Raw genomic sequence first — 57,671 nt, 5'->3', positions numbered from 1 at the left:
ACGCCAACCATTTTGTGATTGCCGGAAATGGCACCGCCGAAAGCGGCAACTACGGGGCGATCCGTGTCTTCAACGCCGCTACCACGATCGGGACCTCCGCGAGCACGATTACCTTGGCGGGTGACGCTCGGATCGGCGGCAGCGGTGGCAGCGGCATTGCTACAATCGCGGCCAGGCTCACCGGTGATTTCAATCTGGAGTTCGCGGCGGCCAACGGCAGCCCGAATGTGGTTCTTCTAACAAACACCGGCAACGACCTTGGCGGCAACATCGGCATCAATGCGGGGGCTCTGGGTGCCGGACAGGTGTCCGGTCACATCAGCAGCAACTCTGTCCAACTCCGTGTCGGAGCTTCTGGCGTGATCCCTAACGGAGGTGGCAAGGGCAACCTCGTGATCGGAGGCGGAGGAAATGCAGCGAATTTGGCGACATTCGACCTGAACGGTTTCGATGAAATCATTAACGGCCTCCAGTCAGTCACGAACGGCGGCAGCCAGGACAACACCCGCATTATCAACAATTCCACCGGCAGCGGTATCGCAACACTCACGTTGGGCGATAATGACGCCACCGCCAACTTCGGCGGTCGTATCGTGAATGGTGCCACCGCCTTGACCGCAATCACCAAAATCGGCACGGGCACGCAGGTTCTCTCCGGTGCTAATTCCTATACTGGGGCGACCAGCGTCAACGGTGGCGCGCTTTGTCTAACAGGAAGCCTGGCCACGACTGCCGTTGGAGTGAACAACACCGGAACCCTGACTGGCACCGGCAGTATTGGTGGCAGCGTCACCGTGAACAGCGGTGGGCATCTTGGCTTCAGCGTTGCCGCCACGGCGGCCGCGCAGGTTCCCCTTGCAATTGCCGGATCGCTGACGGTAAGCAGCGGAAACATCATTGATCTGACGGCTTCCGCGACTCCCGCCGCCGGACAATATATTCTGGCAAGTGCCGCGGGCGGGATCAGCTACACTCCCGGCACCCTGAATTTCACCGGCACGAGTGGCGGAATTTCTGTTAGCGGTAACAACCTCATCCTGACCGTTGGTTACGCGTCATGGGCTTCCACGAACGGTATTGCGGGTCAACCGGCGTCCGGTGATTTCGACAAGGATGGTCTCACCAACCTCGTCGAATACGGATTGGGAACGAATCCGGCGATCCCCAACAAGTCGACAGGAACCTTCTCCGGTGGAACGATCGCTTTCACCAAAGGCAGCGCCGCCATCGCCAACGGAGATGTGAGCTTTGTGATCGAGAAATCCGCCGACCTCGGGAAATCCGATCCATGGTCGCCCGTCGTTACGCAGACCGCGCCGAATGGCTCTGTTACCATTTCCTACACCCTTCCTGCGGGACAACCGAAAGGATTCGCCCGGCTCAAGATCATCTGGGTTCCCTGAAGGCGGTCACGCAGATGTTCAGTGGAGATTCTTCGGGCCGAAATTTCCCGGCATTTTCGGGGCTTGGACGGATTGGAAAAAGACCAGGCGTTCGAGGAGTTCCGCAACGAGTAGAATCGGCAACGCGATCCAAGGTTGGATCATTGCGACCACGACCGCAAGGACGCCGAGTGCGAAACGCGCGCGGAGGAATGGCCCGAGCGGCCCGAGTTGAAGCCGGGCGCTGTGGGCATCCGGTGACCATGGATCGTCGAGATCCGCACCGAGTTTGAGGAACCGCAGTTCGGGGATCATTTTGAGGATGACAGCGGCAGCGAAGATCATGCCGGACACCGCTGTCGGATGAACCGCCAGATTTCCCAACGCTGCGAACGACGCGACCGTTCCGAAAAAACGGGCCGCACCTAACCGAAATCTCCAGAGCGACCGGTGAGTATCGTGATAGATCATGACGCTGGTGAAGACGGCGACCAATCCCAGAAACCACGCGGAAACCGTGGTGATTTGCGACGCCAACGGTATCAGGCCGCTGACAAGCGGTGGAATAGGCAGTCCGGGAAAGCGAGGAAGCAGGGAAAAGACAGCGAGCACGATCGGGATCGGGGCGAACAGCGAGAAAGCAAGGATTTCGCGAGATAACCAAGAGGTTCGGAGTCCGAGGAAAAAGCGCCAGGCCTTGAGCGGTTGTCCAAGGTGGAAAACCGAAGCTCCCATGCCGGAGAAGAAGATCACGGCTCCGGCGATGGTTGCCTCGGAGTTGCCCCGAGAGGTGAGAAGCATTCCAACGCCCGCTTGGGTAAGCATCAGCATCAGCACGAGCGGCCAATGCGCGTGTTGGGGAATGAGCGCTTCCTGATCTGCGGCGGTTGCTGAAGCCGGCACTTCGCGGCCGACATAACGGGTGGTCGGCAGTGTGATCGACGAGTCGGCGATGGTTGAGGGATGAGTGTTGAGAGTCGAGTGAAAGAGATTCGAATTCGCGGCTTTCCTGCGGGCTTGCGGGCTCTTGTCGGTGGAGACTTTCACGATCCGGATCGCCTCGGTCGGGCAGGCTTGAACACAGGCGGGTGCTTCACCTTCGGCGAGGCGTTGGTGGCACATGTCGCACTTTCTAACGATGCCGCGCTTTTTCGAATACTTCGGAACGTCGTAAGGGCACTTGAGGATGCAATAGGAACAGCCGATGCATTGGTCGTCGAGATGGCGGACGATGCCGGTGTCCTTGTCTTTTTCATAGGCACCTACCGGGCAGCCGTTCATGCAGCCGGGGTCCTCGCAGTGATGGCACGCGGTAGTGACGGTTTGCTGCCAGGCTGGATTTTCGCTTCCACCTAACAAGGCACCGACATCGCGCCACGCCTCGTGGTCATCAAGGCCGTTGAGCGAATGGCAGGCGGAAACGCAGGCCTTGCAACCGGTGCAGCGGTCGAGCGAAACCTCAAACGCATATTGCTCGCCATCGCCTGGTTTCGTCAGCGGAATCAGGCTGCGATAATGATCTGCGAGGTCGGGTTTGCGTTTGTGATGAACTTCCGAGAAGCGCGCGACCGGAGTCTGGAGCTGTTTTTGCTCCGCCAGAAGCTGATCGATGAGATTGCCGGATTCGGCGTCCGGCTTGTGAGAGCGGGGAATCGAAGGAAGGCGTTGAAGGGTGGCGGGCACGGGAGAGGGAAGATGATTCGTGCGGAATAAATTCCGCGCTCCGGTTAAGCGGCGACGAGGGAACCGAGGGCTTGTTCGACTTGAGAAATCCAACTGGCGAAAGGTTGGTCGTAGTCGACATCGCACTCGACGATCGGGGCAAGTCGTTGAGCGCCGAGGCTCGCAAGGCAGGTGTCGAAATCATGGCCGCACTTGCAGAAGTCGGGGTAACTGGAATCACCGAGCGCGAGCACGGAGTAGTTGACTGAGGCTAGTACCGGAGCATCCGCCGCATGAAGCGCTGCGTGGAGCGCGGCGGCATTGTCCGGCGGTTCGCCATCGCCATAGGTGGAGGTGATGATCAGGACGTGCTCTGCGTTTGTTAGATCGGCCGGAGAAACAGCCGCCATGTCGCGCAAGGTGGGGGAGTGACCTTTCGCGGCGAGGGCTTTGCTGAGTTTCTTTCCGAGGCTTTCGGAGTTTCCTGTTTGAGAACCCCAGAGAATGGTGACCGGCACTCCGGCTGGCACGGAAACGACGGGCGCGGAGGCGGCTCCGCCGGAAGCTGGATTCAGCGCGCAGTTGATGGCGTCGAGGTAACCCTTGAGCCACATCTTCTGAGGACCGGAAAATGGCGCGGTGTTAGGAACGGTGAGTGACATGATGTGCGGAAGTTGGATGGATCAGGCGGCGGCGATTTTTGCAGGATCGCAGAGTTCCGTGAGTTGCTCGGGTGTGTGGCGGTTGGCGAATTGGGCGAAGCTCTCGTCCTCGATTCGTTCGCGGAGATAGACGACGAGGATCTGCTCAATCAGCGCGGGCATTTCATCGGCGCGGACGCCTTTCCAGATTTCCCGGGCGATGGCTTGGGTGTCATCGACACCGCCACCGAGGACGATGTTGTAGCCATCGACAGTCGAACCGTCTTCAACTTTCACGCGGGTTCCCATCATGCCGATGTCACCGATATAGTGCTGGGCACAGGAGTTCTGGCAGCCGGTTAGATGGATGTTCACGGGCTGATCGAGGATCATCTTGCTGGAAAGATGGTTGCCGAGGTCGATCGCGTTGCCCTTGGTGTCGGCGGCGGCGAATTTGCAGCCCCGGCTGCCGGTGCAGGCGATGAGACCGCCGGTGAGGGTGTTGTTGCGGTGGTCGAGGCCGGTCGCTTGGATCGCGGTGATGGCGGCCTGGAGCTTTTCCTCGGGGATGCCGGGGATGATCAGGTTCTGCCAAACGGTCAGGCGGATTTCACTGCGGCCGAATTGATCGGCGATGTCGGCGAGGGCGAGCATTTGCGTGACCGACATGCGGCCGACCGGCGTGAGGATGCCGATGTAGTGCTTGCCGTCGGTTTGCTGATGGATGCCGAGGTGGCCGTGCTTCGACTTTGGAGCGGAAGGCTCGCAAGCTTCCAAAGGGAAATAGCGCAGCGGGAAGGTCATCTTCTTCGCGGTTTCCTCCAAGGTCTTCGGGATGCCCCAGTCATCGACGAGATACTTGAGGCGCGCCTTCTTGCGGTTGGTGCGGTCGCCATTTTCGATGAACACGCGGATGAGGGCGGCTGCTACCGGAATCGTTTCGGCCGGGGTGAGCAGCACACCGCAGTCCGTGGCGAATTGCTTGTGACCGGTGATGCCGCAGAGTTGCATGCGGAAATAAATGCCCGGCTCGATGCCCTTGTCGTTAGGTCCGACTTTCACGGCATAGAAACCGATGTCGTTGGTGTCGGCGCAGACAGAAACGCAACCGCCGGAGTCGTAGGAAATATTGAACTTGCGCGGCAGGCCGTAGAGGTCGCGGTTCTTGAGAATATAATGATGCATTGCCCGGGCGTAGGGCATCACGTCGATCAGTTCCGTAGGATCGAATCCAGTGGTCGGTGTGGCGGTGATGTTGCGGATGTTATCGGCACCGGAGCCTTGGGAAGTGAGGCCGATATCGGTGAGTTTCATCAGGATATTCGCGCAGTTTTCCGGCATGATCTCGCGGACTTGGACATTGGCGCGGGTCGTCAGATCGACGTGTCCCGGACCCCAATCGGCTGCAATTTCGGCCAAGCCTCTGAACTGATAGGTGCTGAGCGCGCCACCCGCGATGCGACAGCGGAGCATGAAACTTTCCTGTGCCGGAGTGACGAAAAACAACCCGTGAAACTTATAGCGGAACACATCGCCATCGGTCGGGAAACTGTTCGTTTCCGCGTTGGCGAGAATCGTGTCGTAGCAATCAAGACCGTTTTGCTCGTATTTCACCTGCTCCTCGCGGCAAAGATCATCGAGGGGCGTCCCGAAAACGGTTTCCACCGCTTCCGACGGCTGGTGCGTGAAGCGATTTGCTGCATCCTGCCCGAGAAACGGAAGGTCACGTGCTTGGATAATTCCGGAGACGAATCCCGAGAGGTAAGAGGTTTGTTCCTCGCTGAAGCCTGAGTTGTTGAAATCGACCATGACGTGCGTTGGTTGCTTGCAACGTCAATAGCACCGGACATGCCACCCGGATTTTTCCGGGGAAATTATGAAGGAATCGTATCCACGATTTTCATGAGTTGGATTCATCGTTTTTGATGAAACCCATGAGGCGAACTCAGTAAATCGCGGGAAACCTTGATTTTTAAGCCAGTAGCACCCAAGTGACGATCCAGCCGAGAAACGCAAAAAGCGCCACGAGTTTCCAAAACAACAGCGGATTCCTTTCGGCAAATGGCAGCGGCTCGTTGGTCAGAAACGCGGGATCCGGGTGCCGCAGGTTGTGGATGAACTCGGACATCACTTCCTGTCGCGATTCGATCCGGATCGACAGCGCCTTACGCAGCACTGCGTCCATCCACAGCGGGACCATCCGGTTGTGGGCTGCGGCGGGGTGATAGGTCAGGCTGAAAAAATCCCGTTGGTTTTGTGCTCCGTCCCACTTTTTTCCGTAAGGGTGGTGTCCCCCGGTGAGAAGGTGGTAAGTGATGACGGCGATGGAAAAGAGGTCCGAGCGTGTTGTCGGTGTGAGCCCCAGTCGATATTCCGGAGCGGAGAAATCCATCGTCCCAAGCGCGGATCCCCGTTCGAAAGGGGTGGAAATTTCCGCGATGCCGCCGACGCGGCAGGAGCCGTAATCGATGATCTTCACGTTTCCGGCGGCATCCAGCATGATGTTGTCCGGCTTGAGATCCTGATGAAGCGTATCCCGGCGGTGGAGCGCTCGGACGCCTTCGACGATTTGTCCGACGATGCCGATGACCTGCTCGACCGGCGGGCTTGGATTTTCCTCGCTCCATCGCCCCAGCGTTTTTCCATCGATGGATTCCAGCAGGTAATAGAGAAAGCGGCGGGGTCGCGGACGGCGGATGACCTTCGCGAGATGCGGGCTGTCGGTGCGCAGGCCGATCCACTCCTCTAGGGCGAACCGCTCCAAATACGACGGGTCGTCCTCGAAGTTAACGGAAGGAGTTTTGAGAACGAGGCTTCGGTTGTTGTCGTCCATGTCCGACACCAGATAGAGCTGGGAATTCTTCGAAGCGGATAGGATGCGTTCGACATGAAGCCCGTCGATCGACTGGCCGGGAAGCAGATCTGGAGGAATCGGCAGGGCGGAAAGTTGGCGGAAAACGTCGTTTTTATCGCTGTCCGGCAGCGATTGGATTTCCAGCAGAATGCACGAACGGTTGTCTTTGCCGTGTTCCGCCGCTGCGCCTAACGTATCGGCGCATGTTTGAGACTCCGGATTTTCCTTGAGAATCGTCTCGATGTCGTGCCGCGAAATTTCACCGTGGATGCCATCGGTACTCAGAATGAATCGATCGCCTGTCTCTAGCGGAAACGTGTGGTAGTCGATCCGTGGCGAAGCAGTTAGGCCGAGTGCCCTGGTGAGGTAGCAGGTGTCTTCGGATACTTGAGAGGCATGGTCGCGGGTGATTTGTTCGAGCTCGCCCGCGCGGTGGCGGTAGAGCCGGCTGTCTCCGATATGGAAAACATGCGCGGTTTGAGATTTGAGGATGATCGCAGTGAACGTGGTGACACAGCCTTTTTCCGCCGCTCGAAAACCCTGGCCTTGGGAAAACAGCCAGCGGTTGAGCGCGGTCAGCACCCGCTGCCCGGCGGTCTTCACTTCCCACGATTCCGGCGTCTCGTAATAGTCGGAAATGAAACTGATCACCGCCGCCTCGGCGGCTTCCTTGCCCGCGCTGGCGGCGGAAACTCCGTCGGCGATGCAGGCGACGATCCCTTTGGTCGGCAACAGACTGGCTTCCGGAATGTGGACGCCGAGGCAATCTTCGTTCCGGGGTTTCGGACCGGCTGAGGTGAAGAGTCCGGTCGTTAGCTCAATCCGACCGGATAGATGCATGCCTGCGATGATGGGAAATTTTTCCGAAATTGGCCAGCGGCATCAGCCCACTTCGATCAACTGCACCGAGCCATCGTCCGCGACTTCCGAGATGTGGCCTTTCGGCTCGGCGAGGAAGCAGGATGCGAACAGCCCAAGCACCGAGGAGGCGGCGATGATCATGAAGAATGTCGGTGTGCTGACGAAGGAATAGACCGTGAGGAAAATCACTCCGCCAACGTTGCCGTAGGCTCCAGTCATACCTGCGATCTGGCCGGTCATGCGGCGTTGGATCAGAGGAACCATCGCGAACACCGCGCCCGTTCCCATGTGAACGAAAAGCCCGCAACCGATGGTCGTGATCACCGCGAGAGGGAGCGGCCAGGAAGAGTTGATCCGGGAAATCAGGATGTAACCCACCGCCAGTCCGGCTAGCACGACCAGCATGGTTTTCCGGCGTCCGAATTTATCGGAAATCCAGCCGCCGCCCGGACGGGCCGCTACCGTGATGGTTGCGAAACCTGCGGAAATCAAACCCGCCATGATGGGAGAGAGTTTGAATGTATCGGCGAAGAAGCCGGGGAGCATGGAAACGACCGCCAGTTCGGAGCCGAAGGTGATCAGGTAGTTGACGTTGAGAATGGCGACCTGTTTGAAAGGATAGCGTTGGAACTCGGGAACACCCCCAGCCTTGAGCATCTCGGCATTCACCCGATAGATTTGCCAGGCTTGGACGAGGAAGAGGATGAAGAGGATGACATAGATAATGTTCACCGCGGGAGTTGGCAGAAGTTTCACACCGGCAGGAGAGAGCTTCCAAGCGAGGGCCGCCAGTGCTCCAAACATCGGGATGTTCATCACGAGGAGAAACACAAAATCGCGGGGCGTGGAGACTTCGAGACCTCCGGATTTTTTCGGTTTGAAATAAGTCGATCCTTTCGGCGTGTTGCGGATGACTCGATAGAAAAAGATTCCATAAAGAAATGCCACCGCTCCAGCAGACATGAAGGCATAGCGCCAGCCGTCCTCTCCACCGAAGGCCAGCGCCACGGTGGGCAGCACAATCGCCGCCGCGGCAGAACCGAAGTTGCCCCAGCCACCGTAGATTCCTTCCGCCAGTCCGACTTGGCGGGCGGGAAACCATTCACCGACCAGTCGGATGCCGATAACGAATCCGGCCCCCGCGAAGCCCATCAGGAAGCGGGTCAAGGCGAGCATTTCGAATGAGTTACTCAACGCGAAACAGCAGCAAAGCACGCCTGAAACCATCAACAGTAATGAGAAAGTCACCCGCGGCCCGAACTTGTCGACCAGGATGCCGATGATGATCCGGGCGGGAATCGTCAGCGCGACATTGAGGATCAGCAGCGCCTTCCACTGCGGGTCAGTCAGATGAAATGCCTTGGTCAGCGCGCCCTTGAATGGAGCGTGCGCGAACCACAGGACGAAGGTCAGGAAAAACGCGAACCAGGTTGTGTGAAGCGTCCGGATGGACGGGGCTTTGAAATCGAGCAGATTGAGTTTGCCGCCGGTGGATGGGATGGACATGGAATGATGGATGAAGTGAGAAGTTAGACTGAAATTTTCGAACCGGCGGAACTCATGGATTGCTCGGCGGCATGATAGAGATCCTCGCGGAAAATACGGGAAAGGGAGCCACAGGTGCCTTCGGGGATTGTCCCGACGTTGCGTAGCTCGGAAAGAACCCACGAAGCCTTGTCCATGCTGGGGCGGTTCATCGAATCACCATGGAAAACGTGGAATCCCGAGGCGCTCACACGATCAACTCCGTTATTGAAGATGGGACCCAGGCTGTTCCGCAGAACTTCGGGCGAGGCTCCGGTGTAAGCCTTGAGGGCGAGGATGGAGATCAGGTCTTCGCGGAACTCCGGGCTCTGGCACAGTTGGCAGGCCTCGATGAGCGCGGCAACGAGCATGATGGATTTCTCCTTCTCCTCACGCAGGAAGTTTCCTGATAGAAGCAGGATTTTCTCAGGATGCCCGCGTGCGATTTCCGCCGAGGTCACCGGGCACCACCCGGTCCCGGAGATGATGGATTCCGAATTCCACGGCTCACCCACACAAAAGCCGTCGATGTGACCGGCCTTCAATTGGCGCGGCATCAGGGATGGCGGAAGGAAAATGATTTCCACATGCTCCGGAGAAATCACCCCGTGGCGGGCCAGCCAGGTTTTGAGGAGCGTGAAATGCGATGAATAGCGGTGCGTGACCGCGAGTGTGAACGGGCGTTCTTTTTTCCAGCAATGGGTCAGAAATCCCCGGAGTCCTTCTCCGCGACCGATCTTGTCCATGCCGATTTGCGTCGACAGCGTGATCGCATTCCCGTGCAAGTTGAGAATCATCGGAACCGCGACCTCACAACGCATCTCGTTGATCCCCAATCCCAAAGCTAACGCGATTCCGGCGATGGATTGCGCCGCATCGAGGTGGCCGTAGATGATCTTGTCGCGCACGCTCGCCCATCCCAACTCACGGGAAAGAGCGACATTCAGCCCGTGGCGATCAAAAATTCCTGTCTCCAGCGCCACAGCGATTGGCGCGCAATCGACAAGTGGGACGTATCCAAACCTCAGGGCTTTGGTGTTTGGGAAGGACTTCGGGAGAACCATGATTCCCCGGTAAAGCGTGGCGAATGCCAATCTCTCCGGAACTTATCGACTGGAATCATATTCGACTCATGGACGCATGAGTTCTTTTCATTTTTAAGCGGGAGGAACTTCACGGGGTGTGAAATTCCGTCCCGCTGGGGACACGGCGCTATTTCAAGACGTAGCCAACCAGATTGACTGAGAGTTTGTAGTTGGTGATGCGGTATTGATAGAACGTCATCGTCGTGGCAACCGGCTTGCCGGAAGAATCCTTGAATACGGATCCAATGATCGGTGAAACAGTTTTCTGCGTAGGCTGCTTGGCGTAGGAGTTGGCGTTGGTGGTGGAATTCAACAGTGCGATGGAGAAATTCGGACCTGTCAGCTCGCCTTTCTTGCCGATGGTGAAGGCGATTTTCTGCCCGACCTTGAATTTCGGAATTCCCTCCGGAACCGGAACCTTATTGTCCACATTGGTGCCGACGGATTTGGTGGAAGTCGCCTCTTGAACCGTAAGGGTGAATTTTTTGCCGGCGGCGAAACCACCGAAGGTCTTGCTGACAGGTCCACCCGCTTGAGCCTGGGTCACGGTGAGAAGGGAGCCGCAGAGGAGGAGTAGCTGGAGTGAGATGGTTTTCATGATGTGTCCTTTTTGACACTTGATAGATAGGGAACCGTGGTGTCCGGCACAAGATGAAAATGCGACGGCTTTCTGATAGCGGGCGACGGCTCTCACCACGACGCGATCGTCAGGCCGACCTGGCTGAAGAGTCCGCTGTCCAATCTCTGCTTGATGAGCACGTCGCCATTGGATTGATTGAGGCCGATCTCGTTGCCAAGAGTGACACCGACACCGGCGGTGATCAGAATTTCTCCCCAAATGCGGCGACTCCCAAAGAATCCGATTCGATAGGATTTGAAGTCGATGTAGCGGGATTTTCCGTCTCCGTCGGAAATGTTCCAGATTTCCCCGGTCGAATCACCCCGGATGGCGAACTGCCAGTTTTTGTCAGGCGTGTAGGTGGCGGCGAGTGTCGGACCGCAAACACCGATGCGGAATTGTTCGCTGATCTGCCAGTCGAGTCCCAAGCCCGGGTAAAATGCCGCGTCACCCGTGAGATGGGTGACCGCGGCACCCATGCCGAGCGATACCTTGTCATCGTAACGGTAGCCAAAACCACCCGCTATATCGCAGTTGAAATCGTCGCCACTCATGTCGCGGAAATCGGTAGCCACCCCGGTCCTTGTCCAGGCACCGAACATCCAAGGGGAATCCTCGCGGGATACGATCAGCAGGGCGCTTGTTTCCAGCACCGACGGATAGACGCTGAAGGTCTCGAGGTTGTTCCTGTCAACCGGGATGGAGGTCGGAACCTGGTTGAATCGGAGGATTGTGGACTGATAGTCGAACGCCGGTTGCAGCGTCAGGTTCTCCGCGAGCGAAATCGCGGTCGGGAGCTGCATGTGAAGCCCGAAATCCGAAACTTCCAGATTTCCCGGAGTCCGGTCGAAATGCATGCCTCCTGCTAGACTTGCATAAGCGACATTGTCATCCCACCCAACAATGTTAGGCCGGGCGGAGACCGATGCAAGGCACGCGATCCATGCTACGGAGCAGGCGGTGACGGAAGCGCAAGTAAACATTTCCGTGACTCGGAAATGCCTCACGGCAAATTCGTGATACCCATCAGGAAACGGTCGCACTCGCGTGCCGCACCACGGCCTTCGTTGATGGCCCAGACGACGAGCGATTGGCCGCGGCGGACATCGCCGGCGGCGAAAACTCCGGGGACGTTGGTCGTGAATGTGCCGTGCTCGGCCTTGATGTTGGAGCGGGCGTCGGTATCGAGGGCGAATTTTTCGATGACCTCGGTTTCCGGGCCGGTGAAGCCCATCGCCAGCAAAGCAAGCTGGCAGGGGATGACGCGGAGCGTGCCTTCGACGTCCTTCGGGATGAAGCGGCCTTGGTCGTCCTTGGCCCATTCGATCTCGACGATTTCGAGACCGCTGAGATTGCCGGCGGCATCCTTGATGAAACGTTTGGTTTGGACGAGATAGTGGCGCGGGTCCTTGCCTTGGATGGCGGCGGCTTCCTCCTGGCCGTAGTCCATCTTGTAAACCTTCGGCCATTCGGGCCATGGGTTGTTAGCCGCGCGCTTCTCCGGTGGCATCGGCATAATTTCCAACTGGATCACGCTCTTGCAACCGTGTCGCAGGCTGGTGCCGACGCAGTCGGTTCCGGTGTCGCCGCCGCCGATGACGACGACGTCCTTGCCGGTGGCGTTCAGCGCGGGGTTGGTGCCGTCGAACTTGTGGTCGAGCTGATAGCGGGTGTTCGTGGTGAGAAACTCCATCGCCATGTAAACGCCATCCGCATCACGATTCTCGATCGGGAGGTCGCGGCCGGCGGTGGCACCGCAGCAGAGGACGACGGAGTCGAAATCCTTGCGCAGTTTTTCGGCAGTCCATTCGCTGTCCTTGCCGATGAAGATGCCGGTTTTGAAAACGATGCCTTCCTCCGCCATCAGGTTGACGCGGCGTTGGACGACAAGCTCCTTGTCGAGCTTCATGTTAGGAATGCCATACATCAGCAGGCCGCCGATACGGTCCTCGCGTTCGAAGACGGTGACACTGTGGCCGGCTTGGTTGAGCTGGTCGGCGCATGCGAGACCGGCAGGGCCGGAACCGACGATGGCGACTTTCTTGCCCGTGCGCTTCGAAGGAATTCTAGCAACTACCCAGCCTTCCTCCCAGCCGCGGTCGATGATCGCGCACTCGTTGTTTTTGATGGTGACAGCAGGTTCGATCACGCTGAGCACGCAGGAACCCTCGCACGGAGCGGGACAAACGCGGCCAGTGAACTCCGGGAAGTTGTTCGTCTTGTGAAGGCGCTGTAGCGCTTCCTTCCAACGTCCGCGGAAGATGAGATCATTCCACTCGGGGATCAGGTTGTTCACCGGGCAGCCGCTGGCCATGCCGGAAACCATGTGGCCGGTGTGGCAGAAGGGCGTGCCGCAGTCCATGCAGCGCGAACCCTGGGCACGCTGGGTTTTCTCATCGGAATGAATCTTGAACTCGCGCCAGTTCTTGATGCGCTCGAGTGGTGCGGTTTCGGAATCGGTCACCCGATCGACTTCCATGAATCCTGTTGGCTTGCCCATTTGATCAGATAGTAAAAAAGTAAACGCTGTGTGTTAGTTGCCGCCGACGCGTGCGAGGTCCTTGAGGTTTTCCTCGAAAGCGGCCATCGCGGCCTCGTCGCCGGTGAGGCCTTGTTCCTCGACCCGCTTGAACGCTTCGAGCATACGCTCGTAGTCGCGTGGGAGTACCTTGAAGAACTTCGGTAGCTCGGCATCCCAGTTTTCCAACAGGAATTTTCCGCGCGGCGATTCGGTATATTCTACGTGTTTCCCGATGGTGGATTTGACGAGACTGATGTCCTTGTCGCTGCACTCGATGAGGCGATAGAGATTCACCATCTCATGGTTGAGGCGCTTCTCGAACAGGCCGTCGATGTCGTAGACGTAGGCGACGCCGCCGGACATGCCCGCCGCGAAGTTGCGGCCGGTTTCTCCCAGCACAATCACCTGTCCACCGGTCATGTATTCGCAACCGTGGTCGCCGACACCTTCGACGAGCGCCTTTGCGCCGGAATTGCGGACGCAGAAACGTTCGCCTGCAATACCGTTGAAGAACGCCTCACCGCTGGTCGCACCATAGAGGGCGACGTTTCCGATGATGATGTTTTCCTCGGGCTTGAAGAGCGAACCCTTCGGCGGATAGATGATGATTTTCGCGCCGGAAAGTCCCTTGCCGACGTAGTCGTTCGCATCGCCTTCGAGGCGGAAAGTCATGCCCGGAGGTGTGAACGCGCCGAGCGATTGGCCGGCGCTTCCGGTGAACTTTAGATCGATGGTGTCTTCGGGAAGTCCCTTGCCGCCGTATTTGCGGGAAATCTCGCTGCCGGTGATGGTGCCGACAACGCGGTTCACGTTGATGATCGGCAACTCGACACGGACTTTTTCACCGCGCTCGATGGCGGGTTTGCAGAGTGTGAGGAGGTGCGTGTTGTCGAGAGCTGCCTTGAGGCCGTGATCCTGTTCGATCGTGTTATAAGCACCCACACTGTCGCCGACGTCCGGCTTGTGGAAGATGCTGGTGAGGTCGACGCCCTTGGCTTTCCAGTGTTCGGTCGCTTCGTTGGTATCGAGGCATTCCACCTTGCCGACCATGTCGGTGATCTTGCGGAAACCGAGCTCGGCCATGATCTCGCGGAGTTCCATGGCGATGAAGGTCATGAAATTGACGACGTGCTCCGGCTTGCCCTCGAAGTTTTTCCGAAGGACCGGATCCTGCGTGGCGATGCCGACCGGGCAGGTGTTTTTCTGGCAGACGCGCATCATCAGACAGCCGACGGTGACGAGCGGCGCGGTAGCGAACCCGTATTCCTCGGCCCCTAGCAGGGTTGCGATGGCGACATCGCGGCCGGTCTTGAGCTGGCCATCCGTCTCAAGCACCACGCGGCTGCGGAGATCGTTGAGAAGGAGGATCTGGTTGGTTTCCGCAAGGCCGAGTTCCCATGGGGCACCGGCGTTGAAGATGGAGGAGGATGGGGATGCTCCCGTGCCGCCGTCGTGACCGGCGATGAGAATGACATCGGCGTGGGCCTTGGCGACACCGGCGGCGATGGTTCCGACACCGACTTCCGCCACGAGCTTCACGTTGATGCGGGCGCGCGGGTTGGAGTTCTTCAGGTCGTGGATGAGTTCCGACAGATCCTCGATCGAGTAAATGTCGTGGTGCGGAGGAGGGGACACGAGGCCGACACCCGGAGTCGAGTAGCGGACCTTGGCGATCCACGGATAGACTTTTGAGCCGGGGAGTTCGCCGCCCTCGCCGGGTTTGGCACCTTGGGAAATCTTGATCTGAATTTCGTCCGCGTTGACGAGGTATTCGCCGGTCACGCCGAAACGGCCGGACGCGACCTGCTTGATGGCGGAGCGTTTGCTGTCGCCGTTAGGCATGGTGACGAAACGTTCCGGATCTTCGCCACCTTCGCCGGTGTTCGATTTGCCGCCGATGCGGTTCATCGCGATGGCGAGGGTTTCGTGGGCTTCCTTGGAAATCGAACCGTAGGACATCGCGCCGGTTTTGAAGCGCTTGGTGATGGCTTCGACGGATTCCACTTCCTCAAGCGGCACCGGCTTGCGGTTGCTCTTGAATTTCATCAGTCCACGGAGCGTGGAGATGTTCTCGCTCTGGTCGTTCACCTTCTTGGCATACTGCTTGAAAACCTCGTAGCTGCCGGTGCGGGTGGCCTTTTGGAGAAGGTGGATGGTTTCCGGATTAAAAAGGTGATATTCACCATCGCTGCGCCATTGATAGACGCCACCCGCATCGAGCGCGGCTTCTTCTGCCTCGATGTGTCTATCAGGAAATGCTTCGCGATGACGGATGAGTGCTTCCTCGGCGATTTGTTCGATGTCCGAGCCTTCACAACGGCTGGAGGTGCCGTGGAAAAACTTGTTCACGAGGTCGGTGCTGAGGCCGATGGTTTCGAAAATCTGTGCGCCACGGTAGGAGGCGACGGTGGAGATTCCCATCTTCGCCATGGTCTTTACGACGCCCTTGATCGAGCCTTTGAGGAAGTTGTAAACCGCCTTGTCGAAGTCGGTGGCGAGCATGTCGTCCTTGATCATCTTGTGGATGGATTCGAACGCCATGTAGGGGTTGATCGCATCCGCGCCGTAGCCGATGAGGGTGGAGAAATGGTGGACCTCGCGGGCCTCGCCGGTTTCAAGGATGATGGAAACGAGGGTGCGCGTGCCTTGTCCGACCAAGTAATGGTGGATGCCGCCCATCAGGAGCAGAGTTGGGATGGCGGCGTTTGCCTTATCGATGTTTCTATCGGAAAGGATGAGCAGGTTGTATCCGGCGGCGATGGCTTCATCGGCCTGGGCGCAAATGTTTTCAAACGCGGCTTCGAGTCCTTCTCCGCCTGCGTCGGCGGGGAAGAGGGCGTCGATGGTGGTGGCCTTGAATCCTTCGAGGTTTACCTCGCGAAGGCGGGCAAGCGATTCGTTGTCGATCAACGGGCTGTCGAGGCGGATCATGCGGCAGCTTTCAGGGCCGGGTGCGAGCAGGTTGCCTTCGGAACCGAGGAAGGTTTCCGTGGAGGTGACGAGCTCCTCGCGGATACAGTCGAGCGCCGGGTTGGTGACCTGGGCGAAGATCTGTTTGAAATACTGATAGAGATGCTTCGGCTTGGTGGACAGGACCGCGAGCGGCGTGTCGTTGCCCATCGACGAAATTGGTTGGACGCCGGTGGAGGCTGTAGGTCCAAGCAGCATGCGAAGATCTTCGTAGGTGTAGCCGAATGCGATCTGGCGTTCCAGGACACGATCTTCCTCGACGGTCTTCGGAGCCTTGGCGGCGGGTAGATCCTTGAGCGTGATGCGGTTTTCTTTCAGCCATTGGCCGTAAGGCTTCGCTCCGTAAACCCGCTTTTTCACTTCGTCGTCGGGGACGATGCGGCCTTCCTTCATGTCCACGAGGAACATCTTGCCGGGGCGCAGGCGGCCTTTTTCGACGACCTTGAGCGGATCGATGTCCGGCACGACGCCGACTTCGGACGCCATGATGACGAGATCGTCGTCGGTCACATAATAGCGGCTCGGGCGGAGGCCGTTTCTATCGAGAACCGCGCCGATCTGTTGGCCGTCGGAGAATGTGATAGAAGCCGGGCCATCCCAAGGCTCCATCATGCAGGCGTGAAATTCGTAGAACGCCTTCTTTTCCTCATCCATCATGGTGTGGCGTTCCCATGGCTCGGGAATCATCATCATCATCGCGTGGACGAGATCGTAGCCGCCGAAATGCATGAACTCTAACGCATTGTCGAAACGTGCGGAGTCCGAGCCATCCTCGTTGATGACCGGGAAAATGTTCTCGATTTCCGTGCCGAAAAGATCGCTCTGGCAAAGTGCCTGACGGGCCTTCATGAAATTCGCGTTGCCCATGACCGTATTGATTTCCCCGTTGTGGGCGATGAAACGGTTAGGGTGAGCGCGGGACCAGCTTGGGAATGTATTGGTCGAGAAGCGGGTGTGCATCAGCGCGAGGGCTGATTCGAAGTCAGGATCGAGGAAATCCGGGAAATACTCGGAAAGCTGGCAGGGCGTCAGCATGCCCTTGTAAATCATTGTCCTGGCTGATAGACCGGTGACGTAGTGGTAGTCCGCGCCGGGGAACGAGTTGCCCTTGTTTCCATGAACATCGCGGAATTGGTTAGGAACCTCGTTGTTGCGGATCCAGTTGCCGACCTGCTTGCGGATGACGTAGAGCTTCGTTTCGAAGGCCTTCGCGTCGGCAATATCATCGCTTTTTCCGATGAATACCTGCTTGATCGTCGGCTCGTAGCGGCCGGAGGTTTTTCCGAGGATCGAGCTCTTCACCGGCACCGTGCGCCAACCGAGAAATTTTTGACCCTGCTCACGGATGACATGTTCGAAAACCTGCATCGCCACCTCCCGCACGGCGGCTTCGGGAGAGAAAAACACCAAGCCCGAGCCGTAATCGCCTTCCGGCGGCAGTTCCACGCCTTTCGCGGCCATTTCACGGCGCAGGAACTTGTCCGGCATCTGGATGAGCATGCCCGCGCCGTCACCGGTCGCCGGATCCGATCCACTCGCACCGCGATGGTCCATGTGCTCGTTCATCGTCAACGTTTTGAGCACGATGTCATGCGACCTCTTGCCCTTGAGGTGGGCAATGAATCCGACGCCGCAGGAATCCTTCTCACGTGACGGATGCCAGAGGCCTTGGGGTTCGGGCCAGCCAAATGGGGACTTCTGCGATGGTGACTTGGAATTCATTGAGGAAATTTTTCGAAAGTATAAGGCCTTGGTGTTGGCGCAAGCGGGTAGCTGGGGAAGTTCCTGAGATCGCCCGACCCGAGCCGGAAATGCGACCGGGATTCACGGGAACATCACAGACTGAGGCGAAACGGGGGAGGAATCTGCTTTTCGCAACGTGGACTGTCAAGAGCGGGGGTAGCACCGACCATGCCCGTTTTTGAAAATCAAAAAGGCGATGGAAACAGCGGCCGTCGGCCCTACTTCAGGGAGTCGTCGGAGCATCGAGCGTGTGAACCTTGAAGGTCGGGTCCTTGGAATAGTCCGCGTAGGGAGTTTTCAGGTATTTCCCGGCGAATCCTTTCAAATACGCCGTCCATTTTTCCGCAGTCGTGATGTCCCCCTGTCCTTCCCAACCGTAGCCGGCGAACCAGCGGATGCTGCCGTTTTCATCGGTCCGGGCGAGGCAAAACGCCTGGGTGTGTCCGGCGGGGTCTGTGTAGGGCATCATTTTCACCACCCGGGCAGGGTCGAGAACGATGCCGGTGCCGAGTCCGTAGCCGTCGAATTTCTCCCACAGCATCATCGCCCCGGATTTCGGCGAGTTGACCGGTTCGGTTCCTTTGACCTGCGGGCTCAGGCCGATGACGACGTCGAGGTTGGAGGCTGGTTTGCCATCGAGCGTGAAACGGGAATCACATTGGAACAGGCGCTCGCCCATGATCAGGGTGAAGCGCTTGGTTTCGCGAAGGACCTTTCCTTTGAAATCACTGGCGTAATCGAGTTCGAAAACAGTGCGTTCCGGGGTGCTGGAAATGACGCGTTGGGCGATGTAGGTATCCGAGTTGTAGGGCTTTTCATCGGCCCAGACCGAGATGCCGCCGCAGCCACGGCTGTCGCCGACGTGATAGACGTCATAGCCTTCGCCCTGATCCTGATGATAGGGTTTGTTGACCTTGCCATACTCCAGCTTGAGGCGGTCCTGGAGATACCATTTGTCGATGATCGGGTAGGGGACGCGCTTGAACCAGCAGTCGATCCCGCTGTTTTCCGGACCGGGCCGCAATGCCGGACCATAGGTGCGGAAGGCGACGAGATCGTTTTCCCAAGCGAAATCATCGGAACGCTCCGGCACGTAGCGGGCGAACGTGCGCGGCGTGGCCGGCATGAAGCGCTCGGGCAATTTCACGCCTTTAAAACTGGCCACATCAGTCCGGCGTTTCGCGGGATCCAGCAGGCGGACGATTTCGGAACCGGCGAGGAGAAACGCACCCGAGCCGTAAACTTCGGTCGATTCGGCGGTGGTGTCTTGCTTGTCCGGTGAGTCACCGATTTTCTGCACGAATCCAAGCATGCCGGTGGGTTGGATATTTTTCGCCAGTGCCTGATAGCCCTTCATCACCTCGGGCTGGAACAGGTTCGCCGGAAGCAGGCCGCGGTTGATGCCCCAGGCCATGCCATAGACGAAGAAGGCTGAGCCGGACGATTCGCCTTGCGGATTCTGCGGGTCCAGCAGGCTCGTGCGCCACAGGCCATCCTCGTTCTGGAGCTTCAGCAGCGCGTACATCATGTCATGATAGAGCCCGAGGTATTTCACCCGCGACGGATGATCGGCCGGCAGATAGTCGAGCACGTGAATCAGGCCGCCAATGACCCAGCCATTGCCGCGTGCCCAGAACACCTTTTTGCCGCTGGGAGTGCGCTTCGTGAAGAAATTGTTGTCCCGATAGAAAAGGTGATTTGTCGGATCATAGAGCACATCGGTCGTCGTCCACCATTCTTTGTCGGCCCAGGCAAAATATTTCGGATCGCCGGTGATCTGCGAGAGATGCGACCAGATGGCGGGCGACATGAAAAGCGCGTCGCACCAGCACCACGTGAACGATCCTCCCGAAATGGATTTCGGCGTTTCCTTCGCCAAGGCTGCGGTGATTTTTTCGAAATGAGCGATGCTCGGATTCAATTTTGCCGGATCCTTGTCGAGACGGTATTCCTCCAGCCAAGCCTGCAGCACCGCGTGGTCATCCGCATGAGTCACCTTTGGGCCAGGGCCGTATGAAAGTTTTTTCCCGAAGGCATCCACCGCCTCCAGGTATTTCACCTCGCCGGTCACCTGATTGAGATTCACCAAACCGAGGAAAAACGGCGCCTGTGTCCAATCGTGGACCGCATGCTTCGAAGGATTTTCAATCTGCCAATCGGCCACCCGCTTCATATCCTTGACGATTTCCGCAGGCTTCGGATCCGCCGCGATCAATGGTGACACCGCGGCCAGAGCGAATAACAGAACCTTGCCGAACTTGGAACCGCGCGGACCGGACGAATGGGATTTCAGGTGGTGCATGTGATTTTGTAACTTAAGTAAACGTGGAAACTAAGATTCCGGTTGCCACGGCTCGGGTCCAATGAAGGATGGCGGTTCTCCGAATCAAAGGAAAATCGGGTGTTGCCTCCCTTAAATGGGGGTTCCCACACGACCTGCCGGATGCTTTAAACACGAATCGATTCAACCACTTCATTTATGGATACCAGACTGATGCCATCGCCCCGCGAAACCGCCGTCCTCGATACCGGGGAACTCCGCGCCTCCTTTCTTCTCGATGAACTTTTTACCGCGGGTGAAATCAATCTTGTTTACACCGATCTGGATCGCGCCGTCGTCGGCAGCGCCATCCCGGGCGGCAGTGCGTTGGAACTCCCCAACGACGATGCGCTGAAAGCCGATTTCTTCTGCCAACGCCGCGAACTCGGCATCCTCAACCTCGGCAGCGCCGGCTCCGTGACCGTTGATGGCACCGTCTATGAAATGGGAGCTCACGACTGCCTCTACATCGGCCGTGGCAGCAAGGAGATTTCCTTCACCAGTGCCGCGGCGGATAGTCCCGCCGTTTTCTATCTCGTCAGCTATCCGGCCCACGCCACCTATCCGACGGCCAAAGCCACCCGCGCCGATGCGAACCGCGTGGAACTCGGCAGCAAGGATGAATGCAACGAGCGCACGATTTTCCAATACATCCACGAGAACGGCATTAAAAGCTGCCAGTTGGTGTTAGGCTTCACCGAGTTCAAGCCCGGCAGCATCTGGAACACCATGCCCTGCCACACCCACGACCGCCGCAGCGAGGTGTATTGCTACTTCGACGTGCCTGCCGCGCACCGCGTTCTCCACATGATGGGCCAGCCGCAGGAAACCCGCCCGTTGTGGGTGGCTGATAGACAAGTCGTGCTCTCGCCGCCATGGTCGATCCACACCGGCTGCGGCACCGCCAGCTATCGCTTCTGTTGGGCCATGGGCGGTGAAAACCAAGCTTTCACCGACATGGACCGCGTCGAAATCGCCGATCTGCGGTGAAGAAAGTTGATAGTGGATGGTTGATAGTTGATGGAAAGAAATTTCCACTGCCGCCTCCATCCGCTTTTCCTCTTCACTATCAACCATCAACCATAAACTCTCAACTCATGTTCGACCTCACTGGAAAAACCGCCATCGTCACCGGTTGCAAACGCGGCATCGGTTTCGCCATGGCCCAGGGCCTCGCCGAAGCGGGAGCCGACATCATCGGCGTCAGTGCCAGTCTGGAGCTAGCAGGCAGCGCGATTGAAAAAGCCGTCACCGCTCTCGGCCGGAAATTCACCGCCTATCAGTGCGATTTCTCCGACCGCAAGGCCGTGAAAGCGTTTGCCGCCCAAGTCATGACCGAGCAAGGTGCGCCCGACATCCTCGTCAACAACGCCGGCACCATCAAACGCAAGCCGGCCGCCGAGCACCCGGACGACATGTGGTTCGAAGTCATCGACGTGAACCTCAACGCCCAGTTCCTCCTCAGCCGTGACATCGGCGCGAAAATGATCGAGCGCGGCAGCGGGAAAATCATCTTCACCGCGTCTCTCCTCACATTCCAAGGCGGTCTCACGGTCCCCGGCTACGCGGCCTCGAAGGGCGGCATCGGCCAGCTTACCAAGGCACTTGCCAACGAGTGGGCGTCAAAAGGCGTGAACGTCAACGCCATCGCCCCCGGCTACATTTCCACCGACAACACCGAGGCTCTGCGCGAAGACCCGGTCCGGAGCACGCAAATCCTCGCCCGCATTCCGGCCGGCCGCTGGGGAAATCCCGAGGATTTCAAAGGTCCGATCGTCTTTCTCGCCAGCGATGCGTCGCGCTACGTCCACGGCGAGATTCTCGTCGTCGACGGCGGCTGGATGGGCCGTTGAAAGGAAAACGCCGCGACGGAAATCCATTCCGCCGCGGCATTTCGAATTCCCTGAATCAGTTAGGCGTTACCACGAGGCGGGCGAAGATCTTCCCTAAGGCGGGCTGCAGGGTGTAGATCAACGATCCGCCGGGGCCGTCGGAGTTGGCGGTGAGGTCGACCAGCGCCACCGGGTTCCAATTCGCCAGGTCTGTTGACGTTTGCACGACGTATTCGGTGCCATAGGCGGAGGCCGCGATATTTCCTCCGTTCGTCCAGGTGATTACGTTGGCAACCGGCGCGGGATTGGCGGTGAATCCGGCAGGGGCATCCATGAAGTATTCGACTCCGTTTCTCACACCGTCGTTGTCGAAGTCGAGGTCGGCCGTTTGGGAACCGGCGTTGATGGCGGCCCAAGTGGCGTAATTCACACCCGTCGTCACGCTGACCACCCCGGTTCCGGAGAAGTGGGTGTTGTCTTTATGGGTGGCGGACGAACTGGTGGATCCCCAAGTTCCGGCGGCTTTCTGGGCAGCCCCGAAAAACAAGGTGCCCACGACTTCCGTGCCGGTCGGTTGGACTTTTCCTCCACTAATCACCAGTTTGCCCGTATCGGCGAGGGCCGTGCCATTGACCGCCAGCGTACCTGCTGCGACTGTCGTCGTCCCGGTGTAGGTGCTGCTCGCCGAAAGAGTTGTGGTCCCGGACCCTTGGAACGTCATGCCGCCGCTAGTGTTGGCGGCGACCGCTATACCTGTGACGGCTGGCGCCGCCGTGGATGCGGCGCCGAAAAAGGTGGCGGTCAAGGTGTCGCCGACCGTGTAGCCGATCCCAGGGCTGGTGACCGTGATGCTTGTCACCACGCCAGCGGTGACCACCGCGTAGCCGGTCGCACCGGTGCCTGTGCCGCCGGTGAATTTCACCAGCGGTGCTCCGATATACCCGGTTCCGCCGGACACCACTGCGATCGATGTTCCGCTTACTCCGAAACCTGCGGGGACGAGCAATGCCCGGTTGATGGTGATGGGGGTGCCATTGTTGTCGATCGTCCCGCCGCTGCTGTAAACATTTACGGCATCAAGCGTGGCGTCGCCGAAGATGGTGACGTTGTTGGTCGCGGTGGCCTTCAATGTTCCGCCATTAAAGTTGAAATGCGTGGTGGGATTGGCCGTCGTGCCCAATATACGACCCGTGTTGAGGGTGCCGTTGGTTAGGAGATTCACCACGCCCAGTTCACCTGCAATGTTTCCTGTTTGCGCCAGATTGACCCCAACAGTCCCTAAATTTCCTGTGGTAACACTCGCGGAGCCCCCGCCGCCGCCCACATTGAGAACCGCCTGTTGGGTGGCTCCTGCCGTTCCAGCCTGAAGGGCCAGCATTCTGATATCCGTGCCTGCGACCACGGAGCCGCCGGTGACGTTCAGAAGTCCGGAACCCGTCGCCGATCCCCCGGCAATATGGGTTTGTTCGGTGGAGGTGAAAGTGCCGCCCGTGACCTCCAATACGCCCACGGTATCCGGCAAGCTGGCACCGACGGTGGGGCGGCTGGAGGTTACGGTGCCTCCGGATAGCTTGTAATAGCCGTAGCCGGCGGTATTGGAGCCGATCCGCAATGGATCGATACCTGCGGCCTGGGTAAACAGCACGGTGCCGCCGGTTTGATACACCGCACCGCCGCCGGTCCCCGAGCCGGCGTCGCCGACGAACATGTTGAAACGGTTATTTGCCACTGCGCCCGGCAGGATGTTGAGGATGGCCGGGGCGCTGGCCACGGCGCCTACCCTGACGCTGCCGTTAGTAATGTTGGCACCCAACGTGCTGGATAAATTCAGTGTTCCGCCCGCGACGGCGAGAGTGCCGGTGTTGCTGTTCGCCCCGGAGAGCGTCCATGATCCGGTGCCCGCCTTGGTGACGCTCAGGACCCCGGTGCTGAAATCGGTAAGCCCGGACGCCAGTTCGCCGCTGCCGGTGCCCTGCAGGGTGAGGACTCGCGAGCCAGTGCTGCCGTTAATCGGGCTGGTGAATTTCAGCAAGCCGGAGCCGGAAGCCTCGATAATCGCGGTGCTCTGGGAGCTATAGCCGACAAGGTTGATTGTCTTGTTAGTCGTCTCGCCGCTGCCGGTGTAGGTCAGATTGGCGGTGTTGGCGGTCGTGTTCACGCTGACCTCTCCGATGTTGATGGTGCCGTTGGTGCCAAGAGCGCTGTTTTCTCCGGAATTGCCGATGGTCGTCGCGCTGACCGTGCCGTTGAGGATGTTCACGGGACCGTTGAAGCTGTTGGCTGCATTCAGAACCAAGGTACCGGCGTATAGGTTGATTCCGCCGGTACCGCTGATCGCGCTGCCGCTGAAATCAGTTCCTTGCGTGACCGTGTTGGTCCGGCTGAAGCCCAAGGTGCCGTTGTTTGAAATCGTGCTGCCGGTCGCCAATGAACCCGTGGTACCGTTGTTGCCGATCACCAAAGTCCCGCCATTGATCGTGGTTGCCCCGGTGTAGAGATTCGCTCCGCTGAGAGCGAGACTCCCATTACCGTCCTTGGTTAGTCCGCTGCTGCCGCTGCCGTCGGCAATGACCGAACTGACGGAAAGATCGGGGGCTGCAAGGTTGGTGGTGCTTGTAAAGGTGGAAGCAAACGAGTCGCTCACTGTAAACGAGCGGGTGCCATTGAGATTCAGATTGGTGACTCCGATCCCCGTGGCGGCCACCGGGAGGTTTTTCGTTCCATCGTAGGTCACGTTGCCACCGAGATTGAGCGTTGTACCGGTGATGGCTGCATTGCCATTCATGCCAAGGCTGGTGATCTTCTGGGTCGTGGTGCCGATGGCAAACGTGCCGGTATGGTTGATTTGCAGCGCGGTGCCGGTGGTCCCGTTGAGGATGTTGTCGGTGGTCCCCAGAGTCAGTGAGCCTTGGTTGATGGTGGTGGTGCCGGGGTAGGTATTGGCTGCGGTGAGAACGGCAGCGCCCGCGCCGCCCTTGGTCAATCCGCCGCTGCTCGAAACGCTGATAGGGGAATTGATGGTGAGCGTGCCCGCGCCCACCAAGAGCACTCCTTCGCCGTTGCCGAGGCTCACGCTGCTGACGCCAGTCCCGATGGATGCGGTGCCGGTCGTCGAGGCGATCGCACCGCTGTCGACGGTGAGTGTCGTGGCTGTTCCATCCAAGGCTACCGCGGAATTGAACAACAGCGAGTTCACCTGCACGCTGGCATTGCTCAGCGTCACGGCGGCGGCGAGTGCATTGTCGGGATTTGCCGCGGTCACGTAACCGGCGGTGAGGGCGGTTTCCTCGGCAGTGGTCAAGGCACGCAGACCCAGAGTGGTATCGTAGGTGATGAAATTATTGCCGGTGCCGGCGACGGATGTGTCCGCCAGGAGATACGGGACAATTTTAAGTGCCTGCGTCGCATCGCTGGTTCCGCCGCTGTTCAGGGTATTCGTTCCCACAAGCGTGAGGGACGCGCCGCTGTCACCCAGAGTAAAGCGGCTGACTTGAGTCGCTTGGGACTGGTTGAGATTGGAGCCGCGAATGAGTGATGTGGCATTGTTCGCGCGCGTCAGGGAGCTGGCGTTCAGTGTGGTGACCTGGCCGGCGGCACCGCTAAGCGTGACGGTGGAGGTGCCTTGTGCGGCGTTGAAAGCATCGATGTTCTCCGTCGTCGCCGCACTTGTGTTCGGGGTGATGATGAAAAAGCCGTTGCTGCCCAAGGTGACCGCGCCTCCATCTTTCAGCTTGTTATTGTTCCCAGTGGTGTAGTCGAGGGTGAAGGTGCTGTTGGTGCCCGCATAACTGGTAGACCCCGTCAGCACGCCATTGGCGCCATTTACCGTGATGCCCGCGTTGGTCGCGGTCGTCGGCCCGGTGTAGTCATTGGGGCCCGAGGCGGTTAGCGTGGCTCCCGCGGTGGCGATGACATTGAGTCCTCCCGCCCCTGTGATCTTGCCGCTGATCGTTCCACTGACATTTGTCTGGAAATTGAACCAAGCAAATAGATCCACATCCGCCGTGCCGCTGGTCAAGGAGACGATCCCGCTATAGGTTCCGGCTCCGTTGTAGGCCAACGCACCTCCGCTTGCCACAGTGATGTTGTTTACCGCCGTCAACCCTCCCACGGACAGCTTTCCAGTTGCGTTAATGTTGATGGTGGCGGCTGCCCCCAGCGAACTCGCATTGCCATATTCCACGTTCGCGCCATTCTGGATGACCAGGTTCCCACTGTAGGCGTTGGCCACGCCGAGGCGGAAATTGCTTAGATTGCCTTGGGTGCCAGTCCCGTTCAGGGTCAAGGTGCCGCTGCCGATCAGTTGGTTGGCGGTATTGAAAAAGTATTGAAATCCCAATGCATTGATCGTGCCCCCACCCGCACCGATGGTGATTGCATGGGTATTGGTGATCGTCGCGCCGGTCGTTCTCAAGGTGCCCCCGTCCAGCAACACCGTGGCCGCAGTGGTTCCCAAATTCAGGTTGTCCACCATTCCGACCGTACCCGCGGAAAGCGTGTTGGCACCGGTATAGGTGTTTTGGGCGGTCGAGTTAAAGAGGCCGCTGCCGGTCTTGTTCAGTCCGAATGCCGCACCGCTGATGACGCCGATATGAGTGGTCGTGCCGGTGTTGGCGTTGACCGTCTGCGTCGCCGAAAGAGCTGTTGGCATGGCGATCACCTGCAGATTGGTACTGTTGTTGGTGATGCCAGAACTGAGCGTGAAAGAGTTGCCGCCCATGGTAAAAGGTGACGCACCCGAATTGAACGTCAGCCCGGCATACGTGAAGGCCGTATTGTCATTGGATAGGGAGGTCAAAGTGGACGTGCCGAAGAACAGGCTGTCATTACTGGCGACATTGCCGGAGGCGGCACCGGGAACCTGCCCCGACGTCCAATTGACTCCACTGAAATTTGCGGATGCCGGACTGGTGGACCAGGCTTGATCGGCCGCGTGGGCGGTTTCGACAGAAAGACCGGCCACAGCCATCCCGAAGGATACGACAACTCGGGCTGGCAGAAGGCGCACAACCAACAGGGATTTGGGTTTCATGGTAAAATTGGGTTTTTAACTCAATACACTTTCCATGATAAGGGGAACATTTCTGAAAGTATTATCAGTATCCCCATTAATGGGGATAAAGTCGTCCCTGTGCGGGCGGAGAGCAAATTAAATGGTAGCGCTCACCCGCAACGTTTCGGGCCACGTCCGTCGCGGAATCCTCGTCTTCGACGTTGGATGGATTGGCCGGTGATTTTCCGAAAATTGTTCCGCGACAACCGGACATGGCGGTGTTAATTGCCAGCCATGACAAACAACGTCCGATGGATCACTGGTGGTGCTTTTGCAATTTTCAGCGGAGTTTTTCTCGGCTCGTGCGCGTCCTCGAGCAAGCCGCATCACACGGTGAATCCCGAGTCGCACAAACAGTTCCAGGCATTGGACACCAACAAGGACGGCAAGGTCAGTTATGCGGAATTCCTCAAGGCTCCGATGGCCAAGAAGTCGAGCAACCCGCGGGCGTTGTTTGAAAAAATCGACACCAGCGGCGACGGCTATATCACCGTCAACGAATGGCGCGACTATCGGCTGAAGAACAAGAAATCCAGCTGATCTCATTAGTGACGGTTCTCCCGAAATCCGGTGCCGCGCGGCGGAGTCGGTTGCTCTATCTGTTCCTCGTCGCGGGAGTGATGGTGGCTGGTCTGCTGTGGCGTTCCCGCTTTCTCCATCTGCCGCCATTTCTAACGAAATACGGCGGCGATGCATGGTGGGCGCTGCTGGTCTTTTTCGGATTTGGATTCCTCTTCAGCCGGATTTCCACCCTCCGGCTGTCGATCATTTCGATATGCTTCGCCTGGGCCATCGAGTTTTCACAACTCTATCATGCGCCATGGATCGACTCGATCCGCGGCATGCGGCTGGGACTGTTGATCCTCGGCTCGACCTTCAACTGGCCGGATTTGCCGGCATACGTCTGCGGCATCGCGCTGGGCGCTTGGTTTGAAATCGTCAGCATGCGGATGAAGCCCGCACGCGGCGGTTTTATCCCTTGATCTCCAGCAGCATTTGCGGATTGTTCGGGAATTTCTTCAGGAAGAACAACAGGCGCTCCATCGCCTCCGCCGGACGATGGCCTGAGAGGCCGCGGCGGATCAGGTGGATCTTGTGAAGCATGTGGTCGGCTAACAAAATCTCCTCGCGGCGGGTGCCGGATTTGAAAATATCGACTGCCGGATAGATGTAGTTTTCAGCGATCTTCCGGTCGAGGACGAGTTCCATGTTTCCGGTGCCTTTAAACTCCATGTAAATCGCTTCATCGGCACGGGAATTCGTCTGGATCAGCGCGGTGGCCATGATTGTGAGCGAACCTCCGCCACGGGTATTTCTAGCAGCGGCGAAGAGGCGGCGCGGCACTTCGAGCGCGCCGATGGTGATACCGCCGGAGCCGGTGCCGCGGCCACGGTTGTTCATGTTGCCATTGTAGGCCCGCGCAAGACGCGTGATGGAATCCATGATCAGAAATACATCTCGACCGGCTTCCACCAAACGCTTGGCACGCTCGATGGCGAGCTCGGCAATGCGGGTGTGGTTGCGGGCCTGTTCGTCATTGGAACTGGCATAAATCTCCGCACCGGGAAGGGCGCGGCGGAACTCGGTGACTTCTTCCGGCCGTTCATCGACCAGCACGACCATCAGGTGGATCGCTTCGTCGTATTTCTCGCGAATCGCTTCCGCCATGTGCAGCAGCAGCGTGGTCTTGCCGGAGCGCGGCGGCGATACGATGAGCCCGCGCTGGCCGCGGCCGACGGGGGCCATGATATCGACGACCCGGGTGGTGAAACGCTCGGGAGTGGTTTCGAAACTGATCCGCTTGCTAGGGTTGATCGCCTTGAGCTCGTCGAAATGGGGAAGCTTGGATGCTTCCTCGGGAGTCATGTCGTTGACCTTGGAAATTTCGACCAACTGTGGTCCGCGCGGGCCTTCCTGATAGAGACCGTGGATCCACTGGCCGAGACGCAGATTGTATTTGCGGATGGTCTCAGGAGTGACAAAGACATCGTCGCGCGCCTGTTCGAAATTTTTCCCCGGAATGCGCAGGAAACCGAAGCCTTTCGGCGCGAGTTCAAGCATGCCGTCGGCCTCGATCTTCGGACCGTTGAGCTGGATCTGACGGCGGTCGTCCATTTCGTTCGGCGGCCCTTGTCGCTCGCCGCCGTCATGGCGCTGTTGAGGCTGGCGGTGCGGTTGATTCGGATGTCCGCCTTGTTCCACGCGGTCGCCCTTGCGGCGCTTGCGCTTTTCGCGGCGGCGCTTGCTGCGGCTCTCCCGCGGCTGGCCTTGACCACCCTGTCCGCCTTGACCATCACGTTGCTGGAAATTCTGTTGTCCCTCTTGCGGTGGGCGCTCACGGCGTTCCTGATCACGCGGTGGAGCGTTTTCGCGATTCGGCGGCTGTGGTGGTTGAGGAAAGGGAATTGAAACGACCGACGCCGGCTCACGCGGTTCCGCTGGCTCGCGGGGAGCCACCGGACCGCCACCGGGAACGCGACCGAAGCGGCGCGGGGATTCATCGGCGGGTGCTTGGGAAGCGGGCGGCGGAGCTGGCGCATCCGGTTCGACGGCGACTTTTTTCGCTCTTGAAATGCGAGGCTTGGGAGCCGGGGCAGCTTCCGGAGCGGGAACAGGCTTGGAATTCACCGGCTCGTTGAACGGTAGCTCGGGGGTGGTTGGAGACGACGACGCGGCCAGTTTTCCGGCGACTTTCTTGGCGGCGACTTTTTTTGCAGCGGCCTTTTTGGCCGGCGCCGCTTTGGAGGCGGTTTTGGTAGCTGCTTTTTTCGCCGCCCGCTTGCGTGCGGGTGGGGTTTCACCGTCTGTGCCGGCAGGGGGCTGCGGCATGGTGTCCTCGTTAGTTTGGTTGCTCATCCGGAATCAGTTGGAAAATTAGAGGCGTGCTGGCTGGAAATGGCTCAGGACGCGAGTTGATCGAGTAGGTCGTCGGCGACTTCGAAATTGGTGAAAACGTTCAGGGTGTCTGGATAGTCGTCCAGCAGGTCGTAAAGTTTGATGGCCTGGCGGGCGGTCGTGACGTCGCCGACCACACAGGGAGTTTGGGGAATGGAAACGAGTTTTTCGGAAACCAGATTCAGTCCGGAGACGCGCAGCAGGTTGGCGACGGTGCCCAGTTCGTTAGGCGCAGTGAAAATAACGTGTTCCTCGGCATCGCTCTGGACATCATCCGCACCGGCCTCGATGGCGGCATCCATGATTCTATCCTCGGGAATGTCGGAAGCGGGGATGCGGATCTCGCCCTTGCGGTCGAATTGATAGGAAACGCTGCCGGGCGTGGCGACGCTGCCGCCGTTTTTCGAAAAAATCGTGCGCAGATCCTGGGCGGTTCGGTTGAGATTGTCTGTGGCCATTTCGATGATGAAGGCGATGCCGGCCGGGCCGTAGCCTTCGTAGGAGATTTCCTGGATCATTTCGCCGCCGAGTTCGCCGGTGCCTTTTTTGATGGCGCGTTCGATGTTGTCCTTGGGCGTGGAAACGGCCTTGGCGTTGTCGATCGCGGTGCGGAGTCGGGCATTTCCCGCCGGGTCTCCGCCTCCGGCGCGGGCGGCGAGTGCGATTTCATGCGCGCACTTGCTGAAGACCCTGCCCTTGATGGCATCGACTCTGGCTTTGATGTGTTTGACCTTGGACCACTTGTTGTGACCGGCCATGAGGAATGGAAAATAGGGGTTGGGGTGAAGCGATCGGGGCAGGCATTTGGGTGGAATCACCCGCATATCCGCGGAACAGGGTGGAGATAACGATCCTGCGGATTAACCGGCTCGATTCGCTTGAAAAAGCTTCCTGGGCCCGGTCGGGCAGGTGGGCGTCAACCCATAGGAGTTTCGGAAAATCGACAAGAAGCACCGCTCTGTCGTTCCAATGCCGGGAGATTGCGGCAGCCCGATTGACTTGGCAATTCAAATTTTCACCCCGGGAATCGAGCCCTGATTTCCAGTTGGAAGGATGATTCCAGCCGATTTTGTCGATTGCCGAACCCATGGGCCGGTGTCAGACTCCGGTCGTGAAATTGAGTCGCACATGCCTGCTAGGCGCTTTCGCCGCATTAGTTCTCCCGCTTGCCGCCCAAGAGGCCAATAACGAGAACAAGGGAGAAATACCGAAGGATCTTCTCGAGGACGAACATGTCCGCGAGGAACTGGGCGTGAACGAGTTCACCGCTCCGTCGATCGCCAAGTTGTTCGACACGCTGCAATTCCTGATGCCGCTGCCGATCGCCGAGGTGGAACGGAAAATGCCGCCGCGCATGCCTGAGGATCGTGCTGATCTCGCCGTCGAGTTGGGATTCCTCATTGCGGATGGATTCCTGATCGTTCAGGCTGAACAGCTCGACAAGGTTCAGGAGTTGGCCAACGACCTCACCCGCTATGGTAAATCGCTCGGTGCCGGGGATCGCGTGAACCGTCACGCCGCGGGTTTGTTAGAGAGTGCGAAAAATAAAAATGTCGTCGAGCTGAAAAAGGAACTCGCCGCCACCCAGCGCGATGTGGAGTTGGAACTGGTGAGCCTGCGCGATGCCGACCTCGCGCATTTGATTTCCCTCGGCGGATGGATCCGCGCGCTGGAGGTTTCGACGGTCGCGGTGGACAATCAGTTCAGCGTCGAGCGCGCCCGCAAGGTGATGCGCGAGGACATCGCTGATTACTATGCTGAGTCCGTCACGGGTCTTGAGCCGAAGATTTCCGAGCGTGCGAACTATTTGGCGATGCGCGATCTTCTCGCCGGCCTCCGCACCGAAATGACGTTGGCCGATGGTGACGAGCCGACCCACGAAATGATGACAGAGATCCGCAAACAAGCTGCGAAGCTCGTCGAACTCGCACTGCAGCGCAGACAATGAGTTTCCCTACCGAAAAGCGGGCCGCGGTCATCGGGCTCGGCATCATCGGGTCCCGGGCGTGCGCGCGGTTGGTTGACGCCGGCTGGCAGGTGAGCTGCTGGAACCGGACCCCGAAGCATCTGGCGGGAGAAACCGATACGCCCGAAGCCGCGATCCGCGGTGCCGCGGTCATTTCGATCTATCTGAAAGACGTTCCGGCGGTTAGGCAAACCATCGGTCGGATCGAAGCCTTTCTCGAACCCGGCCAGATCGTCCTCAACCACGCGACACTGGATTTGGAAACCACACACTGGCTGGAGGAAATCTGTCTGGCACGCGGCTGTCGCTTTCTGGACACGCCGTTCACGGGCAGCAAGCTGGCTTCGGCGAACGGCCAACTGCTCTACTACATCGGCGGAGATATCGGCTTGGCGAAAGAACTGGAGCCCTATCTGTCGGTCACCGGAAGAGGCCAGCTTCACTGCGGTGAAGTCGGTGCCGCGACCGTCGTGAAGCTCGCCACCAATTTGATTTCCGCATGCACCGTTCAGGCGCTTGCAGAGTCGCTCGCCATTGCGACCCGCCACGGCGTTTCCGCAGATTGCCTCATCCAAGCGGTTTCCGAAAACGCCTGCACTTCGGTCCTCAGTGGCATGAAGCTGCCGATGATGGCGGCTGGAAATTACGAGACCCATTTCTCCCTGTCCAACATGGGCAAGGACAGCCGCTACATGCTGGCCCTCGCGGAGTCCGTCGGCCTCGAAACTCCAGCGATTGCCGCGGTTTCGAAACGCATGACGGAGCTCTCGGAAGAAGGCCTCGGTGATCTTGATTTCTCCGCGGTCGCGAAACCCTATCTGGAAAAAGCGTGAGCGGGATTCGTCTGATCATTCTCGATTGCCCCGCGTTGTTGGAATTCCGCGGACCTGATTCCGTTAGGTTTCTCAACGGCCAGCTCACGCAGGACGTGCGCCGGTTGGCGGGAGGTGAAATCTCGCTGTCATCCTGCGTGACCGACGCGAAGGGCAAACTGCAGTTCCGAGTGACTCTCACGGAAGCGGACGGCGCCTTGTGGGTCGAAACGACTGCGGATCTGGCAGAAAGTCTCGAAGCCCGTCTGACACGCTACCTCATCGCGGACGATGTGGAAGTCGCCGATCTAACTGGAAAGTATGCGTTGATTCATTTGATCGGAGAAATAGCGGTGGTGCCGGATGGCGTCATCGCCCGCAAATCGGATCGCTTCGGAGTTCCGGGAACGGATTGGTGGTTTCCCTGTGGATCGGAATTTGAATTGCCAGTGGAAGCCCGATCGTTGTCAGGCGACGAATTGGAAGCGTTCCGTATTTCCAACGGAGTTCCCGCTTGGGGCCATGAACTCATCGAAGGCATGCTCCCGCCCGAGGCGCTGCTGGAAGAAACGGACATTTCCTACAACAAGGGCTGCTACATCGGGCAGGAAGTCATTTCCCGGATCAAGTCGGCGGGGAAGGTGAACAAGCGGCTCACCCGGTTCGTTCTCGACGCGGAAATCCCGGCATCTCCGGGACCTTTGGAAAACGGAGCAGGGGAGATCACCAGCGTTTCGCCGATCGCCGAAGCGGGAATCCGCCACGCTCTCGGCTATGTGAAACGCGGGGCCACGGAACTGTTTTATAGATCGGCGGACGGCGCGGTATTCCCGGTTAGATCGGTTTGAGGCGTTTTGTCCTTTGCCATTCCGCGATAAAACGGGATTCTGGCGGTGATGGTTCTTGAGTGGTTTTTTCTGGCCAGCGGTGTGGCGAATGTCTCGCCGCTGTTCGCCTTGTTGACGCTGGTTCTAGTGCTCGCGGTGCTGGTTTCGCTGGTTCTAGTGAAGTTCAAACAGAGTCTCCTCGTCGGCTACCTCCTGAGCGGGGTGATGATTGGAAATTTCGGACTGCTCTGGTTCACCGGTCTGGACAAGGGAAACCCCGTGATCACCAATTTCGCGGAAATCGGAGTGATCCTGCTGATGTTCACCCTCGGCATCGAATTCTCGCTTAGCGAGTTCAAGCACCTTTGGCGGACTGCGTTGATCGGCGGCGGATTGCAGGTCGGCATCACCGCCGGGATCGTGGGAATTCTGGCCACGGCTTTGGGATTTCCGATGGCCGACAGCATCGTGCTCGGAGTGGCGGTCGCGCTGAGCTCCACCGCCGTGTCGATGATGTCGTTCCAGGACATGGGCCAGCAGAACAATCCGGGAGCGCGGGCGAGTTTGGGAATCGCGCTCTTTCAAGACGTCATGGTGATCGTGTTTTTCCTGGTGATGCCGGCACTCTACGGCAAGGGCGAGGGCGCGGTGGCCGGACAAATCGGAGCGGCCCTGCTCAAGGGCGGATTGTTCCTGGCGGGAGCTTGGTTGTTAGGTCGCTATGGTCTGACGCCGCTGCTGCACGCCGTCGCCCGCACCCGCAGCCGGGAGTTGTTCACCCTCACCGTGATCGGTCTCTGCGCGGGTGTTGCCTTCGCCGGGGGAGCGTTGGATTTGTCGCTCGCCCTTGGAGCCTTCGCCGCCGGGCTGGTGGTGAGTGAATCGATTTACAGCCACCGGATTCTATCGGACATTCTGCCGTTCAAGGATTTGTTCCTCGCGATCTTCTTTATTTCCGTAGGGCTTCTGATCGATCTATCCGCCATCGCCGCGGACTGGGCGCACGTTTTGTTAGGGAGCGCGATCATCCTGATTCTCAAAAGCGGCATCCTCTTTGGGGTGCTCAAATGGATCAAGCTTCCCTCCCGCGCGGCGCTGCTTGCGGCGGGTAGCCTTGCGAGCACCGGGGAATTTTCGCTCGTTCTCATCGGCAAGGCCGGCGGCTACCGCCCATTCGATGCGAGCGTCGAGCAGATGCTGTTGGTCTGCACTGCGGTGACCATGGCCGTGGTGCCGTCGCTGATGCGGGGAGCAGGGCCGTTGGGAAAATGGCTGGAGAAAAAGGGAGTTTTCAAAGTCCGCAAGATCGTCCCCGAAGCGATGACGGCGATCAAGGCGGTCAAAGACATCAGCGACCATGCCATCATCTGCGGCTATGGTCCGGTGGGCCGCTCGCTCAACGAAGCCCTGAAACGTTGCGGCGTGAGCACTCTGGTGATGGAACTGAATTCCGATACCGTGCGGATGTTGAAAAGCGAAGGACAGCCGGTTTTGTTCGCCGACTCGACCCACCCCGAGGCGCTGGATCTGGCGGGAATCAAACGGGCGCGGTTGGTGGCGTTCACGTTTCCCTCGGTGCGAATGACCTCCATCGCTGTGCCGTTGGTGCGCGAACGGAACAACGGGATTTTCATCTTCGCCAGAGCCAAATTCGCCGCCGAAGTCCGGATTCTCCGCGAACTCGGCGTGCAGGTCATTCACGATGAACGGGAAAGTGCGGTGGCCATGGTGCGGGCCGCGATTTCCTCCTACGAACGTGCGGACATCGATCCCGAGGAAGTTGTCGGCGACACGATGGAAGAAGCGTGAGTCAGGCGGATTTCCGTTTCACCACCGATTCTCTAACTGCGGCGAGGCCGACGAGAAAAATCCCACCGAGTTCCAGCAACCAGTTCATCCGCATGCCTGCGATGTCGGAGTTGAGAAATACGTCCACGTGATGGAATGAAACCGCGCGGACAACGATGAATGTCAGCAGAAACATGACTCCGGCGGACAGCAACTTGTGACCGAGCCAGAACGCATGGAAGCGCCAGACAAATCCAGCGCAGAGAAGGGCGGAAACCGCGAGCATTCCCAGCACGATCCATTTCTGATAGGACCTGCGTTGCTCGAACCAGCCGCCGTGCCAGGCGACGACCCGGCCGATGGCGGTGAATAGCGATTGCAGATCAAGCTGCTTGTTGACGCACAGCGCGGCCATGCCGATCGCCACGAACAGCCAGAGTTTTTCCCGCCCGCGCATCCACACCCGCGCGGCGAAAAGCGCGGCGACCGCGTAGGCGGCGACAGTGAACCAGCCCATGAAAGTGGGATCGCCAATCGTCGGTTCCCAGCGCAGTTCCTTGAGGAAATTCATCGGTCGCGGCGATCATGCGGACCCGGACGCATCGTGCAACCGGGAAAACATTTCTCCGGCACGCTTTTTTTGATGGGGTTTTCCGAAAGGCTTCGGCTATGAACCCGCGCGTGGCACTTTTACTGGCGATCGAATCCTCCTGCGATGAAACCGCGGTGGCGATCATCCGTGGCTCGGCGGGGCAGGCCACCGAAGTTCTTGCGTCGGAAATTTCCTCGCAGATCGCGCTCCATCGCGAGCATGGCGGCGTCGTCCCGGAGCTCGCCTCACGGAACCACTCGCTGCATTTGCGCGGGCTGGTGGAAAAAGCGCTGGCTGACGCCGGTGTGACGATGCCGGAAATCGACGCTTTCGCCGCGACTACCGGTCCCGGTCTGGCGTCGTCGCTTTTGATCGGCAGCACCGCGGCAAAAGGCATGGCCTGCGCGGCGAAGCGACCATTTCTCGGAATCAACCACCTCGAAGGCCACTTGTTGTCGCCGTTTCTCGATCAAACTTCGGTCCCACCGCACGTGGCTCTCATCGTTTCCGGTGGCCACACGCTGTTGCTCGATGTCGAAGGGCCGGGGATCTATCGGAAACTCGGCGGCACCCGCGACGACGCTGCCGGAGAAGCCTATGACAAGGTGGGTAAGATGTTAGGTCTGCCTTATCCAGGCGGCCCCGAGATCGAAAAAATCGCCCGCGGTGGAAATCCAACCGCCTATGATTTTCCGCGCTCGATGCTGCACGAACCGCATCTCGATTTCTCGTTTTCCGGATTGAAAACCGCGGTCCTCTACACGCTTCAGAAGGAAACCTCAGCCCTGCCCATCGCCGATCTGGCGGCTTCGTTCCAACAAGCGGTCATCGACATTCTGGTGCGGAAAACCCTGCGGGCCGCGAAAGAAGCCGGCCGCCGGAGAATCGCGCTGTCAGGTGGAGTCAGTCTCAATCAAGCCCTGCGCGACGCCTTCCGGGAGGCGGCTGAGCGTGATGGACTGGAAATTTCCGTGGCGTCGCCGGTTTTCTGCACCGACAATGCCGCGATGATCGCGTTCGCCGCGTTGCTCCGCCATCTGGCGGGTGAAAGTTCGCGTCTGGACGGGGACATCCATCCGAATTTGCCGCTGGTGTAAATGCGGGTGTTATGGTTTCAAGGGGGACACCCGATGATCTATAAAACCCTCGTCTTTGACTTCGACGGCACCATTGCCGACACGCTGGGCGAAACGCGCCGGATTTTCAACAAGATCGCGCCCGACTACGGCATCCGCGAGGTGGCCGAGCACGAGCTGGATCATCTCAGGCACCTGTCGCTCAAGGAACTGCTCGATCACCTCGATATCCCGAAGCGCCGCGTCCCGGCGTTGATCTCACGCGGCACCTGCATGATGCGGGGAAATATCACCGAGCTGAAATTGATAGACGGCATGCCGGAAGTTCTCATCGAGCTGCGCCGCCACGTTCGCAGCTTCGGCATCCTCACTTCGAACGCCACCGCCAACGTCGATCTTTTCCTCCGCACGCATGGACTTCGCGAGCAGTTCGATTTCATTTCCTCCACTTCCAAGCTCACCGGCAAGGCGAAGCACCTCAAGGCCATCCGCAAGACCTTCTCGGTGCGGCCCGATGAAATGCTCTACATCGGCGACGAATTGCGCGACGTGAAGGCCTCGCAGAAAGCAGGCATCCCGATCGCCGCTGTCACATGGGGATTCAATTCCCGCGAATCGCTCGCCGCCTCCAAGCCGGACTATATTTTCGACAAACCTGCCGATTTCCTCCGCCTGCTCACCGTTGTTTGACAAAAAGCGACGTGTTGACACGGGCGGGGTGGCGCGGCCAACCTCCGCCCATGTCGGATGACAAATTACGAGTGGATGATGATGACCAGGTGGATGCTGAGACGCATGATTCCGGAAATGGCGATGGTTCCCAAAAGTCCAACCTGCCTCCTGCCGTTGCGCTGGCATTTGTAATCATCGCCCTGCTCGGGGTGCTGATCGTGATGGTTCTTCGCAATGGCTCCCTCGTTTCGTCCTACGGAAACAACGATCTGACCGGACTCCAGTCGGAAGTGGATGCCCGCCGCGCCGAGCTCAACCGCCAGCGTATCGCGATGGGACTTTCACCGTTGGAAGGCAACGCGGAGCCGATCGGTGACATCGCGAACCGCTTGAAAAAAGATGCCGACTCGCTGGTCGCTCTCTCCACCCGTTTCCAGGAAATGTTGGCGGAAAAGGACAAGGAGTTGACCGCGAAAAGTTCCGATCTGCTCAATTCCGAAAAACTTCGTCAGAGCCTTTTCTCCGAAAACTCACGACTTCAGAACGATCTCAACCGAGCCTTGATCGGAGGTTCTGATGCCGACCGCTTGCGGGCCGACCTGGCGAATCTCAAGGCCCAGCGTGACGCGATCGCCATGGAACTTGATGCCGCCCGCGAGAAAATGAAGACCATGTCCGGCGGTGTTTCCGCAGAGGATTATGCCGATCTCCAGCGCCGGTATGATGAGGCACGGCGTGCCAAGGAATTTTTCGAAGCCCGCGTGAAGGAGCTGCAAGGAGATCTATCAAAAGCAAAACTCTTCGCCAGCTCGGAAAACGAGCTGCTGCCGGCCGCTGTCGAGTTGTTCCGGAGCCTTCGATTGTTGCAGAAATCCTCGGATTCGGAAATCTCCACCGCTTATAGCAACCTCGGGGTGAAACTTGGTGCGAATGTCCTCAAGACGCTGAGTTTCGCCACCGGATCGAGCGCTCTAACCGAGGCTGATGACGAGGCGATTCACGAGCTGGTCAACAACGTCCCGGACGGTGACCTCATCCTGGCGATTGGATATGCTTCCGAAACAGGCAATGTCGATAGCAACCGCACGCTTTCATCCGATCGCGCGACTGCCGCCGCCGAATACATTTCCAGCATCAAACGGCCGCAACAGTTCACGCAGGCGGTTTATATCGGTCAGACCCAACGATTCAGCAGCCGCATCCCGGAGCGCAATCAGATTGTCGAGATCTGGCACATCCGCAAAAAGTGAACGTGGCTTCATCGCCACAGCTCGCAGGCGTGTGCCGCGAATCCCGCACCGAACGCGGTCAGCCACAGCCGCCGGTCGGCCGGATGATCTTCGATCAGCCTGCGCTCCAGCGCGAACATCACCGAGGGACTGCTCATGTTGCCGTGGTTCTTGAGCACCTCGCGCGTTTCCGTTAGCTGGAACGGCAGCACGCTTTCCAAGGCATCCACCACATCGCGTCCGCCGGAATGGGCGAGTATTTGATCGGGATCGGCGCTGCGCCTGCCGTAAAGATCCGCGACCGCTTCGCCCGCCAGTCCCGGCACCGAACGGTGCAGTTGGTTCTTGAGCTTTCCCGCCGAATTTACAAAGCGGATTTTCTCACGCTGTTCCGGCCGGTGGGTTGTTGTGAAATGTCCGGCCTTCCAGTCGCCCGCCTCGCCCTCTCCCGTCCAGATCGCCGCCGCCGCGCCGTCGCCGAACAGACACAGGCTGATCAATACTCCCGGATCATCGTCCGCAAAAAACGCGGCCGAGCAGATTTCCACCGCCACCGTGGCCACCACGGCCCGCGGATTGGCTGCTAGAAATCCCTGCGCGGCACGCATCGTCGGAATCGCCGCACCACAGCCGAGCCCCACCAGATCCGCCAGATAGACATCGTCTCGCATCCCCATCTGTTCCGCGACATGACTGCTCACTCCCGGACAAAGGTAACCGGTGCAGGTGCAGACAAAAAGCGCGTCCACCTCCGCCGCGATCTTGCCGGATTTCCGCAGGGCCTCCAACAGCGCTGCGGCGGCGAGCGGCGGAGCTTCCCGTTCGAAACTGTTATTGAGTGTTTCCGCACCGTGGCCGAATGCCGCGGCGATGGAATTCAGCGCGAGGTTCCGGCGCTCAATCCCGGACGTGACGTTAGTTAAAATTTTCTCCAACAGGGCTGCAGACCTCGGTTTGAGTCCCGTCAGAAGATCGTCCTCCCGCATCGTTTTCCAACAGGATTCTTGGGTGAATGAGTGGGACGGAACGGCCGTGGCGATGGAGCGGAGATACATGAATGATTTCTAGCGAACTGTGGCGAGCATCGATTGAAAAGGAAGCAGTTTCGCCGACGCCAGACCACTTACGAGATTTCTGCCGCTTTGGTCCAAAAGGATTGAGTGAAGAGCGCCCGCCACCGTCAGGCGACGTTTGAATTTCCGGTCCATGCGGGTGCGGACTTCGTTAACCGCGTCCTGCCAAGATTTCTCACCCTGCGACCACGCGACCAAAGGCTCCACTGCCAGCTCTGCGGATTGAAACGCCATCGACATTCCGTTGCCGGTAAAGGGGGGGATCATGCTCACGGCATCGCCCAGTGCCAGCAGTCCGGGCATGGGAATCTGGCGACCGGGTTTGAAACCCGCAACAGCGCACACGGAACCTTCCCGCCATTCGCAGTCCCTCAGTCGGGCCGCGAGTTTGGAATTTCCGCCCGCTTCCAGATAGGTTGTTAGCAAGTCGCCGGGCGCGGCTTTGATCGCACGATCCATCCGGAACAATCCGCAGACATTCGTCCAACCGTCCTCGACTCCCGCAAGGCCGGCGTAGCCATTGGTGCCCGAGTGCATTTCCAAATCCGCGGATTTTTCAATGCCACGCACATGCGCCTTGAGACCGATCCACGGGCCGTTTTCAGGTTTGCGCCCTGCCGTCCAGACCCTGCCTTCGCCGGGGACGGGATTTCCCCGAATTCCGCATCGGACGATTCCTCCCAGCGATTCCACGTGGCGCAGCAGCCGCTCATCCAACAGATGTCGGGAAATTCCGAGAGCGGGGGATTTCAGCCGGTCGCTGTGGATCATCCTGCCGTTTTCTAACCAAGAAAGCGATCGGTGACGCAGCGCATCATCGAAGAGTCGCCGGATCCCCAATGCAGCCAGGGTCGAGTCGGACACTCCGGAAATGAATTCGCCACAGACGCGGTGGCGCGGATATCGTCCCGCTTCCAGCACCGTCACCGGCACCTCGTGCGAACGCAACGCGGATGCGAGGGCCAATCCGGACAGTCCGCCGCCCGTGATGGTGATTTCCCGGTTCAAGACCGCCAAGCTACCACGCGTCTCGCGCCGCGCCATGTGGAAGTTTCACGAACCTGCCAGACGCCGGAATCCAGTCCGAGAAATCCAGCAAGTTCGCCCTGCCGGAATCCCGCCGTGATGCTCACGTGCATGTCATGCCGCGTCACCCGGTTCATGAACGGATGCATGATCCCTCCTAACCCATGCGGCAGGCGGCAACGGTCGGGCTCGTTGAGGACCACGACTTCGAAATTCCGCATCCATCGTCCCAGGACTGCCAAGGCCTCGCCCTCGAAATGATGCACGAACAAATTCGCTACCAGGACGCCACTGTACGACGGCGCAGGCTTCTCGAACAAATCGCCCTGATGCCAAATGACGTGCGATCCGGAAAATTCCGGAGCCGGCGCAAGATCGTAAGCCGATACCGGAGCGTTCGGGAAAATCCGCGCCAGCCGATGACACAATTCGCCATCTCCTGCACCGATCTCCACGATGCCCCGGCCGGCCACTTCGGAAAACCGCCGGACTTCCCGGCAAATCCATCGCTCGTTTCCCATGAAAAAATTGATTCGCCGCAGATCCCTGCGGCTCCGCAGCGCCTCAGGATCGTCGGCAGGCAGGTGATCCAACAACTCGGGGGTGACAACACGTTCGATCACTGGTGCAGGCTAAACGACTGGTTTTGACAGACAACGAATAAAGGTTTTCATCGAAACGCGGAGAAGGGATTTTTGAACAACCTCCGCGCACCTCTCCGCGACCTCTGCATCTCCGCGTTTCGCTTCATCCATTCCCACACCGCGGACTTGCCGCCCCGCCCCCTCCGCCGCTAGCCTGTCCCCATGCCCCAGCCGCCACGCCGACCGTTCCAACCTCAAAAAGGACGGAAACCCGGACCGCCTCCATCCGGAAACAAGCCGTCCTCCAAAGACCGCGGCTGGGATCCCGTCGCCGCTTGGTATGACAAGCTCGTCGGCGAAGCCGGCTCGGACTATCACCAGAACGTCATTCTCCCGGCCGCTCTTCGCATCCTCGATCCGCAACCCGGCGAGTCTGTCCTCGACATCTGTTGCGGCCAGGGTGTTCTGGTTAGACCGCTGCTCGAAGCGAAGATCGGCAAGTTCACCGGCGTCGATGCCAGTCCGCGCCTCATCGAGTCCGCGAAATCCCGCCACGCCGCCGATCCCCGCGTTTCCCTCATCGTCGCCGACGCCTGCGAGCCGGGCCAGTGGGCTGATGGAAAAAACGACGCCGCCACCTGCATCATGGCCGTTCACGACGTGCCCGACATCACCGGCCTCTTCACCAACGTCGCGAAATCCCTCAAGCCCGGCGGCCGCGCCGTGATGGTCTTCATGCACCCCTGCTTCCGCATTCCCCGCAAGACCCACTGGGGCTGGGATGCCGATCAGAAAATCCAATACCGCCGCCTCGACAGCTACGCCACTCCGCTCGAAATCCCCATCACCACCCATCCAGGGAAGGGGACCGGCGAGCAAACCCATTTCCACCACCGCCCGCTGGCCGACCTTCTAACGGCCATGGGCAAGGGCGGTCTCGCCGTCACCGCCTGCGAGGAACTCTACAGCCACCGCCGCTCCCAAGCCTCCGGCCCCTTCAGCAAAGCCGAACACGCCGCCGCGGAGGAATTCCCCATGTTCATCGCCCTCAAGGCCGTTAGGCTGTAGCCGGTCTGTGCCTTCGGACTGCGGAGACATGTCTCCGCTTTGGCACTGGCCGACATGTCGGCCAGTGGGAGAGCTCCGACTTGTCGGAGCAGTCCGAAAGAGAAGAAGCCCTATTTGCAGGTGCCGTCATTCACCCGGAACCGCCCGATCTCTCCCAGCTCGGGCGTTTCCTTGAGCCAGTCGAGGTGGGTGGTGGTGATCCATTTCTGGGCGAGGGGCGGGAGGTGGGACATGAGGGCGTTGCGGCGGCCGGGGTCGAGCTCGCCGAAGATGTCGTCCATCAGATAGATGGGCAGCTTGCCGCCGCGCTGTTCCAAGAGTTTTCCCTGGGCGAGCTTTAGGGCGAGGGCGAGGGTGCGTTGCTGGCCTTCGCTGGCGAACTCGGCGGCGGGCATGCCGTGGAGGCGCAGGTCGAGTTCGTCGCGGTGCGGGCCGACGACGGCTTGGCGGAGGCGGGTTTCGCGCTCGCGGGCTTGGAGCATGGATTCGCGGAGATCCGCGCCGCTGGCCGGGAGATAGTTGAGTGTGAGCGGTTCGTCCTTGCCGCTGACGGCGCGCTGGGCCTCGGCGGCGAGTGGGGTGAGTTCCTTCACAAGCCGGGCGCGGGACTCCATCAGAACGGTGCCGTGTTCGACGAGGATTTCCTCGTAGGCGAGAATTTCCGCATCGCGGGCGCGGCCTTCTTTGAGCAGGAGGTTTTTCGCGCGGAGGGCACGGCGGTAGCGCGACCAGGAGCGGCGGTAGTTCTCATCGATCTGGGCACCGAGGAAATCGAGGTAACGGCGACGTCCTTCGCCGGGGCCGCGGACGAGTTCGAGATCCTCGTTTCCCATCCAGACGACGAGGCCGCCGTCTTCGAGGTAGCGGGTCTGGCTGGGGCGGGTTTCATCGTCGGCTTTGAGGAAAAGTCCTTCGCGGGAATAGCGGACCTGGCGTTCGCTGCCCCACGGATCGCCGGCGATGCCGAAGCCCTTGGTGCCGAATTTTCCCATGGTGGTCATCCGGTGGGTGCGAGGCGAATGAAGCCGGACCAACACGCAGAGAGCTTCCAGAATCGAGGTCTTTCCTTGGGCATTGTCGCCGGTTAGAATGGCTCCCTCCGCAGGCACCTCGAGGTCCAGCGCGCCGAAGCAGCGGAAGTCGGCCAATCTCAACGAACGAATCACGGCGCAGAAGTATCGGGGAAACCGGGTGGTGGGAAGTGACGAGTGGCTTCGGCGGAAAATCCTGGAAGCTCAGTTTTTTTCCATCAGCACCGTGGCGAGCTTGTCGTAGGTTTCGCGGTCCATCAAAAATGGATTGGTGTCTGAGCCCAGGCGGCCGTAGTAAAACGCCGGGTTCGCGACCTTGCTGCCCGGAGCCAGTGTGACCTCGCGGGTAATGAGGCCGGTGAAGTCTCCCATGTCGTCGGTGGATTTCTCGACGATCTTGATCGAGAGGGATGGAGTGGTGAGAGCTTCCAGGGCGGACGGATCCTCGGGCGTCAGCCAGCGGGTCACCTTGAGCCCTTCGAGCGCGTCCAACATATAATTCGCCCGCGTCGGGTTGATCGATGCGGTGAGATCGGCTCCGTCGCGGCTGGCGGTCCACGGGTCCGGCTTGCTGAAATCGTAGCGCAGCATCAGCGGCGACTCGTCTCCGGACTTGCGCTCTACTGCTAACAGATTGAGCCGGTCGATGGACCACAACCGCGAATGCCGCCATTCGTATGGCCTGCGCGGAATGGATTCAAAAAGCGCTTGGTCGATGCGCATCACCGTCGGCGTGCCGGTGCGGTTGACGAAATAGCCGCCGTTCTTGTCCCGGCCGAACGTGAGTTCGAGGGTCTGGTTGTTTTCGCCGAGGAAGCGCAGTTTCAGAATCGGCCGGTCGAGTCCCCACGGGGTGAAATCGGTGGCGGCGTCCGTTTCAAATCCGATGGCCTTGCCCTCGATGGCGGTGTTGAGCAAGTCAACCAAGCGCTCTTGGTTCGCCTCTTGAGTGCGGCCTTCGATGGTGACCATCCACGGCTGTGGCGGTTTCCAGGACAATAGCATTTCAGCGCCGGTTGCTGGCTCGATAAGGATGCCGCGCAGATCCTTGAGATTCAAGTGGGTGAGGGTGGGATCGCGGAGTTCATCGATCGATTGCGGCAGGTTCGCCAGGGAAACGAGATTCGCCTCGGGCTTGACGGGTAGATAGAAAACCGTGTCGGGCCGGTTGCTGACCGTCGCACGAACTTCGGTGGATTCCGGAGTTTCCGGCGGGAAAATCTCCAGCACGGTTTCGGCGTCGGAGCCGAAGAAGGTCAGGCCGATCTGACGGGAATCGGTGGACGCGCCGGAGGTGGGAAGTGTGACCGAAGTACGGTCGGAAATTTTGACAGCCCGCAGTTCGAACAAGCCCTCGATCAGGGATTTGATGGCAACGGTGTTGATGGCCGAGTCCAGAGGCATGGTGATGCGCCAAGCGTCTTTTTCTCCCGGGCGGGCGAGAGTGAACTCGGTGTCCTTGCGGACGCGGATTTTCTGAAGTTTATAGGGATTAAAATACAGCGGGCGGTAGTCGCGGAGGAACTTCAGGTTGTCCTTGAACAGCGGGATGATGTTGTGGGTACAGGTATAAATATAGCCCTTCTGAGTTTCATCGCGGGGCTGGATGAAGACGGTGGACACGGGCTCATCGACGTCCTTCACGGTAGCCAGCCACGGCGTTTGACGGCCGAGCTTGTATTTCGCGAGCACCTTGTGACCGGCTCCTTCCAAACGGATGTTGATCCCGCTCTCGCGGAGTCCGGCTTTTTGCGGATCCACCTTGTCGATGTCCGCCAGATCCTCAACGCGCAGGCCGAGCGTGAAATCAATGATGCGGACCGCCGCGCGCGGATCCATGCGGTCCACCCACGGCATGAGAGCCTGCCAGCCGTTAGGACCGAGCTCGAAGGAAGCGTTGGTTCCGTTCTGAGAGACGCGGATGTATCGAACGTCAGGCGGCGCGAACTTTGTGTATATCCGCTCTCCCAGCGGAGTTGGCGGAGCACCGAGGACCGAATAGAAATTTCCCTCGACCCACTGCCAGACCGCCAGGCCGCCGACCATGATGGCAAGCAGGGCGAGGATCAATGTGAAGCCGAGCGAACGCATGACAAGTTAGGCGCGGCGCGAGGACCAGACGAAGGCTCCCGCGAGGAACAGAAACCCCGGCAGGAAAAACAGATTCACGCGGTTGATGAAGGACACCTGGGCGTCAAGGATCGGCAACCTGTAGACGCCCAGCGGACGAGGTCCGATACCGGCGAGCGACTGGCGGTTCATCAGCCAGTTCGCGGAAGATGCCAGGAAGTCGATGTTTTCGGCGTGTTGTTCGTCGGGGCTGAGGAAATCCGTGTTTGAAATCACGACCATCCGCGAAGTGGAGTCTGCGAAGCGATCGTCGGTGGCTGCGCCGCGGGTGACGCAGGCGGCCATGAAAAGCGGCGCGACATTGTCTTCCTTCTTATCGAACGTGAGATTCTTCTCGCCGAATTTCGTCTCTCCCCAGAAGCCTTCCGCCGCCTGGATCAGACCGATGGGATTGATCTGCTTGGTCATCAGGTCGTCCGCGCCTTCGCGGACTTCGAGCGACGAACTGGCCCCTTCGAAGATGGTGGCCTGGCCGGCGAGGCCCTTGAGGAAATCGACCTGATAGGCGAAGGCACCGCGGGCGACGGTGTTGATGGTCTTGTCCTTCATCGAAATGATCCGGTCGTTGCGCGGCGTGACTCCGTTGCTGCGCAGGAAGGTCCGCAGCTTCGGCGGAGTTTCGCCAGCCTTGAGCAGCACCAGCATCGCCGCGCGCGGACGGCTCCAGTATTTTTCCAGCACCGCCAGCTCGGCATCGGTGACATCGTATTTCGGAGCGACCATCGCGACGCCTTCGACATCGGCGGGGATCTCATCAAGACCTGATAGGCTGATTCCCTGAAGCTCGACGTTCTGGAACATCAGGGTCCGCTGGAGCGACTTGAGAGGGGAGTTCTCGTTCTCCATGTCGATCTGGCTCTTGTCAGATAGAAATACCATCTTGCGCGCCCGGCCTTCGAGCGACTCCACCAGGCGGGCGGTCAGGACATCCTCGCCTTGGAATCCGCTGGGCTTGATCTTGCCGTCTTTCGTGGTGGTGACGATCATGTCCTCGGCCACGACCACTTTGATGTTAGGATTGAGAATGCGTGCAGGCTTCTTGTCCGCGTCGGGGTTGTTGGAAATTTCGGCTTTTTCCTCAGTGGAAACCGGGCCGTCATCCGTCCGCGCGTCCATAATGATCAGGTCCTTCGTCAGCGGCAGTCCGTAGGCGGCGGTGACCTCCTGCGTGCGGTCCGAACTGTGCATCGGGTCGACCAATTCCAGCTGGATTTTTCCGTCCGACAGACGCTCGTATTCCTCCGCGAGGACCCGCACCCGTTCGTAAAACGGCGAACTCCGGCGGAAGGCCATGATCCATTTCATCGGCTTCTGGCGATCCGTGAGCACCTTGCCCTTCAGGTAGTCTTTCGTTCGCGACGACAGCGTGTAGTTTCCTTCACGGCTGTAATCGATCCGCTTGTAGTGATGCGCGGCCAGATAATTCAGGGCAATCAGCGTGATCGCCAGCAACACGATCTGCAGCACGGAAAGAGTGCCCGCACCCCACCGGTTCAACGGGCGGGCGGGTTTGGCTTTCGGTTCGGAGGATGGTTCGGACATGAGTCGGAAATCAAAAGAATCAGCGGCGCCAGCGGCGGTAATCCACAACCTGATAGGTCAGGAACAGAACGAACAAGGCGAGGCTCAGGAAATAAACCATCGGCCGCGTGTCGAACAACCCGCTGGCGAAGTAGTGCAGGTGCTGTTGCGAGGAAATGTAATGGAAAAACGGCGCGCCCGCGAACGACTCACCCCAGATGACCGTGACGAATCCGAGGAAATACTGGATCACCAGCAGCCCGATCGTGAAAATGCCCGCAATGATCTGGCTGGAAGTCAACGCTGAGGCCAGACAGCCGATCGCCGTGAACGCCGCGCCCATCAGCATCACCACCGCGAAGGCCCCGCCGAGCGCACCCGGCGTGAAGGCCGGTGGCAGGTGGGTCACCCACTGGAACATCTTGAACTGGAGCAGCCCCGGAATCCACAGCGTCGTGTAGAAGATCATCGCCGCCGTGTATTTTGAAAACACCACCTGCCAGGTCCGCACCGGAGCCGTCAGCAGCGTTTCCAGCGTCCCCGAACGCTCTTCCTCCGAGAACAAACGCATCGTGATCAGCGGGAAAATGAACAGGAAATAGAACCAGAACAGCGGCGTGTGGAACGTCACGTAAACCAAGCTGTCCTTCACCGGCGTATCGCGGAAGCCCTTCATCGCCGTGGACAGCGAGATGCCCTGCATCAACGTCACAAAGGCCAGGACGACCCAGCCGAACGGGGTGAGGAAATACCCTTTGAGTTCTTTAAAAGTAAGGATGCGGAACAATCTCATGCGGCGGGGCGCTCTTCGTAAGGCATTCGCGCCACAAGGCAAAGGTAAAAGCCAAGCAGCGCGCTCCCCAGTCTTATTTCACTCCGCGTCTCCCAACCGCCTGAACCTCACCCCCTTCAAATCAACGGAACTGGTCCCGGCCATCGCCTCGAAATCACCCGGTTCGACGACCGGCTTGAAATCCTCGCCCGGAAAACTCAAATCAGCGTCCGTGATCCGGAACGAAACCACCCGCGACTCGCCGGCGGCGAGGGTGACGCGTTCGAATCCGCTGAGTTCCTTCACCGGGCGGCTGACGGAGGCGACGAGATCGCGGAGATAGAGTTGGATGGTATCCGTCACTTCACGCGGGCCGGGATTGGTGATTTTCACCGAAACCGTCACAGTCCCGCCGGGTGGCACCTCCTGGGGATCTACCTGCAATTCCCCCAACTCGAGTTCGCCGTAGGTTAGGCCGTGGCCGAAAGGGAAAAGCGCGTCGTTCGGGCAGTCGAGATACTTGCTGGAATAGTGCATGGCCGCGTCGAACGGCCTGCCGGTGGGTTTCTCGCGGTAAGTCATCGGCACCTGGCCGATACTGCGGGGAAATCCCATGGTCAATTTTCCGACCGGCGCGGCATCTCCGAAAATCACGTCTGCTAGAGCCCGGCCACCTTCCGTTCCCAGCGCCCAAGCATGGATTATGGTGGGGAAATCCCGCGCTTCCTTGGACAGCTCCAACGGCCGTCCGCCCATGGTGACGAGCACGACGGGCTTGCCGGTTTGTAAAATGCGCTTCGCCAGTCTGCGTTGCGCTTTCGGCAGCCGGATGTCGGTGCGGCTGGCGGCCTCGCCATACATGTCCGCGCTCTCACCGAGGACGAGGATGACGACGTCCGCCAGAGCGGCGGCTCGAACGGCTTCATCCCGCAGCTCGTCGTTAGGTGAATGGATTTCACAACCCTTGGCGGAAATTACTCTTCCGGTATTGCCCAGCGCTTCGCGGAGGCCATCGAGTGGCGATGCCGTTTCCGCCGGGTCACCGGCCGCGATCCAGCAACCTAACATGTCGCGATGGCTCTCCGCCAGCGGGCCGATGAGTGCGATGGTGCCGTGCTTGGCGAGGGGAAGCGTCAGATCGTCGTTTTTCAACAGGACGATCGATTCGCGGGCGGCCTCCCGCGCGAGCGCCCGCATTTCCGGATTCAAATGCACGGCCTGTGCCCGTGCCTCGTCGCAGCGGGCGTAAGGATCCTGGAAAAGTCCGAGATCCCACTTGGTTTGCAGAATCCGCATCACCGCCGTATTGATCGATTCTTCGCTGACTTGTCCGGACTTCACCAATTCCGGAAGCTCGGTTAGAAATGCCTCGGACACCATGTCCATGTCCACTCCGGCGGCGAGTGACTGTCGCGCTGCGTCCGCGTCGGTCGCCGCCGTCCCGTGATTCTTCATTTCGGAAACCGCGGTGTAGTCGGTGACGATCCAGCCGTTGAAGCCCCATGCGTCGCGCAGCAGATCCGTTAGCAACCCGCGGTTGGCGCTCGCCGGAATGCCGTCGATCACATTGAACGCCGTCATCACCGTCCGCGCGCCGGCATCGATGGCGGCGCGGTAGGGCGGGAAATAGGTTTCCTCCATTTCGCGCCGGCTCATGTCCACCGTGTGGTAGTCCCGCCCGCCCGAAGGTGCGCCGTAGAGGGCGAAATGTTTGACGCAGGCGATCACCGCCGCCGGATCCGACAGATCATTTCCCTGATAGCCTCGGACCAGAGCGGCTGCGATCAGCGACCCTAACCAGGGATCCTCACCCGCACCTTCCGCCACCCGTCCCCAGCGCGGGTCGTGGGAAATGTCCACCATCGGCGAGTAAACCCAATGCAGGCCGTCGGCCGCCGATTCCGCCGCGGCGGCGCGGGCACAGCGCTCTAACAATTTAAGATTCCAAGAACAAGCGAGGCCAAGCGGGATCGGGAAAATCGTGCGATGTCCGTGGATGACGTCGTAGCCGAACAACAGCGGAATCCGGAGAGGGGCCGTCAGCGCCGCTTCCTGAAGCGCCCGTGTGGCGGCTGGGGTGTAAACGTTCAGCACGGCCCCACAATGACCGTCGCGGATCTTCGCCTCGAGATCGCCGGAGTCCTTCATACCGGTGGCGTCCATCGCACCGGTCAGCAGATTGAGCTGGCCGAGCTTTTCCTTAACAGTCATCCGGTTCAGGAGATCGCGGAGGAAGGTGTCCTTGTTCATCGCGGCCATCACGGCCTGCCAAACCCTTCAGTTCAAGGTTTATGTCTCTTTCTGATTTGGGAGGACTTATAGATTTTGATGGATCTCCGCGAAATTTTCTGGCAGTAGATCTGATAAATGAATCTTTCGGTTTCTAAATGATTTTCCTGTGAACCGATGAGGCCATTCCCATTAAACCACCACAACGCCCCCCAATGAATACGTTTCCCAGACAATTCGCGAAAAGAGCGGTGAACAAAGTCAAACGCTGGCTGGACTCGGACGGCGAGCAGATCGAGCTCAACGACGAAGCCAGCCGGTTCCACAATCTGGTTTACAGCGATCTGAACTGCAAGCTGATCAAGATCATGAAGGAATCCGGCAATTCCGTAAGGCCTAACTACACGTGGGCCGTTTTGCAAAGCGCCCATCTGGCGAAAACGCTGGGTTATAAGCGCTTCTCGGTCCTTGAATTCGGCGTGGCCGGAGGACTCGGGCTCACGTCGCTGGAGGAAACCGCGAGGCGCGTGGAGGCACTGTTAGGGATCGGGATCGACGTTTACGGTTTCGACACAGGTGTCGGACTGCCGGCAGCGATGGATTACCGCGACATGCCGAACATCTATACCGTGGGAACCTATCAGATGGATGTGGAGGCCCTGCGCAGCCGCTTGAAGAAGGCCAAACTCATTCTCGGTCCGATCAGTGAGACCATGGGTGGGTTCCTGGCGTCCAATCCGGCTCCGGTCGGATTCATTTCCGTGGATGTGGATATCTATACCTCGTCGGTGGATTGCCTCAAGGTGTTGGAGGCTGACGAGAGTCTGTTGCTGCCGCGGGTCCACTGTTATTTCGACGACATCATGGGAGCCAGTTGCGCGGATTTCCTTGGTGAACGGCTGGCGATGAATGAATTCAACGAGACGCACAAGGACGCGAAGATCTCGCCGATTTACGGACTGTGGCATTATGTTCCGCGGAAATACTCTCAGGATCTGTGGCCGCACATGATGTTCATGGCACATCTTCTCAGTCACAGCCGCTACTGCGACGACGACGGAATGGTGACCCAGAAGAGCGAGAATCTGGTCCCGGTTTCCTAAGCTTGAGTGATTCGGTCGCGAGCCGTTTCTCTCTGGTTACGCGATCATGCACACGCGTTCACGGACTATCGTTGTGGCCGGAAATGGGATACTTTTCATTTGTCGCCGCAAGTATCCTTTCCCCCCGGGGTAGCTGGCTCCGACGAAACCCTGGGTTTTAAAAACAACCGGCAAGATCGAGACTCCCCCCGGCTCGATTCTTCGCCGATTTGTTTTTTAGGCTAACTCACTCGCCCGGCTCGTTGGCGGGAGGGAGAGGTGGCTTTTTCGCGTTGCGCTTTTTATTGCGCTGCCGGGCGAGAGTGCGGTGGGTGCGGCTGATCTTTTCATCGACCGCCTGCATTTCCTTGCGGAGTGCGCGGAGTTCCTTGGCGAGGGCGTTGAGCTGGTTTTCCTCCCGCTTGATGTCGGGCTCCACGAACATGCTGGCGACGAAACCGGTGAAGGTGCCGAAGAGTCCGACCCCGGCGGTCATCAGGATGGCCGCAACGATACGACCTTCGTCAGTGACCGGATAACGATCTCCATAGCCGACCGTGGTGAGGGTGACGACCGACCACCAGAGGGCGTCCGACGGTGTCTTGATGTTACGGTCCGGACTTCTCTCTTCCAGATTGAGAATCGCCATGGAGCCGAACATCGCCACAATGCAGGAAATGGCGGCGACTGTGACAAAGGTATTCTGGGTGCGGTTCCGCATCAGGTAGCGGAGCAGGTTTTTCACCGAGCGGAAGGCGCGTAAAATCCGGAACAGTCTGACTACGCTAAACATGCGTCCGGCCCGGCTGGTGGTGAGCATGGGGATGCTTGAGACGAAATCAATCCAGCCCCATTTGAGGAATTTCGCCTTGGACGGGGCTTTGTAGAGTCGATGGAAAAAGTCGGCTTGGAAAACAAGGCAGATGGCGAAGTCGATCTTGTCGAGCAAGCCGCTCATTTCGTCGGTCAATACGAACATGCTCTGAGTGAACAACGCGCCCAGCACGTAGACCGAAAGCACCATCAGAACGATTTGAAAAATCGTGAGGGGCTCGTTGGCGACTTCCTCCGGGACGATGATTTCTTCCTCGGCGTCTTCGGGAACAATGATTTCGGGTTCTTGATTCATCCGATGGTCGGAACCGGTTTGATAGCAGGGCGTTCGGGTTCGGGGATGATTTTCGAAAGAAGGTGGATGGAGTCGCCGTCAACCGTCCATGACTGATAGAGGTCGGGAAGGGGATTGGCGAGCGTGAGTTTTCGGTCGCGCCCGAGCCGGCGGAGGACGACTTTCAGCAGGGCAAATGCCATGCTGCCGAGTTCGTCGTCGTCGCGGTTGCGGTGGACGCGTTTGACGAGGTCGGTCTGGGCGATTCGCTCGATTTTTCCGTCCCGCGCCAGATCGATGAGGTGGGCGATTTCCACGCCGTAGCCGGTGGGAAACGCGAGCGTCTCCAAGGTGCTGCGGCGGGCGGCATACTCGCCGGAGAGGGGTTGCAAAATACCGCCGAGTTCCGGGTAGAACAGCGAGATCAGCGGGCGGATCAGGATTTCGGAGACCCGGCCGCCGCCGGTGGAATGGGACTCGTCGCCATAGGCAAGGGGACGCTCATAAAAAGCCTTCACGTAGGCGATCGCCGGGTCAGCGAGCAGCGGACCAATGAGGCCGGTGATGAATCCGGCGTGGAAATTGGAAATGTCGCCGTCGATGTAACAGACGATTTCGCCTGTGGAAACGTGGAGGCCTTTCCACAGGTTTTCGCCCTTTCCGAGATGGCTGCCGGTTTCGGGAGCAATCTCTGACGAGAGGTGAACAGTGGCTCCCGCCGCTCTCGCGAGTTCCATGGTGGCGTCGTCGGAGTTTGAGTCGATGACGAGGATTTCATCAACGAGCCCGTGGCGTGCGACCAATTCGTCACGGATGATGGAAACGATGGGGCCGATCGTTTCCGCCTCGTTGAGGGTGGGAATGCAGACGGAGATCCGTTGATTGACGGATTGCTTGAGTTCGACCAAACGGGAAAAATCCGCAAACTGCGAGTGGTGAAAGCGCTGCATGAAACGGTGGCGCTCAGGCTTTCAACTCCACGCGCTCGTAGAGGTCGGCAAGCGCCAGCGTGGCCTCGATTTCCGGCAGCGGGATCGTGCTTTCCAAACCGGAGTGACGTTCGATGGCGAATCCGCCCTCGGGCTTGCGGCGGTGAAGGGTGACGGCAGGATATTCCTGCTCGACGAAGATCAGGACTTTCAGTGATGCGATTGTTAGGTAGGCGTCGCGCTTTTCGCCGAGATCCGCGCGGCGGGTGGAATCGCTGAGAACTTCGATGATCACCACCGGCCGATCTTGAAAATGGTCGGAGCCGGAATTCGACTCACAGACCACCATCGTGTCTGGATAGTAGAAACGGGTGTGGTCGGGAAACTCGATGCGGACTTTTGTATCGCTGTTGAACGGGCGGCAGGATTTTCTACGGAGAGAACCATGCAGGAAGCCAAGGGCATTTGTAGCGATCGTATTATGCTGATTTGTCGCCCCTGCCATGGCGTGGACCGTGCCGCCCAGATACTCGTGCTTAACGTCGCTGATTTCCTCACCCGCGAGGTAGTCGCTCACAGTGATGAAATCCGGCTGTTTGACTGCGGTCATGGCGCGAAGGTAGCAGGCTGTCGGATTGATGGCAACCGGTTCAAACGATCATGTCCCGGGTGACGCGGTATTTGGCGGCGCAGCGGGGGCACTGAAGGTTGATGAAATCGGCGGCTTCGAACAGATCGTCGAGCCGTTCGCGCCAACCGCCGAGGATGGGAAGGATCTTGTCGATGGTGCAGCCGCAGTGGAAGCGGAATTGGCGGGTTTCGAGAAGTGTGGTTTCCTCGGTTTCCACGATCGCCGCGACGGCTTCCTCGTCGAGCGCTTCCAGCCATTCGAGGTCACAGTCGGGTTGCGCGGCGACGAGGGCGAAATTCTCGTCGTCCAGCCGGAATGCACGGGCGGGCCGCTGTTCGGACTGGGTGTAGTATTGCGAGATCCACGCGATCGGATCCTTGCCTTCGACTTCCAGTGTCGAGAGTCGCGGCTGTGTTCCTTCGACAGTCGTCGTCTGGGCGTAGAAAAAATTCCGGTCCGGCTCGCGCACATCTTCCGTGAAAACCCGGCCGGTCACCGCCTGCTCGAAGGAACTGCCGGTGACGAAAAGATTGATACGGGGAGCACGGAGATTCACCGTCCAAGCGATGGTTTCCGCCCACGGTCTCGCCACGAGATGCAGCGTCAGCATCGCCAGCGTGTCCTTGAGCATCTGATCCAGTTCGGCCGGGGGACGGATGCTGTGCTGCATCAAATGCAGATAGTAGTCCGTGTAAATCGGCGTGAACTGCCCGCGCACCAGCAGGGCGTTGCGATGGCGGACGAAGATGGATTCAATTGGCGTGAACTCGGGGACGTCGTGCATTGATTGGAAAACGATAAATGATAAACTTCAAAACTCGTGGAGAAGGACTCGTCCGTTGCCACGGCCAGCGAATCACATCGGCCGGATGTGCGCCACTTTGAAAATCTCAAACGCCGGTTTCTACAGTCCATCACCGCCGGATACTGCTGCAGAAACGGATCTTGGCAAAGCACTGCCCGGGAATATGTTTCTTCTACCCATTTCATCGCTGGAATTTTTTTTCTCAGTCAAAAAGACCGTCCCGAAGTGAACGCAACCCGAAAGCAATTTTCCGGCCTCCGGCTGCTGTTCGTGGCGGCGGCGGTCTTGGTCGCTGTCGCCGGGTATTGGTTCGGTTCGTTGCGGGATAAAGTGGCGTCCCAGGAGGTTTTCGTCCCGGAACGCAAGGAGAGGAATATTCCGTTGGATGTCGATTCACTGGCCCCCGTAGCCCTTGTCCGCCATTTCCTGGGAGGAGCGGTTGACGAAGCGCGGCAGTGGCAGAACATCCGCAATCTGTCTCTCGAGGAAGTGAAGGCGGCGGTTGCGCAACTGCCGAAATGCGAATGGAATAATTCCGACACCTTTTGGTTGCAGGTGATGCTGTTTTACCGCTGGGGAGAGTTGGATCCTGCGGCCGCCAACACGAAGGCAAAGTCCCTCTTTCTGGCTGCCCCTCCCCCAAAGGGCTGGACTTCGAGCGGTTTTTCCCACTCCCGCCGGGCGGTTCTCACCGCCTGGATCAAACAGGGTGGCGCGGTTGAGGCATGGGAAGCGGTCAAGGACGAAGAGGAGACATGGGCCTGCACCGAATCAGTTTCGGGTGAAGTGGCCGAAATGATCGTTGCCAGTCTTTCCGACCGCAGTGACGAGGCCGCATTTCGGGAAGTGTTACGCTTGAGTGACGACAACAGCGTGATCGCGGACCTCCTTTGTCGTGCCCGCGCGCGAGAAGCTTTCAAAACGCCGGAGTCGCGGGCCGCATTTCTGGCTGCCGCAGCGGTTCATCCGGAACCCTTTGTCTTGGGGTGCGCCTACAAGTATTTATTCAAGGAATGGGCGCGTTCGGACGTCGAGGCGGCTCGGACTGGAGCGGCGGCCATGGAGATGACGGAAGAGATGCGACAGGAAGCGGGGTGGGGCATTGACCTCGGGTCTGGAGACACGAAAAGCGATCCGGAAGAAGTGGCCGAAGGCTCCAACGTCGCAGATGCGGGATCCTGGCCGAAAGTTGAAGAGCGGGTTATTAAACGATGGGAAGCCTCGCCGTCCGTGATGGTGGATTACAGGCTCCGTGAGGAAACCCTCGATCTGGTGAGGGGAACTTCGGAAGCTGATCTCGAGGCTTGGTTTCGTGAACTCACTCCCGATCCCCAAGCGGATGATGTTCAGAACACTCCGCTCCAATTGCGCGAGCTGATCCAGCGGGTTCTCGCTCAACGTGGCGGGGATACATTCGTCCGCTCCCTCGCAAACCATCCGCCTGTCGGAATGGATGACGCGGTGAAGGACACGATGCGCCTTTGGATCGAGCACGATCCAGCATCCGTGAAAGCCTTTTTGACCAGGGAAGATCTACCGGAAGCGATCATGGATCTTCGCGCGGATTACCTTGAGGATGTTCTTGAAGCACTCGACCGGTAAGACGACGCGACAGAAGTCGGGCAGAAGATACTCCTTCACGAAAAAGCCCGCCGGTGAGGGCGGGCTCTTGGGAAAGGTTCATCAGGCTCCTGGAAGCTCGATGAAACCTTCGAGTTTGCGGATCCGCGTAGGGTGACGCATTTTCCGAAGGGCCTTGGCCTCGATCTGACGGATCCGTTCGCGGGTGACTTGGAACTGGCGGCCGACTTCCTCAAGCGTGCGGCTGTAGCCGTCCTTGAGACCGAAGCGTTGTTCGAGAACTTCGCGCTCACGCTCCGTTAGAGTGTCGAGCACGTCCTTAATCTTATCCTTGAGCATCGAGAAGCCGGCTTCCTCCATCGGATTGTCGGCGGCTTTGTCTTCGATGAAGTCGCCGAAGGAAGTGTCGTCCGAATCTCCAACAGGCGCTTGCAGCGAAATCGGCTGCTGGGCCATCTTGAGAACGGCTCTAACACGCTCGACGGGCAAGTGGATTTCCTCGGCGATTTCCTCTGGCGAAGGTTCGCGGCCATACTCCTGAACCAACTGCTTCTGCACGCGCATCAGCTTGTTGATCGTCTCGATCATGTGGACCGGAATCCGGATAGTCCGGGCTTGGTCGGCGATGGACCGGGTGATCGCCTGGCGAATCCACCAAGTGGCATACGTGGAGAATTTATAACCGCGGCGGTATTCGAATTTCTCGACCGCCTTCATCAGGCCCATGTTGCCTTCCTGAATGAGGTCGAGGAAGGAGAGGCCGCGGTTCGTATATTTTTTCGCGATGGAAATCACGAGGCGCAGGTTGGCCTCGACCATCTCGGTCTTCGCGCGGAGGGCCTTGCGATGCCAGTCCTTGAGCTCGTGGTGCTGCTTGCCATACTCGGCGGGCGCGAGCCAGAGGCGCACCTGCATCTCGCGGAGCTGCGATTCGACGTTGCGCTTCGCCTTCGTGGCGTCGGCGGTCTTGCCGCTCTTTTTCGCGCGGTCGCACTCGTGCTGAAGATTCTGGATGAGGCGCAGATTTTCGTCGGCGAGAGCGACAAAGTCCTCGATGACCTTCTGCTTGAAGAAAAATTTCGGGTAGAGCTTGCGGAGTGCGGCGACGTTTTTCTCGAAGGCCTTGCGGCTCGACTCGGAGCCCTTGCCGTCCTTGGAATCCGCAATGTCGCGGTAG

General features: G+C 59.0%; 43 protein-coding genes (1 of these 43 running past the window's edge). 15 read left to right on the top strand and 28 right to left on the bottom strand.

Annotation, left to right across the window (positions count from 1 at the left end):
• Nucleotides 1–1,403: the end of an autotransporter-associated beta strand repeat-containing protein gene (locus ABIQ96_RS10705; protein WP_348214577.1), read on the top strand. It extends 1,888 nt beyond the left edge of the window; the window shows 1,403 of its 3,291 coding nt (coding positions 1,889–3,291); its start codon lies off the left edge, out of view; its stop codon occupies nt 1,401–1,403.
• 18 nt (nt 1,404–1,421) lie between these two features.
• Here ABIQ96_RS10705 and ABIQ96_RS10700 read toward each other — a convergent pair whose 3' ends face one another.
• From ABIQ96_RS10700 to ABIQ96_RS10650, 11 genes are all read right to left on the bottom strand, one after another.
• Nucleotides 1,422–3,065, bottom strand: coding sequence for a DmsC/YnfH family molybdoenzyme membrane anchor subunit (locus ABIQ96_RS10700; RefSeq protein ID WP_348214576.1), 1,644 nt, complete (start codon nt 3,063–3,065; stop codon nt 1,422–1,424).
• Nucleotides 3,066–3,109: 44 nt separating this feature from the next.
• Nucleotides 3,110–3,706, bottom strand: coding sequence for a flavodoxin domain-containing protein (locus ABIQ96_RS10695; protein ID WP_348214575.1), 597 nt, complete (start codon nt 3,704–3,706; stop codon nt 3,110–3,112).
• Nucleotides 3,707–3,727: 21 nt separating this feature from the next.
• Complete coding sequence (locus ABIQ96_RS10690) at nt 3,728–5,494, bottom strand: NirA family protein (RefSeq protein ID WP_348214574.1); 1,767 nt, start codon at nt 5,492–5,494, stop codon at nt 3,728–3,730.
• Between the two features lie 163 nt (nt 5,495–5,657).
• Nucleotides 5,658–7,379 carry a bifunctional protein-serine/threonine kinase/phosphatase gene (locus ABIQ96_RS10685; protein WP_348214573.1) on the bottom strand — a complete coding sequence of 574 codons (1,722 nt, stop codon included), beginning with the start codon at nt 7,377–7,379 and terminating at the stop codon, nt 5,658–5,660.
• A gap of 42 nt (nt 7,380–7,421) precedes the next feature.
• A complete protein-coding gene (locus ABIQ96_RS10680) occupies nt 7,422–8,906 on the bottom strand; it encodes an MFS transporter (protein ID WP_348214572.1) in 1,485 nt (494 codons plus the stop codon).
• Between the two features lie 23 nt (nt 8,907–8,929).
• A complete protein-coding gene (locus ABIQ96_RS10675) occupies nt 8,930–9,988 on the bottom strand; it encodes a CmpA/NrtA family ABC transporter substrate-binding protein (protein WP_348214571.1) in 1,059 nt (352 codons plus the stop codon).
• A 148-nt stretch (nt 9,989–10,136) separates the two neighbouring features.
• Nucleotides 10,137–10,607 carry a hypothetical protein gene (locus tag ABIQ96_RS10670; protein ID WP_348214570.1) on the bottom strand — a complete coding sequence of 157 codons (471 nt, stop codon included), beginning with the start codon at nt 10,605–10,607 and terminating at the stop codon, nt 10,137–10,139.
• Nucleotides 10,608–10,699: 92 nt separating this feature from the next.
• Nucleotides 10,700–11,611, bottom strand: coding sequence for a DUF6268 family outer membrane beta-barrel protein (locus ABIQ96_RS10665; protein WP_348214569.1), 912 nt, complete (start codon nt 11,609–11,611; stop codon nt 10,700–10,702).
• 20 nt (nt 11,612–11,631) lie between these two features.
• On the bottom strand, nt 11,632–13,128 hold the full coding sequence (locus ABIQ96_RS10660; RefSeq protein WP_348214568.1) for a glutamate synthase subunit beta: 1,497 nt from the start codon (nt 13,126–13,128) through the stop codon (nt 11,632–11,634).
• A gap of 33 nt (nt 13,129–13,161) precedes the next feature.
• Nucleotides 13,162–17,841 (bottom strand): glutamate synthase large subunit, encoded by a 4,680-nt coding sequence (gene gltB, locus ABIQ96_RS10655; RefSeq protein WP_348214567.1) that lies wholly within the window; start codon nt 17,839–17,841, stop codon nt 13,162–13,164.
• A gap of 244 nt (nt 17,842–18,085) precedes the next feature.
• Nucleotides 18,086–20,164 carry a glycoside hydrolase family 88 protein gene (locus tag ABIQ96_RS10650; RefSeq protein WP_348214566.1) on the bottom strand — a complete coding sequence of 693 codons (2,079 nt, stop codon included), beginning with the start codon at nt 20,162–20,164 and terminating at the stop codon, nt 18,086–18,088.
• Nucleotides 20,165–20,341: 177 nt separating this feature from the next.
• On the opposite strand from ABIQ96_RS10650, the gene kduI reads away from it, so the two are divergent.
• Nucleotides 20,342–21,172 (top strand): 5-dehydro-4-deoxy-D-glucuronate isomerase, encoded by an 831-nt coding sequence (kduI, locus tag ABIQ96_RS10645; RefSeq protein ID WP_348214565.1) that lies wholly within the window; start codon nt 20,342–20,344, stop codon nt 21,170–21,172.
• 107 nt (nt 21,173–21,279) lie between these two features.
• Entirely contained in the window at nt 21,280–22,035 is a 756-nt protein-coding gene (locus ABIQ96_RS10640; protein WP_348214564.1) for an SDR family oxidoreductase, read from the top strand.
• Nucleotides 22,036–22,090: 55 nt separating this feature from the next.
• Here the strand turns inward: ABIQ96_RS10640 and ABIQ96_RS10635 are convergent, their stop codons facing one another.
• The gene (locus ABIQ96_RS10635; protein ID WP_348214563.1) at nt 22,091–27,046 is read right to left on the bottom strand and encodes an autotransporter-associated beta strand repeat-containing protein; all 4,956 of its coding nucleotides are present in this window, start codon (nt 27,044–27,046) and stop codon (nt 22,091–22,093) included.
• Nucleotides 27,047–27,301: 255 nt separating this feature from the next.
• Here ABIQ96_RS10635 and ABIQ96_RS10630 point away from each other — a divergent pair, with 255 nt between their 5' ends.
• Both ABIQ96_RS10630 and ABIQ96_RS10625 read left to right on the top strand, forming a co-directional pair.
• The gene (locus ABIQ96_RS10630; protein ID WP_348214562.1) at nt 27,302–27,607 is read left to right on the top strand and encodes an EF-hand domain-containing protein; all 306 of its coding nucleotides are present in this window, start codon (nt 27,302–27,304) and stop codon (nt 27,605–27,607) included.
• An 8-nt stretch (nt 27,608–27,615) separates the two neighbouring features.
• Complete coding sequence (locus ABIQ96_RS10625) at nt 27,616–28,050, top strand: DUF2809 domain-containing protein (RefSeq protein ID WP_348214561.1); 435 nt, start codon at nt 27,616–27,618, stop codon at nt 28,048–28,050.
• Here the strand turns inward: ABIQ96_RS10625 and rho are convergent.
• Both rho and ABIQ96_RS10615 read right to left on the bottom strand, forming a co-directional pair.
• Nucleotides 28,040–29,923 (bottom strand): transcription termination factor Rho, encoded by a 1,884-nt coding sequence (gene rho / locus ABIQ96_RS10620; protein WP_348214560.1) that lies wholly within the window; start codon nt 29,921–29,923, stop codon nt 28,040–28,042. The two genes, ABIQ96_RS10625 and rho, sit on opposite strands and share 11 nt — an antisense overlap.
• Before the next feature lie 44 nt (nt 29,924–29,967).
• Nucleotides 29,968–30,720 carry a YebC/PmpR family DNA-binding transcriptional regulator gene (locus ABIQ96_RS10615; RefSeq protein ID WP_348214559.1) on the bottom strand — a complete coding sequence of 251 codons (753 nt, stop codon included), beginning with the start codon at nt 30,718–30,720 and terminating at the stop codon, nt 29,968–29,970.
• Between the two features lie 353 nt (nt 30,721–31,073).
• Here ABIQ96_RS10615 and ABIQ96_RS10610 point away from each other — a divergent pair, with 353 nt between their 5' ends.
• Genes ABIQ96_RS10610 through ABIQ96_RS10595 form a run of 4 tightly spaced genes read left to right on the top strand, consistent with a single transcriptional unit; the run spans nt 31,074 to nt 35,376 of the window.
• The gene (locus ABIQ96_RS10610; RefSeq protein ID WP_348214558.1) at nt 31,074–31,910 is read left to right on the top strand and encodes a hypothetical protein; all 837 of its coding nucleotides are present in this window, start codon (nt 31,074–31,076) and stop codon (nt 31,908–31,910) included.
• The gene (locus tag ABIQ96_RS10605) at nt 31,907–32,761 is read left to right on the top strand and encodes an NAD(P)-dependent oxidoreductase (RefSeq protein WP_348214557.1); all 855 of its coding nucleotides are present in this window, start codon (nt 31,907–31,909) and stop codon (nt 32,759–32,761) included. The genes ABIQ96_RS10610 and ABIQ96_RS10605 overlap by 4 nt, the downstream gene beginning before the upstream one ends.
• Complete coding sequence (locus ABIQ96_RS10600) at nt 32,758–33,588, top strand: hypothetical protein (protein ID WP_348214556.1); 831 nt, start codon at nt 32,758–32,760, stop codon at nt 33,586–33,588. Before ABIQ96_RS10605 ends, ABIQ96_RS10600 begins: the two co-directional genes overlap by 4 nt.
• A gap of 48 nt (nt 33,589–33,636) precedes the next feature.
• Entirely contained in the window at nt 33,637–35,376 is a 1,740-nt protein-coding gene (locus ABIQ96_RS10595; RefSeq protein WP_348214555.1) for a cation:proton antiporter, read from the top strand.
• 1 nt (nt 35,377) lies between these two features.
• Here the strand turns inward: ABIQ96_RS10595 and ABIQ96_RS10590 are convergent, their stop codons facing one another.
• Entirely contained in the window at nt 35,378–35,926 is a 549-nt protein-coding gene (locus ABIQ96_RS10590; RefSeq protein ID WP_348214554.1) for a hypothetical protein, read from the bottom strand.
• 110 nt (nt 35,927–36,036) lie between these two features.
• Between ABIQ96_RS10590 and tsaD the strand changes: the two genes are divergently transcribed.
• The 3 genes from tsaD to ABIQ96_RS10575 are packed head-to-tail and all read left to right on the top strand — an operon-like array spanning nt 36,037 to nt 38,945.
• Nucleotides 36,037–37,044 carry a tRNA (adenosine(37)-N6)-threonylcarbamoyltransferase complex transferase subunit TsaD gene (tsaD, locus tag ABIQ96_RS10585; RefSeq protein ID WP_348214553.1) on the top strand — a complete coding sequence of 336 codons (1,008 nt, stop codon included), beginning with the start codon at nt 36,037–36,039 and terminating at the stop codon, nt 37,042–37,044.
• A gap of 33 nt (nt 37,045–37,077) precedes the next feature.
• Nucleotides 37,078–37,713 carry an HAD hydrolase-like protein gene (locus tag ABIQ96_RS10580; RefSeq protein ID WP_348214552.1) on the top strand — a complete coding sequence of 212 codons (636 nt, stop codon included), beginning with the start codon at nt 37,078–37,080 and terminating at the stop codon, nt 37,711–37,713.
• A 50-nt stretch (nt 37,714–37,763) separates the two neighbouring features.
• Complete coding sequence (locus ABIQ96_RS10575; protein ID WP_348214551.1) at nt 37,764–38,945, top strand: hypothetical protein; 1,182 nt, start codon at nt 37,764–37,766, stop codon at nt 38,943–38,945.
• A gap of 8 nt (nt 38,946–38,953) precedes the next feature.
• Here the strand turns inward: ABIQ96_RS10575 and ABIQ96_RS10570 are convergent, their stop codons facing one another.
• The 3 genes from ABIQ96_RS10570 to ABIQ96_RS10560 are packed head-to-tail and all read right to left on the bottom strand — an operon-like array spanning nt 38,954 to nt 41,646.
• Nucleotides 38,954–39,979: a stilbene synthase gene (locus ABIQ96_RS10570; RefSeq protein WP_348214550.1), complete on the bottom strand. Its 1,026-nt coding sequence runs from the start codon at nt 39,977–39,979 to the stop codon at nt 38,954–38,956.
• A 9-nt stretch (nt 39,980–39,988) separates the two neighbouring features.
• Nucleotides 39,989–41,005 carry an NAD-binding protein gene (locus ABIQ96_RS10565; RefSeq protein WP_348214549.1) on the bottom strand — a complete coding sequence of 339 codons (1,017 nt, stop codon included), beginning with the start codon at nt 41,003–41,005 and terminating at the stop codon, nt 39,989–39,991.
• The gene (locus ABIQ96_RS10560) at nt 41,002–41,646 is read right to left on the bottom strand and encodes a hypothetical protein (protein WP_348214548.1); all 645 of its coding nucleotides are present in this window, start codon (nt 41,644–41,646) and stop codon (nt 41,002–41,004) included. Before ABIQ96_RS10560 ends, ABIQ96_RS10565 begins: the two co-directional genes overlap by 4 nt.
• Nucleotides 41,647–41,829: 183 nt before the next feature.
• Here ABIQ96_RS10560 and ABIQ96_RS10555 point away from each other — a divergent pair, with 183 nt between their 5' ends.
• Complete coding sequence (locus ABIQ96_RS10555; RefSeq protein ID WP_348214547.1) at nt 41,830–42,675, top strand: class I SAM-dependent methyltransferase; 846 nt, start codon at nt 41,830–41,832, stop codon at nt 42,673–42,675.
• 110 nt (nt 42,676–42,785) lie between these two features.
• Here the strand turns inward: ABIQ96_RS10555 and recF are convergent, their stop codons facing one another.
• The 5 genes from recF to bglX all read right to left on the bottom strand — a co-directional run bounded on the left by recF (nt 42,786) and on the right by bglX (nt 50,388).
• Entirely contained in the window at nt 42,786–43,841 is a 1,056-nt protein-coding gene (gene recF, locus ABIQ96_RS10550; protein ID WP_348214546.1) for a DNA replication and repair protein RecF, read from the bottom strand.
• Nucleotides 43,842–43,910: 69 nt separating this feature from the next.
• Nucleotides 43,911–45,797, bottom strand: coding sequence for a DUF4340 domain-containing protein (locus ABIQ96_RS10545; protein WP_348214545.1), 1,887 nt, complete (start codon nt 45,795–45,797; stop codon nt 43,911–43,913).
• A gap of 6 nt (nt 45,798–45,803) precedes the next feature.
• Nucleotides 45,804–47,378, bottom strand: a complete 1,575-nt coding sequence (locus ABIQ96_RS10540; RefSeq protein ID WP_348214544.1) for a Gldg family protein — start codon at nt 47,376–47,378, stop codon at nt 45,804–45,806.
• Nucleotides 47,379–47,397: 19 nt separating this feature from the next.
• Nucleotides 47,398–48,150: an ABC transporter permease subunit gene (locus ABIQ96_RS10535; protein ID WP_348214543.1), complete on the bottom strand. Its 753-nt coding sequence runs from the start codon at nt 48,148–48,150 to the stop codon at nt 47,398–47,400.
• Nucleotides 48,151–48,228: 78 nt separating this feature from the next.
• The gene (gene bglX, locus ABIQ96_RS10530; RefSeq protein WP_348214542.1) at nt 48,229–50,388 is read right to left on the bottom strand and encodes a beta-glucosidase BglX; all 2,160 of its coding nucleotides are present in this window, start codon (nt 50,386–50,388) and stop codon (nt 48,229–48,231) included.
• 185 nt (nt 50,389–50,573) lie between these two features.
• Here bglX and ABIQ96_RS10525 point away from each other — a divergent pair, with 185 nt between their 5' ends.
• A complete protein-coding gene (locus ABIQ96_RS10525) occupies nt 50,574–51,461 on the top strand; it encodes a hypothetical protein (RefSeq protein WP_348214541.1) in 888 nt (295 codons plus the stop codon).
• Between the two features lie 226 nt (nt 51,462–51,687).
• Here ABIQ96_RS10525 and ABIQ96_RS10520 read toward each other — a convergent pair whose 3' ends face one another.
• Genes ABIQ96_RS10520 through ABIQ96_RS10505 form a run of 4 tightly spaced genes read right to left on the bottom strand, consistent with a single transcriptional unit; the run spans nt 51,688 to nt 54,892 of the window.
• Nucleotides 51,688–52,569 carry an ion transporter gene (locus ABIQ96_RS10520; RefSeq protein WP_348214540.1) on the bottom strand — a complete coding sequence of 294 codons (882 nt, stop codon included), beginning with the start codon at nt 52,567–52,569 and terminating at the stop codon, nt 51,688–51,690.
• A complete protein-coding gene (locus ABIQ96_RS10515) occupies nt 52,566–53,498 on the bottom strand; it encodes a glucosyl-3-phosphoglycerate synthase (RefSeq protein ID WP_348214539.1) in 933 nt (310 codons plus the stop codon). The genes ABIQ96_RS10520 and ABIQ96_RS10515 overlap by 4 nt, the downstream gene beginning before the upstream one ends.
• 13 nt (nt 53,499–53,511) lie before the next feature.
• Entirely contained in the window at nt 53,512–54,087 is a 576-nt protein-coding gene (locus ABIQ96_RS10510) for a Uma2 family endonuclease (RefSeq protein WP_348214538.1), read from the bottom strand.
• Between the two features lie 40 nt (nt 54,088–54,127).
• A complete protein-coding gene (locus ABIQ96_RS10505; protein ID WP_348214537.1) occupies nt 54,128–54,892 on the bottom strand; it encodes an Hsp33 family molecular chaperone HslO in 765 nt (254 codons plus the stop codon).
• Between the two features lie 246 nt (nt 54,893–55,138).
• Here ABIQ96_RS10505 and ABIQ96_RS10500 point away from each other — a divergent pair, with 246 nt between their 5' ends.
• Nucleotides 55,139–56,515: a hypothetical protein gene (locus ABIQ96_RS10500; RefSeq protein WP_348214536.1), complete on the top strand. Its 1,377-nt coding sequence runs from the start codon at nt 55,139–55,141 to the stop codon at nt 56,513–56,515.
• 81 nt (nt 56,516–56,596) lie between these two features.
• Here the strand turns inward: ABIQ96_RS10500 and rpoD are convergent.
• Nucleotides 56,597–57,671: RNA polymerase sigma factor RpoD (rpoD, locus tag ABIQ96_RS10495; RefSeq protein ID WP_348214535.1), on the bottom strand; the 1,075-nt coding region annotated here is incomplete at its 5' end.

The sequence above is a fragment of the Luteolibacter sp. genome, from assembly GCF_039920825.1.
Taxonomy (GTDB): Bacteria; Verrucomicrobiota; Verrucomicrobiia; order Verrucomicrobiales; family Akkermansiaceae; genus Luteolibacter.
The sequence above is the reverse complement of the archived record's forward strand: the minus strand, read 5'-3'. Positions and strand labels throughout refer to the sequence as shown.

What these genes read in the sequence shown, in the direction of transcription:
- ABIQ96_RS10695 (WP_348214575.1), bottom strand. Translation starts at nt 3,706, where the DNA reads ATGTCACTCACCGTTCCTAACACCGCGCCATTTTCCGGTCCTCAGAAG.
- ABIQ96_RS10690 (WP_348214574.1), bottom strand. Translation starts at nt 5,494, where the DNA reads ATGGTCGATTTCAACAACTCAGGCTTCAGCGAGGAACAAACCTCTTAC.
- ABIQ96_RS10685 (WP_348214573.1), bottom strand. Translation starts at nt 7,379, where the DNA reads ATGCATCTATCCGGTCGGATTGAGCTAACGACCGGACTCTTCACCTCA.
- ABIQ96_RS10680 (WP_348214572.1), bottom strand. Translation starts at nt 8,906, where the DNA reads ATGTCCATCCCATCCACCGGCGGCAAACTCAATCTGCTCGATTTCAAA.
- ABIQ96_RS10675 (WP_348214571.1), bottom strand. Translation starts at nt 9,988, where the DNA reads ATGGTTCTCCCGAAGTCCTTCCCAAACACCAAAGCCCTGAGGTTTGGA.
- ABIQ96_RS10670 (WP_348214570.1), bottom strand. Translation starts at nt 10,607, where the DNA reads ATGAAAACCATCTCACTCCAGCTACTCCTCCTCTGCGGCTCCCTTCTC.
- ABIQ96_RS10665 (WP_348214569.1), bottom strand. Translation starts at nt 11,611, where the DNA reads ATGTTTACTTGCGCTTCCGTCACCGCCTGCTCCGTAGCATGGATCGCG.
- ABIQ96_RS10660 (WP_348214568.1), bottom strand. Translation starts at nt 13,128, where the DNA reads ATGGGCAAGCCAACAGGATTCATGGAAGTCGATCGGGTGACCGATTCC.
- gltB (WP_348214567.1), bottom strand. Translation starts at nt 17,841, where the DNA reads ATGAATTCCAAGTCACCATCGCAGAAGTCCCCATTTGGCTGGCCCGAA.
- ABIQ96_RS10650 (WP_348214566.1), bottom strand. Translation starts at nt 20,164, where the DNA reads ATGCACCACCTGAAATCCCATTCGTCCGGTCCGCGCGGTTCCAAGTTC.
- kduI (WP_348214565.1), top strand. Translation starts at nt 20,342, where the DNA reads ATGGATACCAGACTGATGCCATCGCCCCGCGAAACCGCCGTCCTCGAT.
- ABIQ96_RS10640 (WP_348214564.1), top strand. Translation starts at nt 21,280, where the DNA reads ATGTTCGACCTCACTGGAAAAACCGCCATCGTCACCGGTTGCAAACGC.
- ABIQ96_RS10635 (WP_348214563.1), bottom strand. Translation starts at nt 27,046, where the DNA reads ATGAAACCCAAATCCCTGTTGGTTGTGCGCCTTCTGCCAGCCCGAGTT.
- ABIQ96_RS10630 (WP_348214562.1), top strand. Translation starts at nt 27,302, where the DNA reads ATGACAAACAACGTCCGATGGATCACTGGTGGTGCTTTTGCAATTTTC.
- rho (WP_348214560.1), bottom strand. Translation starts at nt 29,923, where the DNA reads ATGAGCAACCAAACTAACGAGGACACCATGCCGCAGCCCCCTGCCGGC.
- ABIQ96_RS10615 (WP_348214559.1), bottom strand. Translation starts at nt 30,720, where the DNA reads ATGGCCGGTCACAACAAGTGGTCCAAGGTCAAACACATCAAAGCCAGA.
- ABIQ96_RS10605 (WP_348214557.1), top strand. Translation starts at nt 31,907, where the DNA reads ATGAGTTTCCCTACCGAAAAGCGGGCCGCGGTCATCGGGCTCGGCATC.
- ABIQ96_RS10595 (WP_348214555.1), top strand. Translation starts at nt 33,637, where the DNA reads ATGGTTCTTGAGTGGTTTTTTCTGGCCAGCGGTGTGGCGAATGTCTCG.
- ABIQ96_RS10590 (WP_348214554.1), bottom strand. Translation starts at nt 35,926, where the DNA reads ATGAATTTCCTCAAGGAACTGCGCTGGGAACCGACGATTGGCGATCCC.
- ABIQ96_RS10580 (WP_348214552.1), top strand. Translation starts at nt 37,078, where the DNA reads ATGATCTATAAAACCCTCGTCTTTGACTTCGACGGCACCATTGCCGAC.
- ABIQ96_RS10575 (WP_348214551.1), top strand. Translation starts at nt 37,764, where the DNA reads ATGTCGGATGACAAATTACGAGTGGATGATGATGACCAGGTGGATGCT.
- ABIQ96_RS10570 (WP_348214550.1), bottom strand. Translation starts at nt 39,979, where the DNA reads ATGTATCTCCGCTCCATCGCCACGGCCGTTCCGTCCCACTCATTCACC.
- ABIQ96_RS10555 (WP_348214547.1), top strand. Translation starts at nt 41,830, where the DNA reads ATGCCCCAGCCGCCACGCCGACCGTTCCAACCTCAAAAAGGACGGAAA.
- ABIQ96_RS10545 (WP_348214545.1), bottom strand. Translation starts at nt 45,797, where the DNA reads ATGCGTTCGCTCGGCTTCACATTGATCCTCGCCCTGCTTGCCATCATG.
- ABIQ96_RS10540 (WP_348214544.1), bottom strand. Translation starts at nt 47,378, where the DNA reads ATGTCCGAACCATCCTCCGAACCGAAAGCCAAACCCGCCCGCCCGTTG.
- ABIQ96_RS10535 (WP_348214543.1), bottom strand. Translation starts at nt 48,150, where the DNA reads ATGAGATTGTTCCGCATCCTTACTTTTAAAGAACTCAAAGGGTATTTC.
- bglX (WP_348214542.1), bottom strand. Translation starts at nt 50,388, where the DNA reads ATGGCCGCGATGAACAAGGACACCTTCCTCCGCGATCTCCTGAACCGG.
- ABIQ96_RS10525 (WP_348214541.1), top strand. Translation starts at nt 50,574, where the DNA reads ATGAATACGTTTCCCAGACAATTCGCGAAAAGAGCGGTGAACAAAGTC.
- ABIQ96_RS10520 (WP_348214540.1), bottom strand. Translation starts at nt 52,569, where the DNA reads ATGAATCAAGAACCCGAAATCATTGTTCCCGAAGACGCCGAGGAAGAA.
- ABIQ96_RS10515 (WP_348214539.1), bottom strand. Translation starts at nt 53,498, where the DNA reads ATGCAGCGCTTTCACCACTCGCAGTTTGCGGATTTTTCCCGTTTGGTC.
- ABIQ96_RS10510 (WP_348214538.1), bottom strand. Translation starts at nt 54,087, where the DNA reads ATGACCGCAGTCAAACAGCCGGATTTCATCACTGTGAGCGACTACCTC.
- ABIQ96_RS10505 (WP_348214537.1), bottom strand. Translation starts at nt 54,892, where the DNA reads ATGCACGACGTCCCCGAGTTCACGCCAATTGAATCCATCTTCGTCCGC.